Genomic DNA, 54,074 nt, shown 5'->3' with positions numbered 1-54,074 from the left:
CACCGGCTGATCGACAGCTTGACGGCGCGCGTATCGACGCCGAGCGGGTGTGGCGGGCGATGATGGCGCATCCGTTCGATGGGCCGCCGATCGTCGGGGCTGCCACTGTGGAGCAGGTGGCTCGGGAATCGGCACTGGTGCGGGATCTGTACGGCCGGTGCGACTACGCCGGGGCCCTGCGCCGGCTGGTGGACCTCCTTCCCGCCCTGCACGGCGTGACTGATCAGCGGTCGGCGTACCGGTTGATGGTGCCGGTGTACGGGGTGGCGATGGGCTCGCTGCTGAACGTCGGCTACTCGGCCCACGCCTGGTTGGCGGCGGAGCGTTCGGCGGAGGCTGCGCACCTGCTTGATGATCCGGTTGCGGTGGGGGTGGCGGCGGCGAATCGGGCGAGGGTGTCGGCATACACCGGCGCGTACGGCCCGGCCCGGACGTACTGCGATCTGGCCGGAGCGGATCTGGAAGGCAGCGGCGCGGACACCGCCTCGGATGTGCTCGGTTTCCTGCACCTGGCCCGCGCGCTTCACCTCGCTGGTATGAAGGATCAGGCTGCCGCCGAGGATCACCTCGACGAGGCGGCGCGGATCGCCGCGCACACCGGGGAGACGACGAGCTGGGACCTGTTGTGGGGCCCGAGCAACGTGGCGTTGTGGCGGATGGCCTACCTGCTCGACACCGGACGTCCGCAGGAGGCGTTAAGGGCGGCTGCCCGGGTGGCGGTCGGGGATCTGCCGGCGGTGCGGCAGGTGTACTACTGGCTGGACATGGCCCGCGCGATGGTGGCGGCTGATCGGGAGCGAGACGCGGTGCGGATGCTGCTGGCAGCCGAGCGGGTCGGTGCCCAACACACCCGGTCATCGACGGCGGCGCGGGAGGTCGCGCGTGGGCTGCTGCGCCGAGGACTGGTCTCCACGGAACTGCGGGGCCTGTGCGAGCGCATGGGAGTCTCCGCCCAGTAGTGGTGCGTAGGTGTGCCATCACGCACCGTGCCGTTCATAGCGTTCCGTTTAGGACACGACGGCAGGAAGCACCCGCTGCGCCGACTGTGTCCGTCGGGTGGCGGCGTCAACCCGAGCGCGACGCCTGACAGTCGCGCTGCCGTCGCCACCCGCCAACCCGTGACGAGGGAGGCGGAACCTGTGGCGATCTGGTCCGAGCTGCGCGACATCATGCGGTGGTTACTTCGGCGGGCCGACTCACCCCGCCGCCTGGAACGGGTCAGCGCCACCAAGCCGCCGAGCAGGCAGTGGCGCAGCAGCGGTTGCTCGACCAGGCTAAGCGCTTGCGCGACACGCAGTGGCATCGCGAGCCGATCCAGACAACGCCGTACGCGCCGACGATGCGGGATCAGCGCACGACTTGGAGCCACCGGTGAGCCCAGAGCGGGCAGGTGCTCCTGACGTGTTGCCAGCGAGTAGCCGGCGCGTCTCGTACGACGAGTACCTGTCGGCCACCGCGCTGACCCTCGCCCGCCGACATCGGCCAGTGTGGTCCTGGCAGCGCTGGCGGCGCAACTGTCGCTGTGGTGCCGAACTGCCGTGCCGTGCCCGGCACCGGATTCCGATCAATCGGGGGCGCTGGCCGCAGGAGGATGAGCAGTGACCGGCGGCCTGGAGCAGACGGTCCTCGCGGTGCACGTCCGAGGGCTCGACGGCATGTGCGCCGGCTGCCGGGCGTGGTGGTCGCGGTTGGCACCGTACCCCTGCTGGCAGGTGGACTGGGCGACAAGCCGGCAGGCCCGCGCGAGCGTCGCCCGGTTCCTGGACGGTGTGCGGTGACCACCCACGGGCCGGTCCTGCCTATCTGGAGCTGCGGCGGCTGCGACCTGCCCTGGCCGTGTCCGACCCGGAGGCGGGAGCTGCGCGCGGAGTATGCGGGCGCTCCGGTGTCGCTTGCCCTCTACCTCGGCGGCTATCTCGTGCAGGCCGCCGAGGACATGCCCTGGGCACCCGCCGGCGCGCTGCACCGCCGCTTCATCGGCTGGACCAGGCAGCCACCGGCAGGCCGGAAGACGTCGGATGGCACCTGATCCGACCAGTCCTGAACGATGTTTCCGGGGCCGGATCGGGGGCGGTGATCTGGCGCATCGCCGGCAGGGTGTAGGTCGGCGGGACTGAGGGTCACCTACCGGAGTGCGTCTCGACGGTTCACGTCACGTCGTCAAAGCTCCCGGCGTAGGAGGTGGTGTGGCGACCATGGCGCGTAGCGCGGCCAGGAGGAGTCCCTGCTCGTCAACAGGTAGACCAAACCGGGCACGCGAGAGTTGGGTGGCGTACGGCGCGAGGGCGTCGAGGTCGGCATGTTGTTGCCGCGCCTCCGCATTCAATGCGGCGTCGGGGTCGAAGTCGCTGTCGTCGTCACCGGTGTAGTCCTCGGACGCCAGTTCCATGCGGTAGTCGACGGCGTCGATGGCCCGGCCTGCGACGTGTACGGCGAAGGCCGGCTCCGCGTGGAGGTAGCATTCCGCCGCGTAGAGAATCGCTGCGGCCGGGTCATCGTCGGCGTCATCCGGGCCGTCCTGCCCCTCGTTATGGTAGTACTCGCTGATGTAGAACTCGCCGAGGGTGACGGCGATTGGCTTGAAGGCCGTCTGATCGCCGGCGGCAGCACGCCACACCAGGTCGAGCAGGGGTCGCAGGCTCTGTGTGAACGGCAGCCCTTGCGGGTTTAGCCGCATAAGCCGCTCCGCTGTGATAGCGGCGAACGCCACGGCCGTACCAGCGTCGACCGCCAGCAACCGCGACCGCACCTGCTCGTTGAGGGTCTGCCAATCCGTCATACCAACCTCCGAACACCGGTGGGTAACGATACGAGCGGGGCACCGGCCCGGGTGCGACGACCCGGACCGTGAACCGCCAGCGCACACCTTTGGCACGTGGACCTGCTCGCTGGGGCTGAAGCCACTACCCGCCTTCGTTGCCCTTCTTCCATTCAGCCGCCGCTACCTTCCACGCCATCCAGTGCAAAAACTGCCCGTCGGACGGCCGCCGTACGACCGAGCGTTCTCGACGCTGACCGCCGCCCGCAGGGCGATCGCGGGAAATGATGCCGGCGTCCATGCGGATGCTGCCCACCGGCACACCGAACAGGCGAGCCGCACCGGCACGGACCAACGCCAGCCCCTGCCAGGTCGTAAAGGTCCAGCCACCGCGAACGCAGACGACAAGAACAGGGAAGTTGTCGCCTCGGAGCGCCCGTAGACGACAACAACAGGGAAGTTGCTCTCACGCTCAGCCAAGCGCCCGGTTGCCGCCCGACGGCCGACCTACGCAGGCCCTCACTCGCCATGTCCGCTCGTCACGTCCCGTTGCGGAGTGAACAAGGCCACGCGCCGTGCTGAGTTGGTCGTTTCGTTCGCATCCTCACGGGAAGTCGCCACGTATGTCGTCTGACCCTGGCGCTCCCGCCCGGCGCAACCTGGAGCGCGCGCGACGGTCGATCCAGCAGATCCACGAGGCTGCCGTCCGGCACCGCGACCCGGCCCTGCACGACCTGGCCGACGAAATCAGTGAGATTGCCATGACGTTGGGCCACGACGCCGGCCCGGTCCAGGATTGGCGGCCGTGCCCGGTCTGCGGAGCGCAGCCCGGGTCGCACTGCGCGAGGTTGCCGGGGCACGAGATGGTCAACGACATGCACCCTGAACGGACCAGCCTCTAGTTTCGGGAACGGCGTGGCCTGTCGCTTCGATCCCCTGGGCAGCTAGCTCGTCGGAGCAGGAGCCATCCCCCTCAGGGTGGGCTGACCAGCGACAGCACCATCCCTACCCCCGGCCCGCGTCAGTCGAACAGGACTACCGTGCGGGCGCCTTCGCCCCGGGCCATCCGGGCCAGCGCCTCCGGTGCGTCGTCGAGGGTGACCCGGTCGGTGACCAGGAAGTCCAGGTCGAGGGTGCCGTCGAGCACCGCGCGGGCCAGCTCGGGCACGTCGCGGTCCGGGTCGGAGGAGCCGTACACCGAGGAACGCAGGGTGCGGGCGGAGTGGAAGATCTCCAGGGCGCTGAGGGCGACCATGTCGTCCTTGCCGCCCATGCCGACCACGATGACCTGCCCGCCGCGTCGGGTGGCTCGCCAGGCGGCGCGGATGGTGGCGGCCCGGCCGACGCATTCGACCGCGTGGTCGACGCCCCGGCCGTCGGTGAGCGCCCGTACCGCGCGGCTGAGGGTGTCGTCGGCGAGCAGGAAGTCGGTGGCACCGGCGGCATGCGCCAGCGCGGCCTTGGCGGGGGCGACGTCGACGGCGATGACGCGGGCGGCACCTGCCGCGCGGGCGGCGGCGACCGCGGAGAGGCCGACGCCGCCGAGGCCGATGACGGCGACCGAGTCGCCGGGACGGACGTCGGCGGTACGGCGGATCGCGCCGACGCCGGTGAGCACCGCGCAGCCGAGCAGCGCGGCGGTGGGGAAGGGCAGTTCCGGCGGTACGGCGACCACGGCCTGCTGCGGCACCACCACCTGCTCGGCGAGCGCCCCGAGGCCGAGGGTGACGTGCAGCGGCTCGCCGTCGATGGTGTGCCCGACGGTGGCGGCCGGGGTGCCGGAGCGTTCGCAGAGCCACGGCTCGCCGTGCCCGCAGTACCAGCAGACCCGGCACGGGGGAGCCCAGTCGAGCACCACGTGGTCACCGACCGCGACCCGGTCGACGTCGTCGCCGACGGCGACCACCACGCCCGCGGCCTCGTGGCCGAGCAGCAGCGGGTACGGCGCGGCGATGGTGCCGTCGACCATGGACAGGTCGGAGTGGCAGACGCCGGCCGCCCGGACCGCCACCCGCACCTGCCCGGGGCCGGTGGCGGGCAGCTCGACAGGTTCCACCCGGGGCGGTGCGCCGACGCCCCGGACCACCAGGCCCCTCACCGTTGGATCGCCTTCACTTCGCAGAACTCCTCCAGCCCGTGCACGCCCAGCTCACGGCCGACGCCGGACTGCTTGTAGCCGCCGAACGGGGCGAGCGGGTTGAACGGTGCGCCGTTGATGTCGACGGCGCCGGTGCGCAGCCGGCGGGCTACCCGAAGCGCCCGCTCCTCGTCGCCGGACCAGACCGCGCCGGCCAGGCCGTAGCGGGAGTTGTTGGCGACCCGCACCGCGTGGTCGTCGTCGTCGACGGGGATGACCGCGAGGACCGGCCCGAAGACCTCCTCCTGCGCGAGGGCGCTGTCGGGGTCGACGTCGGCGATGACGGTGGGGGCGACGAACCAGCCCCGCTGCGGCACCGGGGCGTCGGGGCCGCCGGCCACCAGCCGGCCGCCGTCGGCCAGGCCCCGGGTGATGTGGTCGCGCACCCGGTCCCGCTGGGCTGCGGAGACCAGCGGGCCGAGGCGGGTGGCCGGGTCGAGCGGGTCACCGAGCTGGTAGCCGTCGGTCGCCTTGGCGGCCAGGTCGAGGGCCTCGTCGTAGCGGTCCCGGTGCACCAGCATCCGCGTCCAGGCGGTGCAGGTCTGGCCCGAGTTGAGGAAGGCGTTGCCGACGCCCACCTTGACCGCGCTGGCCAGGTCGGCGTCGTCGAGGACCACGTTCGCCGACTTGCCGCCCAGCTCCAGCGACACCCGGGCGATCCGGTCGGCGGCCAGGTGCGTGATCCGCCGGCCGGTGGCGGTGGAGCCGGTGAAGGAGACCAGGTCCACGCCGGGGTGGCCGGCGAGCGCCTCGCCGACCACCGGCCCGGTGCCGGTGACCAGGTTGACCACGCCGGGCGGCAGGCCGGCCTCGTCGATGGCGTCGAAGAGCAGGTACGCGGTCAGCGGGGTCAGTTCGCTCGGCTTCAGCACCAGCGTGCAACCGGCAGCCAGGGCGGGCGCCAGCTTGGCGACGATCTGGTGCAGCGGATAGTTCCACGGGGTGATCGCGCCGACCACACCGACGGGTTCGCGTACCACAAGGGAGTTGCCCACTGTCTGCGGCGCGGGCGGGTGCGCGGCCAGGTCGACGTAGGTGCCCAGGACGGTGAGCGGCAGCCCGGCCTGGACCCGGGTGGCGACCTTGAGCGGGGTGCCGAGTTCCGCGGCGACGGTGTGCGCGATGTCGTCGGCGCGGGTGGTCAGGGCGGCGTGCAGCCGGTCGAGGTGGGCGGCCCGGTCGGCGGGGTCGGTCGCCGCCCAGCCCTCGAAGGCGGCCCGGGCGGCGGTCACGGCCCGGTCGACGTCGCCGGCCGTGCCGGCCGGGACGGTGCCGATGACCTCCTCGGTCGTCGGGTTGTGCACCTCCAGCGGCTGCCCGCTCTCGGCACGCACCCAGCGTCCGTCGAGGTAGAAGTCGGTCCGTACGGATTCCATGGGCTCCTCACCTCGACTAAAACTAGCGGTGCAAGTTTGGACTCTAGTACGCCGGGCCGGCCGGCGGGAGGGGTGGCAGCGGGCCGACGACGCGTTCGTAGGTGTGCGACAGCCCGTCGATTAGTGCTTCCAGGCCCAGGGTGAAGGCGCCCTCGTCGACCTGGTGCTGGTGCTCGGCGAGGCGGTGGGCCTGGCTCAGGTGCGGGTACTGCTCCGCGTAGAGCCCCGGATCCTTCAGGAAGCCCTGGGCGAAGGAACTGAGCGCGGAACCCATCACGAAGTAGCGCATCAGCGCGCCGATGTGCGTCGCCCGGGCAGGTGGCCAACCCGCCGCGACCAGCCCGCCGTAGACGGCGTCGGCCATCGCCAGGGCCGCCGGGCGTCGGCCCGGGCCCTGGGCCAGGTGCGGCACGATGTTCGGATGGGCGGCGAGAGCGGCCCGGTAGGAGTGGCCCCAGCGGCGCAGCGCCTCCCGCCAGTCCACCTCGGCGAAGAACGACACGTCGACCTGGCCGGTGATGCTGTCCGCGACCGCGTCGAGGATCTCGTCCTTGGTGCCGAAGTGGTTGTACAGCGAGGGTCCGCGCACGCCGAGCGCGGCGGCGAGCCGGCGGGTGGAGAACGCGTCGAGCCCGTCGGCGTCGATCAACGCGGCGGCGGCCTCGACGATCCGCTCCCTGCTGAGCAGGGCTTGTCGCGGCCGGGGCATGGGTGTCCTCCTTCGGGTGGGTGGCTCGCCGGGAACTTTGCCACACCGGGGTCTGGACAGCTTAAAACTTGCACCGCTAGTTTACTGCCATGGACCTTCACCTCTCCGCCGAGCAGGTCGCGGTCCGTTCGCTCGCCGCCGACTTCGTCAACCGCGAGGTGGTGCCGCACGCGGCGGCCTGGGACCGGCGCGAGGCGGTCGACCCCGGCATCGTCGGCAAGCTCGGCGAGGTCGGCTTCCTCGGCCTCACCATCGCCGAGGAGTACGGCGGATCCGGCGGCGACCACCTCGCGTACTGCCTGGTGCTTGAGGAACTCGGCCGGGGTGACTCCGCCGTCCGGGGCATCGTGTCGGTCTCGCTCGGCCTGGTCGCCAAGTCGATCGCCACCCACGGCACCCCGGAGCAGCGCGAACGGTGGCTGCCCGCGCTCTGCTCCGGCACCGCGCTCGGCTGCTTCGCGCTCACCGAACCGGACAGCGGCTCGGACGCGGCGGCGCTGACCACCCGCGCCGTGCGTGACGGCGACGACTGGCTGCTGACCGGCCGCAAGACGTTCATCACCAACGGCACCACCGCCGACGTGGCGCTGCTCTTCGCCCGTACCGGACCGGGCCACCGGGGGATCACCGCGTTCCTGGTGCCGACCGACAGCCCCGGCCTGACCCGGTCGGAGATCAAGGGCAAGCTGGGCCTGCGCGGGCAGGCCACCGCCGAACTCGTCCTCGACGCCGTCCGGGTGCCCGACACCGCCCGTCTCGGCGACTGCGGTGCCGGCTTCAAGCTGGCGCTGGGCACCCTCGCCAAGGGCCGGATGTCGGTCGCCGCCGGCTGCGTCGGCATCGCGCAGGGCTGCCTGGACGCCGCCGTCGGCTACGCCGGAACGCGTACGCAGTTCGGCAAGCCGATCGCCGGGCACCAGCTCGTGCAGCAGCTGCTCGCCGGCATCGCGGTCGACACCGCTGCCGCGCGGCTGCTGGTCTGGCGGGTCGCCGACCTGATCGACCGGGGCCAGCCGTTCGCCACCGAAGCGTCGATGGCGAAGCTGTTCGCCAGCGAGGCCGCCGTCCGCGCGGCCAACGACGCCATCCAGGTCTTCGGCGGGTACGGCTACATCGACGAGTACCCGGTCGGCAAGTACCTGCGCGACGCCCGCGTCGCCACCCTCTACGAGGGCACCAGCCAGATCCAACAGTTACTCATCGGGCGGGCGCTCACCGGCGTCAACGCCTTCTGAATTCGGGAGAGGAACCGTGAGCACATGGACTTCGGGCTGTCCGACGAGGAACGGGCCATCCGCGACACCGCCCGCGACTTCATCACCCGCGAGGTCATGCCGCTGGAGCAGGAGCTGCTGCGCCGCGAGCGGGCCCACCAGCCCGGCCTGGAACGCTCCGAGCTGAGGGAGTTGCAGCTCAAGGCCCGCAAGTTCGGCTTCTGGGGGTTGGCCACGCCAGCGGAGTACGGCGGCATGGACCTGCCGGCCGTCGTCCAGTCGCTGATCTGGACGGAGATCGGCCGCACCTTCGTGCCGTTCCGCTTCGGCGGCGAGGCGGACAACATCCTCTTCCACGCCACCGAGGAACAGCGGCAGGAGTTCCTGCTGCCAACCATCGAGGGGGAGCGGAACTCCTGCTTCGCCATCACCGAGCCGGGCGCCGGCTCCGACGCCGCGAACATCCGGTTCCGGGCCCGCCGCGACGGCGACGACTGGATCCTCAACGGCGAGAAGACCTTCATCACCGGCGGCAACGAGGCGGACTTCGCCATCGTCATCGCGGTCACCAACCCCGAGCGCGGGGCCCGCAACGGCGGGGCGACCGCGTTCCTGGTGGACCGGGCGATGGGCTGGCGGTCGGAGTTCATCCCCACCATGGGCGAGGGCGGGCCCGCCTCGCTGTTCTTCGACGACGTACGGGTGCCGAACCGCAACATCCTCGGCGAGGTCGGGCAGGGCTTCACCCTGGCCATGCAGTGGATCGGCAAGGGGCGCTACACCATCCCCTCGCACGCCGTCGGCATCGCCGAACGCGCGCTGCGGATGGCCATCGACCACGCCAACACCCGGGAGACCTTCGGGGCCAGGATCGGCACCAACCAGGCCATCCAGTGGATGATCGCCGACTCGGAGACCGAACTTGAGGCGGCCCGCTGGCTCATCCTGCGCGCCGCCTGGACGGTCGACGCCGGTCTGGACCCGAGGCACGCCTCCTCGATGGCGAAGCTCTACGGCGCCGGGATGGTCAACCGGGTGGTCGACCGGGTCATGCAGATCCACGGCGGGATGGGCTACACCCGCGAGCTGCCGATCGAACGCTGGTACCGGCAGGTGCGGCTGTACCGGATCTTCGAGGGCACCGACGAGATGCAGCGACTGATCATTTCCCGTGACCTGCTGCGCGGGTACACGAAGCTCGGAGGGCATCTGGGATGAGGCGCTTCGCCAGCATCGACGAGTTGGCCGGCGCGGTCGGCGAGCGACTCGGGCCGGGCCCGTGGTTTCCCATCGACCAGCGCCGGGTCGACAGGTTCGCCGACGCCACCGACGACCACCAGTGGATCCACCTCGACCAGGAGCGGGCGGCGGCCGGGCCGTACGGCGGCACCATCGCCCACGGCTACCTGACGCTCGCCCTGCTGCCCGCGCTGGTCGGCCGCCTGTACCGGGTGGACGGGGTGCGGATGGGGGTCAACTACGGCCTCAACCGGGTCCGTTTCCCCGCACCGGTACGCGTCGGCAGCTCGGTGCGGGTCGTCGCCACGATCGACCAGGTCAGCCCGTTCGACGGCGGGGCGCAGCTGGTGGCCACGGCGACCGTGGACGGCGACGGTGGCGGCAAGCCGGTCTGCGTGGCCGAGACGGTGAGCCGGTTGTACGTGGACCCGCCCCGATGACCGCGCTCTCCCCGGCGACCGTGCTGGCCGGTTCCGCCGACCGGCACGCCGACACCGTCGCCGTCGTCGACGGCCGGGTCCGCGTCACGTACGCCGAGTTGTGGTTGGAGGCCCGCTGCTACGGCGCCGGGCTGCGGGCCGCCGGGGTCCGCGACGGCGACGCGGTGGCCCTGCTCGCGCCGAACGTGGTGGATTTCCCCCGGGTCTACTACGGCGCTCTCGCCGCCGGTGCGGTAGTCCTACCGGTCGGCGTTCCGGTCGGTCCGCACGCCGACCATCTGGCCCGGGAGGCGAGGCTGCTGGTCTGCCACACCTCGCAACTGGCGGCTGGGCGGCGGCTCAGTGCGCGGGCCGGCGTACCGCTGCTCACCGTCGGCCCGGCCCGGGGCCTGTCCGGCGTACCCCGGTTGGAAGATCTCTGTGACACCCCACCCGGCGGCGCCGCCACGCTCGCGGACCTCGACGTCGACCCGGCCGCCGAGCCGGACGGCACCGACGTGGTGCTCGGCTGCCTGCCGCTGGGCGGCCGGTTCGGCCGGGCGGTCGCCCTGACCGGCACCTTCCGGGCGGGGGCGACCCTGGTGCTGCTGAGCCGCTTCACCGGCCCGGCGGCGCTTGACCTCATGCTGCGGGAGGAGGTCACCGTCTTCCACGGCACGGCGGCGATGTACGCGGCCCTGCTCGACGCGGCCCGGGGCCGCCGGGCGTTGCCCCGGCTGCGTCGCTGCGTGAGCCGGGCACCGCTGCCGCCGTCCCTGCGGCAGCGCTTCGTCATCACCTTCGACACGGTCGTCCACGTGGCCGAGGGGGAGCGCGACTCGCCTACGTCGGGCCGACCCGCCGGCGCGGCGCGCCCGGCCCGGCGGCTGCGCTCGCGTCGGCTGGGCTGCCCCGACGAGCGGTACCGGCGGGGGCCTGAAAGCTAGCGCGGTGGCCCGAAGTGGTCGCCGGGCGGGTCGGATCCGACCCGGCGAACGACGTGGTTCCGATCGCCGTGCGGGGCCGTCCGACGCCCTCGCCTACGATTCGCCCATGACCGGAAACGAGCCGGTGACGGCGGAGGTGCGGCTGCGCCCGATGACGGCGGACGACGCCGACCGGGTACTGGAGATCTACCAGGCCGGGCTGGACGGCGGAAACGCGAGCTTCGAGACCGTCGCGCCGTCCTGGGCCGACTTCGACGCCGGCCGGCTGTCGGCGCACCGGCTGGTGGCGGTCGACGGGGACGGGACGCTCATCGGCTGGATCGCCGTGTCGCCGACCTCTGCCCGGGCGGTCTACGCCGGGGTGGTGGAGCACTCCGTCTACGTCGACCCGGTCGCCCAGGGCCGGGGCGTGGCCCGGCTGCTGCTCGACGCGCTGGTCGAGTCGACCGACGCGGCGGGCATCTGGACGATCCAGTCCGGCGTCTTCCCGGAGAACACCGCCAGCCTGGCGCTGCACCGGCGGGCCGGTTTCCGGGTGGTCGGCACCCGCGAGCGGGTGGGCCGCCACCACGGCCGCTGGCGCGACGTCGTCCTGCTGGAGCGCCGCAGTCCGGTGGTGGACTGAACCGTGTCGGCGGGGACCGGCGAGCCGCCGGCCCCCGCCTGCGGTGCTACGGGTACTGCTCCAGGTAGACCGGAGCGCCGACCCGGTCCATGTCGGCCGCCTCGCCGACGCCGTTGACCACGTGGTCGATGGTGCCGGCGCTGAGGTTCACCGTCATGATGTGGTGCAGCCGGATGCCGGGTCGCACCGGCACCTCGAAGCCGTTCTCGGTACGGATCGACGGGTTGTTCTGGTTGAACACGTACACCCCTCCACCGTGCAGCGTGTGGTGGCGGACCCGGTCGCCGACCTTGTAGCCGGCCCACCCGTTGACCGTGCCGTTGTGCCAGTCCGCCTGGGTGGGCGGGTCGTAGGGCAGCTCGTTCTGGTAGAGGATCGTGGTGCCGTGCTCACCGTTCCACACGGTGTTGTACCGCTGGAAGTGCTCGACGAAGAGGCCGGTGGCGGTGACGTGGTCGCCGTTGACGACGACGCCGTAGCGGCCGGTGTTGGTACGCCAGCGGTCGGTGTCGCCGTTGACGCCCTCGGTGAAGCCCTCGACACCGTGGTCGCCCCGCCACACCCAGGTGTGGTCGATCAGGACGTGGTCGCTGTTGACCTCCAGCGCGGTGTCCGTCTTGCCGATGTGCGGGCCGCCGACCCGGAAGTACACGTCGGAGAGCGTGATCGGGTTGCGCGGGGTGCTGTGGTTACGGCCGTGCTCACGGCCGACCCGCAGCAGCACCGGTGATTCCTTCAGACCCGCGTCGATGGTGACCCCGGCGACGACCACGCCGGGCACCCCGGCGACGTTGAGCGGCACCGCGCCGTCGACCGCGGTCAGGGTGGCGTGCCCGATGCCGAGCACGATCGTGTCGGGCCGGCGGACCTCGATGCTGCGGGCCACGTCGTACACCCCGGGGGTGAGCAGCAGGTGTCGGCCCCGGGCGAGTTCACGGTTGATGACGTGCACCGGATCGGACGGCCGGGCGACGAAGAAGTCGCTGATCGGGATGGTCCGTCCCGGCGTCATCCGGGTACCCCAGGTGATGCCGCGCGTGTCGCGGCGCACGGCCGGCACCCGGACCTGGTACTTGCCCCTGGCGTCGACGAAGAGGTACGGCTTCTCCCGGCTCAACGGGGTGGTGTCGAGCGTGGTGTACGGCGGGTCGGGGAACCCGGCGTCGTCGGGTGCGCCGACCACCCCGGCGAACACCTGGTTCCATACGGCGTTGGACCAGCTCTCCACCTCGCTGTTGCGGGTGAGCCACTGCTGCTGTGAGCCGTTGGTGGTGGCCGGCAGCCGGGAGTCGGCGATGAAGCCGCCGCTGGCGTACTGCGGCCCGTTGGTGCAGTAGTCCATCAGGGACAGTCCGCCGCCGCTGATGTCGAGCCGGCGCATCGACACGGCCTGGGACACCGCCCAGAAGTTGGCCGTGGCGCGGCAGTCGTCCTGGCCGGCGGCGTTGATCCGCAGCGACAGGTTGCTCAGCGTGCGCCAGAAGTTGACGAGCGCGATGCAGTTGCCGGTGCCGCCCTCGGTGAGGCAGCGGTTGTACGCCTCGACCTTGCCGTTGATGACCACGTCGGTGGGGGAGGCTCCCAGGCCGGAGATCTCGGTGTAGTAGCCCACCTTGATCTGAAGTGGCTGGTCGGCAGTGCCGTAGTGGCCCGGCCGGAACAGGTAGGCGTGCCGGGTGGTGCCCATCTCGTTGTCGACCTGCGCGGCGTGCGCCGCGTCGAGGGTCGCCTGGATCTGGCTGACCGGCATGCTCGGGTCGAAGATCTTGACGTTGGGCCCGAAGGTGGGGCCGGTCGGTCGGGGTGGGCCCGCGCTGACCGGGGTGTTCGTGGCTACCGCGGCGGTGGTAAGCACCAGCCCGACGGCCAGTGCCCGGCCGAGTCGCCGGTGTGGTGGTGGGGTCGGCATGCGTTCGTCCTTCCCGTCGGGCCGGTTGAGGGCGGGCCCGACGACACGGTGGACCAGGTCTGTGAGAGCGCTCTCTCGTCCAGCGAACTTGTATCACGGTGTGAAGAAACGGGGTCCAGATGTTTCTACCCCGTGACGCCGCCGCGCGCCATGCCTGAAGCGGGTGAATCCACGATCGACACCGATCCGGCGGAACGTCGGAACCGGAAGGCGAGCGCCCGCCGGAACGGTGTCGAGGTCACCCGGCCGGGGTGGAGGCGGGATCGCCTCGGCGGCCGGCACGTCGGCGGGCGAGCACGCCGACGACGACGTCGACGACGAGGAAGCCGAGCAACGGGATGCCGAACCACGGCAGCGCCCAGCCGACCGCGGCGATCACCGGCACGCCGAGCAGCACCACCCACCACGGCAGCCCGCGCAGGCCACCACGCGCCGGTGGCGCGCCCACCGGGGCCCGCCGGTCGGCCCGGGTCGGGCGGCGCTGCCACCACATCCGGTAGCCCCACACGATGACGCAGAGCAGACCGACGGCCAGCGCGGCCAGCAGGATCTGGTTGACCACGCCGAAGAGCAACCCCATGTGGGCCTGTACGCCGAGGGCGCTGAGCTTGGCCAGCAGCGACCAGTCGGCGAAGTCGTTGCGCGCCGTGACCGTACTGCTGGCCGGGTCGACGGCGACCTGGTCCAGCCGCACCGGCCAGGTGTTGTCGGTCTGGGCGACCGCCCAGGCGGTACCGGACGCGCCCGGGCTGATCTCGACCGGCCCGGACAGGCCCGCGTCGCGGGCCACCGCCAGGACCCGGTCGAAGGTGGCCGGGTCGGCAGCTGCCGGCGATGACGTGCCGCCGTGCTGGTGCTCGCCACCACCGGCAGTCGGGGCACCGTCCAACGTGGTGGACAGCACCGGCCGCCGGGCGTCGAGCGCGTCCAGCCCGGCGCCGAAGTTCGCACCGGCGAAGCGGGACCAGGTCAGCCCGGTGGCGGCGAGGAACAGCAACCCGACGGCGAGCCAGACGCCGGTGGTGGCGTGCCAGCTCCGGGTCCGCCGTACCCCCTTGGCGGCGGACAGGTCCGGCACCAGCAGGTGCTTCGCGCGACCACGTCCGTTGTTCCGGCGACGCCACCACAGGACGATGCCGCCTAGCGCCAGTACCCACAGCCAGCTGGCGGCGATCTCGGAGTAGTGCCGCCCGAGGTCGCCCAGGTGCAGGTTGCGGTGCAGGTCGTCGAGCCAGGTGGTGGCCGGGGTGGAGCCGAACCAGGTGGTCAGCTGCCCGCGAACCTCCCCGGTGTACGGGTCGACGTAGACCGTGTGCTGCTTCTCGCCCAACTCTTCAAGGGCGAAGACGACCCGGGTCGTCTGGCCGCCGGTACCCGGGGCCACCGACACCAGATCGCCGGTCGGGTGGGCGTTGCGGGCTGCGGTGACCTGGTCGGCCAACGACCTCGGTTGCTCGCCGACGCTGGCGACGGTGAGCTGGTCGCCGTAGCGAAGCTGGTCCAACTGCGGCGTGACGGTGTACGCCAGGCCGGTCAGCGCGGCGACCACCAGGAACGGGGCGACCAGGACCCCGGCGTAGAAGTGCAGGCGAAGCAGCAGTGCGCCCAGCGGGGCGGCACGTCGTGGTGGTCGGGCAGGCGCTGCGGGTGCCGGGCGGGGGAGGGACTCCGGCGCGGGCTCGCCGGACAATTCGGTCAGAGACATGCGTGTTCCGATCGGGTTGGGAGGTCATGCTGCGGACCTGGCCCGTGCCCTTCGGGTCAGTGCTGCCTGCCGTCGCCCGGACGCCCGCCGCTCGATCACCTAGTCGGACGGCGGGCCGTGCTGGTTCCCGACGTTTACTCAGACCTCGGGTAAACCGACGTAGTTCTCCGCGAGGCTCGTCGCGTACGCCGGGGAGGTGGTGACGTACCGCAGGGTCGCCGACTGGAGCTTCGCCTCGTACGGGTCGTCGGCGTTGAGCCGGTGCAGCATCGAGGTCATCCACCAGGAGAACTGCTGCGCCCGCCAGACCCGGCGCAGCGCGGTACGCGAGTAGCCGTTCAGTAGATGGGTGCTGCCGTCGGCGTACCAGGCGGCGAAGGCGTCACCGAGCAACGCGACGTCGGCGAGGGCCAGGTTCATGCCCTTGGCGCCGGTCGGCGGCACGATGTGCACCGCGTCGCCGGCCAGGTACAGCCGCTGCCACTGCATCGGCTCGACCACCAGGCTGCGCAGCGGGGTGATCGACTTCTCCAGCACCGGCCCCTCGTTGAGCGTCCAGTTCGGCACCGTCTCCAACCGGGTCCGCAGTTCGGCCCAGATCCGCTCGTCCGGCCAGTCGGCGATGTCCTCGTCGGCCGGCACCTGGAGGTACAGCCGGGAGATCTGCGGGGAGCGCATGCTGTAGAGGGCGAAGCCGCGTTCGTGGTGGGCGTAGATCAGCTCCTCCACGGCAGGCGGGGCGGCGGCGAGGACGCCCAGCCAGGCGAACGGGTAGGTGCGCTCGTAGGTGGTCAGCACCCCGTCGGGTACGGTCGGCCGGCTGATCCCGTGGTAGCCGTCGCAACCGACCACGAAGTCGCAGTGCAGCTCCTCGTCCCGGCCCTGGTGCCGGAAGTGGATCACCGGGGCGGTGTCCAGTCCGGACAGTCGGTCGGCGGGTGCCTCGAACAGGATCGTCCCGCCGGCCGCCAGCCGGGCGGCGATCATGTCCTTGACCACTTCCTGCTGGCCGTACACGGTGATCGCCCGGCCGGTCAGCTCGGTCATCGGCACCCGGTGCGATTCGCCGTCGAAGCGCAGCTCGATGCCCTCGTGCCGCATCCCCTCCCGGTCCAGGCGTGCCCCCAGGCCGGTGTCCCGCAGCAGGTCGACCGAGCCCTGTTCGAGCACGCCCGCGCGCAGCCGGTGCTCCACGTACTCCCGGCTGCGGCTCTCGATCACCACCGAGTCGATCCCGTGCCGGTGCAGCAGGTGCGACAGCATGAGACCGGCCGGTCCCGCTCCGATGATGCCGACCTGGGTACGCATCCATGCCTCCTTGGGGCCTAGAACGGGTAGCGGGTGATGTCGCCCTGCATCGTGAGCCACTGGGTCTCGGTGAACGCCTCGATGTTCGCCGCCGCCCCACCGAAGCGGGAACCGGTGCCGGAGGCGCCGACTCCGCCGAACGGCGCCACCGCCTCGTCGCTGACGGTCTGGTCGTTGATGTGCACGATGCCACTGGGAATGCGCTCGGCCAGCGCCATCGCCTTCATCACGTCGCGGCTGAGGATGCCCAGCGACAGCCCGTACTCGCTGGCACCGGCCAGCGCCGCCGCCTCGTCCAGGTCGGAGAAGCTGAGCACCGGGGCGACCGGGCCGAACACCTCCTGCGCGTACGCCGGGGTGGTCGGGGTGACATCGGCGAGCACGGTGGGCCGGTAGAACAGCCCCTCGTAGCTGCCACCGGCAGCCAGCCGGGCGCCCGCGTCCACGCTCGACGTGACCAGCGCGTGGATCTTGTCGCGCTGCGCCTCGTCGATGATCGGCCCGAGCGCCACCTGCTCCTTGGCGGGGTCACCGACCGGCAGGTGGTCGGCCTTGGCGGCCAACTCGGTGACGTACCGCTCGGCGAGGCTCTCGTGCACCAGGTGCCGGCCGGTGGTCATGCAGATCTGGCCCTGGTGCAGGAAGGAACCCCAGGCACCGGCCGAGACGGCGAGGTCCAGGTCCGCGTCGTCGAGCACCACCAGCGCCGAGTTGCCACCCAGCTCCAGGTGCGCCCGCTTCAGGTGCCGCGCTGCGGCCTCACCGACCTTGCGGCCCGCGGCGGACGACCCGGTGAAGCTGATCACCCGTACGCGCGGGTCGGCGACCAGCGCCTCGCCGGTCGCGACGCCGCCCGGCAGTACGTGCAGCAGGCCCTCGGGCAGCCCCGCCTCCTCGAAGACCCGGGCGATGGACAGCCCACCGCAGACCGCCGTACGCAGGTCCGGTTTGAGCACCACCGCGTTGCCCAGCGCCAGCGCCGGGGCAACCGAGCGGATCGCCAGGATCAGCGGAGCGTTGAACGGCGAGATGACGCCCACCACGCCGACCGGTAGCCGGCGGGCCAGGCTCAGTCGGGGCTGAGCGCTCGGGATGATCTCACCGAGCGACTGCGAGGGCAGCGTCGCGGCCTCGTAGCACTCCTGCGCGGCGGTGCCGGTCTCCAGGCCGCCCTTGGGCGGGATCGACCCGGACTCGCGGACCACCCACTCGCCGACCTCGGCGGCGTGCTGCTCCCACAACGCGCCGGCCCGGCGTAGCACGGCGGCCCGCTCGGTGTAGCTGGTGGCGGCCCAGGCCCGCTGCGCGGCGGCGGCCCGGATGCTGGCCCGCGCGACGTCGTCGGCGTCGGCCACGCCGACCTGGCCGATCTCCTCGCCAGTGGCGGGGGCACGAACGGTGGCGGTGCCGCCGGAGGCCCGCACCCAGCCGTCGCTGTAGATCCGGCCGTGCCAGGTGTCGGTGTCGAGCAGGGGCATGGTGATCCTCCTTGCGCCGCAGGTGGGACAGCCGCGGGCGGTGGCCGGCGGGATGGTTACGGCCACGCCTGGTACGTGCGGCGGCCCGGCGGTAGCCAAGGCCGACCGCGCGCGTCGCTTGTTCGCTTGCCGAACAGGCGTTCTCATCAAGGACATTTGCACGGGACTCGGCTCGCGTCAACGGATCACCGCAACATTTCTGCGACAGGTCGGACGGGTGAATCCGGCCGGCCGGGGCGCGTTGACGAACGTCACCAACGCCGATTACGTTCGAGATAAGTACGCCGGTCCGCATACCGAACAGCGGTCGGTGGGTGTGTGACACAGGAGGCAGGGAGGCTCATGGCGAAGCTCGTCTCGCTTGCCGACGGCGTCGCGGAGCTGGTCCGCGACGGGGACACGGTGGCGCTGGAGGGATTCACCCACCTGATCCCGTTCGCCACCGGCCACGAGATCATCCGGCAGGAGCGGCGCGACCTGACCCTGGTGCGGATGACCCCCGACGTCATCTACGACCAGCTCATCGGCGCCGGCTGCGCCCGCCGCCTGGTCTTCTCCTGGGGCGGCAACCCCGGCGTGGGGTCGCTGCACCGCTTCCGCGACGCCGTGCAGAACTCCTGGCCCGTCCCACTGGAGCTGGAGGAACACAGCCACGCCGGGATGGCCAACCGCTATGTCGCCGGTGCCTCCGGCCTGCCGTTCGCCGTGCTGCGCGGCTACACCGGCACCGACCTGCCCCGGCACACCACCAACATCCGCAGCATCGACTGCCCGTTCACCGGGGAGACACTGACCGCGGTCCCCGCGCTGAACCCCGACGTGACAGTGGTGCACGCCCAGCGCGCCGACCGCGCCGGCAACGTGCAGATGTGGGGCATCACCGGCGTGCAGAAGGAGGCGGTGCTCGCCGCCCGCCGGTCCCTGGTCACCGTCGAGGAGATCGTCGACGAGCTGACCCCCGTACCCGGCCAGGTGGTGCTGCCCGGCTGGGCGATCACCGCCGTGGCGCACGTACCCGGCGGCGCCCACCCCTCGTACGCGCACGGCTACTCGGTGCGGGACAACGCCTTCTACGTCGCCTGGGACGAGATCAGCCGGGACCGTGACACCTTCCAGGACTGGATCGAACGCCACGTGCAGAACGCGGGGGCGAAGGCATGAGTCAGTACACCGCCGACGAGATGATGACGGTGGCGGCGGCCCGGCAACTGCGCGACGGCACCGCCTGCTTCGTCGGGATCGGCCTGCCCAGCACCGCGGCGAACCTGGCCCGCGCCACCCACGCGCCCGACCTGGTGCTGATCTACGAGTCCGGTTGTCTCGGCGCCAAACCCGATCGGCTGCCGCTGTCCATCGGTGACGGCGTGCTCGCCGACACCGCCGACGCGGTGATCTCGGTGCCCGAGGTGTTCAACTACTGGCTGCAACCCGGGCGCATCGACGTCGGGTTCCTCGGCGCCGCGCAGCTCGATCGGTACGGCAACATCAACACCACGGTCATCGGTGGCGACTACACCGACCCGAAGGTGCGCCTGCCCGGCGCCGGCGGCGCTCCCGAGATCGCCGCCTCCTGCGGCGAGGTGGTGGTGATCGTCCGGCAGAGCCGGCGTACCTTCACCGAACGCGTCGACTTCGTCACCTCGGTCGGCTACGGCGGCGGCCCCGGCGACCGGGCCCGGCTCGGTCTACGCGGCGGTGGACCCCGCACCGTCATCACCGACCTCGGCGTCCTCGAGGCCGACCCGGACAGCTGCGAACTCACCCTCACCCGGCTGCACCCGGGCGTCACGGTCGAGCGGGTCCGCGAGGCCACCGGCTGGCCGCTCGCCGTCGCCGACGACCTGAGCATCAACGAGCCGCCCACCGCCGAGGAACTCACCGTGCTGCGCGCCCTCGAAGCGACCATGCGGGCGGCGGCATGACCGACCAGCCTCAGCCCGAACCGCCGGGCGGTGCGATCGTCGGCGGGCACCCGCTCGAATCCTTCGGGTCGCGGATACTCGGATCGACTGAAGGGGAGGAGCGGCCGTGACCCAGGACGCCGAGCGGAAACTGATCCTGCCGAGCTACCGGCGCGACGATGTCGACGCCCACCCGCCGCTGCTCAGCCCCGGCTACCGGTCGACGGTGACCCGGGCACCGCAGCAGCCGTTGACCTACCTGCCGCAGCGGCTCACCGAGGTCACCGGCCCGCTGCTCGGCGAGGGCCGCCTCGGCGAGCTGGACCACGACCTGACCCGCCAGCACGACGGTGAGCCCCTCGGGCAACGGATCATCGTGCACGGCCGGGTCCTCGACGGCGACGGCCACGCGGTGCCGCACAGCCTTGTCGAGATCTGGCAGGCCAACGCCGCCGGCCGCTACCGGCACGCCGCCGACACCTGGCCGGCGCCGCTGGACCCGAACTTCACCGGCGTCGGGCGCGCCCTGACCGACGCGGACGGGCGCTACCGCTTCGTCACCGTGCAGCCCGGTGCCTACCCGTGGCGCAACCACGACAACGCCTGGCGGCCCGCGCACATCCACTTCTCCCTCTTCGGCCGCGCCTTCACCCAGCGCCTGGTGACCCAGATGTACTTCCCGGGCGACCCGCTGTTCTTCCAGGACCCGATCTTCAACTCGGTCCGCGACGAGCGGGCCCGACAGCGGATGGTGGCCCGCTACGACCACGCCGCCACCCGCCCCGAATGGGCGCTGGCCTACGAGTTCGACATCGTGCTGCGGGGCCGGGAGGCCACCGTGTTCGAGGACGAGGACGACGATGAGTGAGTCGCTGGGCGTGACGCCCGCCCAGACCGTCGGGCCGTACCTGCACATCGGCCTGCGCTGGCCCGACGGGCCGTACGTGGTGCCGGAGGGCACCCCCGGGGCGTTCTGGCTGCGTGGCCGGATCGTCGACGGCACCGGCGCGGCCGTGGCCGACGCGATGGTGGAGAGCTGGCAGGCCGACCCCGACGGGCGCTTCGACCACCCCGACGACCCGCGTGGCGCCCGGCCACCGACGGTCCCCGGTTTCCGGGGTTTCGGTCGCGCCGAGACCACCGACGGCCAGTACGCCCTGCACACCGTCAAGCCGGGGCCGCTGCCCACCTTCGACGGCGACACCGAGGCACCGCACCTGACGCTGTCGGTGTTCGGGCGGGGGCTGCTGCACCGCCTCGTCACCCGGGTCTACTTTCCCGGCGAGGCGGCCAACGCCACCGACCCGGTGCTGCGTACCGTCGACCCGCAGCGTCGTGACACGCTGCTGGCCCGGCCGGCCACGGACGGGTTCGAGTTCGACATCCGCCTTCAGGGAGAGCATGAGACCGTCTTCTTCGCCGTCTGAGGCACTGCTGCGCGGGCTCTCCGGCACGCCGGACGTCGACGCCGAACTCGGCGATCACGCCCTGCTGCGGGCGCTGCTGGACGCGGAGGCCGCCCTGGCCCGGGCCGGTGCCGACGTCGGGCTGCTACCGGCCCCGGCCGCCGACGAGATCGTCCGGCAGTGCCGCGCCGAGCGGTACGACCCGGCCGCGCTCGGCGCAGCGGCCGAGGCGGCCGGCAACCCCGTCGTCCCGCTGGTGCGGGAGCTGACCGCTGCGGTCGCCGAGGCGGCCCGGCCCTGGGTGCACCACGGCGCCACCAGCCAGGACGTGCTCGACACCGCCCTGTCGCTGGTGGCGGCCCGGGCCGCCGAGCCGCTGCTGCGGCACCTCGCCGACGCCGCTGACGCCGCCGCCCGGCTGGCCCGAACCCATCGCGACACCCTGATGGTCGCCCGCACCCTCGGCCAGCAGGCCGCACCGACCACCTTCGGGCTCAAGGCGGCCGGCTGGCTGGTCGGCCTGGTGGAGGCGCGGACCCGGCTGGCCGCGGCGCGTTCCGGCCTGCCCGCGCAGCTCGGCGGGGCGGTCGGCACCCTCGCCGCGTACGGCACGGCCGGGCCGGCGATGGTCGACCGGTTCGCCGCGCAGCTGGGCCTGGCGGCGAGCCCGTTGCCCTGGCACACCCGCCGACAGCCCCTGCTCGACCTGGCCGCCGCCCTCGGCGGGCTGCTCGCCGCCACCGGCAAGATCGCCCTCGACGTGGGCCTGCTCGCGCAGACCGAGGTCGGCGAGGTGGCCGAGGGAGGCGCGGGGCGGGGTGGCTCCTCGGCGATGCCGCACAAGCGCAACCCGGTGGACTCAGTGCTGGTCACCGCCGCGGCCCGGCGTGGCCCCGGGCTCGTCGGCACGTTGTTCGCCGCCGCCGGCCAGGAGCACGAGCGGGCCAGCGGTGGCTGGCACGCCGAGTGGGAACCCCTGCTCGACCTGACGCACCTCGCCGGTGGGGCCGCCGCCCGTACCGCCCGGATGCTCGCCGGCCTCGACATACGTCCGCAGCGGATGCGGGCCAACCTGGACGCCACCGGCGGCCTCCTGCTCGCCGAGGCGGTCGCCGCCCGGCTGGCGCCGGCGCTGGGCCGCGCCGCCGCTCACGACCTGGTCCGCCGCGCCGCCGGCCGGCCCGACTTCCGGGCGGCGCTGCTGGCCGAGGCGGACCTGCGCGCCCACCTGTCGGAATCGGACGTCGACGCCGCCCTCGACCCGGCCGGTTGGCTCGGCAGCACCGGGCACCTGATCGACCGCGCCCTCGACCTGCACCGCGACGCGGCGCACGACCCGGCCGAGACCGGCGGGCCGCACTCCGGGGCGGCGCACGACCCGGCCGAGACCGGCGGGCCGGACGGCGAGGTACGGCCGTGACCGCGCTGCACGCCACCGTCGACGGCCCGCCGGACGCGCCGGTGCTGCTGCTGGGCAGCTCCCTGGGCACCACCGGTGCGATGTGGCAGCCGCAGGTGGCGGCGCTGGCCGAGCGGTACCGCGTGGTCCGCTACGACCATCTCGGCCACGGCGGTTCGGCGGCGCCGGCCGGGCCGTACACCATCGACCTGCTCGGCCGGAAGGTGCTGCGGCTGCTGGACGACCTGAGCGCGACCCGGGTCCACTACGCCGGGCTCTCCCTCGGCGGGATGGTGGGCATGTGGCTGGCCGCGCACGCCCCCGAGCGGATCGACCGCCTCGCCCTGCTGTGCACCTCCGCACTGCTCGGGCCGGCGGACGGCTGGCGGGCCCGGGCCGCCGCCGTCCGTGCCGGTCGGCTCGACAGCATCGCCGACGCGATCGTCGAGCGCTGGTTCACTCCCGCCTTCGCCGCGACCCATCCGGACGTCGTCGCCGAGTACCGGACCATGCTGGTCAGCACACCTGCCGCCGGGTACGCCGGCTGCTGTGAGGCGATCGCCGCGATGGATCTGCGCCCGGACCTGGCCGCCGTCCGCGCCCCGACGCTCGTGATCGCCGCGGCCGACGATCCGGCGACCCCACCCGACCTGGCGGCCACCATCGCCGAGCGGATCCCGTCGGCCCGCCTGGCGGTGCTCGACGGAGCGGCGCACCTGGCCAACGTCGAGCAACCCGAGGCCGTCGCCCGACTGCTCACGGACCACCTCGATCCGGAAGGCGCGGTGCGCAGATGACCGACCAGCAGCGGTACGAGGCCGGCATGGCGGTACGCCGGCAGGTGCTCGGCGACGCGCACGTCGACCGGGCTGTCGCCGGCACCGACGAGTTCACCACCGACTTCCAGGACCTGATCACCCGCTACGCGTGGGGTGAGATCTGGACCCGGGAGGGGCTGGACCGGCGTACCCGCAGCTGCATCACCCTCGCCGTGCTGGCCACCCTGCACCACGACGAGGAACTGGCCATGCACGTACGCGCCGCCCTGCGCAACGGCCTCACCCCCGACGAGGTGAAGGAGGTGCTGCTCCAGGTGGCCGTCTACGCTGGCGTACCGGCGGCGAACCGGGCGTTCAAGGTGGCCCAGGAGACTCTGCGGCAGGAGGCCCAGTGAGCGACGAGGCGACGGCCCGCCCCGGCGAGTTCGTCCAGTCGCTGGAACGGGGTCTCGCCGTGATCCGGGCCTTCGACGCCGAACACCCGCAGCTCACCCTCAGCGAGGTGGCCCGCGCCACCGGGCTGACCCGGGCCGCCGCCCGTCGCTTCCTGCTCACCCTGGTCGAACTCGGCTACGTACGCACCGACGGGCGGCTGTTCTCCCTGCGCCCGCGCATCCTCGACCTCGGCTACGCCTACCTGTCCAGCCTGAGCCTGCCCGAGGTGGCCCAGCCGCACATGGAGGCACTGGTGGCGCAGGTGCACGAGTCCTGCTCCGTGTCGGTCCTCGACGGCGATGAGGTCGTCTACGTCGCCCGGGTGCCCACCAAGCGGATCATGACGGTGGGGATCAGCGTCGGCACCCGTTTTCCCGCGTACGCGACGTCGATGGGCCGGGTGCTGCTCGCCGCGCAGCCGGCCGGGTGGCTGGACGACTATCTCGCCACGGCGCAGCTGCGCCCGCTGACCCGGCGCACGGTGACCGACCCGGCCAAGCTGCGCGGCCTCCTGACGAAGATCGCCATCCAGGGGTACGCCCTCGTCGACCAGGAGCTGGAGGAGGGGCTGCGGTCGCTGGCCGCGCCGATCCACGGCGACAACGGCTCGGTGGTGGCCGCGGTGAACGTCTCCGCCCACGCCAGCCGAGGCTCGTTCGAGATGATCCGCAAGGAGCTGCTGCCGCCGCTGCTGGCCACCGCCAAGCGCATCGAGGAGGACCTGAGCGCCGGTCCCGGTCGCTGAGCCCGGTCTGGGCGCTGCGGCGAATCGGCCCGGGGCGGCTCGTCGGCGTACCACCATGTGGGGGGCGACGAACGGGGGCGAGATGCGCGAGCTGCTGCTGGTCATCACGCTGGGCGTCGTCGTGCTGGTGGGCACCACCATCGGCGGGCGGTACCGGGTCGCGCCGCCGGTGCTGCTGATCAGCCTGGGTGCCCTGGTGGCGCTGCTGCCCCCGTTCTCGCACGTGGTGCTGGCACCCGAGGTGGTGCTGGTGCTGTTCCTGCCGGCGATCCTCTACCGGGAGAGCCTGGTCACCAGCCTGCGGGAGATCAGGGCGAACATCGTCGTCATCGCGTTGCTGGCGGTTGGCCTGGTCGGGGTCACGATGGTCGCGGTGTCGCTGGTCGTGCAGCGGTTCGGTGTCGACCCGGCGGTGGCCTGGGTGCTCGGCGCGGTGCTCGCCCCGACGGACGCCGCGGCGGTGGCCGGGCTGGCCAAGCGGATGCCCCGCCGCCTGCTGACCACCCTGCGCGCGGAGAGCCTGGTCAACGACGGCACCGCCCTGGTGCTGTTCGCCATCGCGCTCGGCCTGCTCGGCGGGGGTGCCGCACCGAACGCCTTCGAACTCGTCGAGCGGATCGGCCTGTCCTTCCTCGGCGGCATCGCCGCCGGCATGGTGGTCGGTACGGTGGTGATCCTGATCCGCAAGCGCCTCGACGATCCGCTGCGGGAGGGCGCGCTGAGTGTGCTCACCCCGTTCGCCGCCTTCCTGCTCGCCGACAGCATCCATGAGAGTGGGGTGCTCGCGGTGGTGGTCGCCGGGCTGATGCTCTCCTACGCCAGTCCCCGGGTGATCCGGGCCCGGTCCCGGATCCTCGCGCTGTCCTTCTGGGACCTGACCACCTTCCTCGTCAACGGTGGACTCTTCGTGCTGGTCGGCATGCAGATCCCGCGGGCGGTGCAGAACGTCACGAGCGTCTCCCTGGGCCGGGCCGTCGTGATCGCGCTCGTGGTGGCCGCACTGCTGGTGGCGGTGCGGATGCTGTGGCTGCACCTGATCGCCGCCGTGGCCCGGCTGGATCGGCGCGAGTCGAAGCTCGCCCGCCAGGTCAACTGGCGGGTGCGTACGGTCGCCGGCTGGGCCGGTTTCCGGGGCGCGGTGTCGCTGGCGGCGGCGCTCGCCGTGCCGTTGACCGCGCAGGACGGCAGCCCGGTGCCGGAACGGGATCTGATCATCTTTGGCGTCGTCACGGTGATCATGGTGACCATGCTGGTGCAGGGCACCACCCTGCCGTTCCTGATGACCTGGGCCGGGTTGCGCGGTGACCCGGAACGGGCCGCGGAGTCGCGGCAGGCGCAGGTGGCCGCCACCCAGGCCACCCTCGACGCGCTGCCCGACCTCGCCGATCGGGTGGGTGCCGAGGCGGAGATCCTGCACCGGCTCCGGGCCGAGTACGCGGGTCATCTGAACGCGATGCAGGCCGAGCCGGAGGATGAGTCGCTGACCGCCCGGGAGGTCGAGCGCCAACTGCGCCTGGCCGCCCTCGAACACAAGCGACGCGAGATCACCGCGATGCGCGACCGGCGGGAGATCGACGACACCGTGTTGCAGGAGTTGCAGGCCCGGCTGGATGTCGAGGAGATCCGCCTGCTCGGCCCGACGACCTCCGAGTGACCGCTGCCCGGCGGGCTGCCGCTCGGGCGGCGGGCTCCGCTCAGCCGGCTGCCGCACCGCCCGCCGGAAGTGCGAGGGCGACGGTGAGGTCGAGCAGACTGCGCGGATCGGTGAGGCGGTCGCCGTAGAGTTCGCGCAGTTGACCCATCCGGTAGCGCACGGTCTGCGGGTGGACGAAGAGGTCGGCGGCGACGTCGTCCCGCCGTCCCTGATGCAGCAGCCAGGAGCGCAATGTCTCGGTGAGCCGTTCGGCGGTGGCGGCGGGCAGCGCGGCGAGGGGTTGCAGGACCCGGGTACGCAGGTCGGCGAGCGTCTCGACGTCGGCGCTGAGCAGCAGTTCGGCCAGGTGTTGTTCGGTGTCCAGGGGTTCGCCGTCGGTGGGCTGCGCGATACCGAGCGCGACCACCCGGACCACCCGCCGGTACGAGGAACAGACCCGGGCCCAGGGACGGCAGGGCCCCAGCACCGCGCGGCGTCCGTGCAGCACCCGGGCGAGCTGCCGGCGCCGGTCACCGTGCATGTCCGGTACGAGTAGCACCGCGGTCTCCTCGCCCGGCTCGCCGGCCGGCAGTTCCTCGCTGCTCTCCAGGGTGTGTTCGCCCAGCAGGGCGAGCGCCCCGCGCAGCTTCGCCTGTGGCAACAGCGCCACGGTGAGGGTCTGCGGCACCGGCCAGTCGGCCCGCTCGGCGCTGCGCAGCAGCACCTCCTCCGCCTCACCGGCGAGCAACTGCTGGGTGAGCCGTTCCAGGTTGCGCCGTCGGGCCCGGCCCACGCTGGCCAGTTCGTCGGCATGCCCGGCGACGCTCGCGGCGGACAACTCGTCGATGTAGGCGAACATCAACTCGGCGAACTCGGCGACAGTGGCGGCGGGCAGGCCGGTCGCCACGGTGGCGGCGGCCAGCTCCCGCCAGGAGACCCGGGCGCCCACCCGGTACGCGGCCAGCAGCGCGTCCACGCTGCGGCCCGACCGGGCCTCGCCGCTGCCCAGGGCGTACGCGGCCTCCAGCGCCGGGACCAGCGGGGTGCTCGGGTCGTTGACCTGCGGACGGTCGGCGGCCTGTGACTGTTCGAGCAGTTGCAGGAAGGTGCCCAACGCGATCTGCACCGCGTTCTCTATCTTGTCCCGCATCTGTCCGGTCAGGGTGCCGGAGTAGCTGGGCACCTCGGCCGTGATCGCGGTCACGGTCTGACCAGCCACCAGCGGCAGCCGGTCGCGCAGTTCACGGGCCACCCGCTGGTCCAGTTCGATGCGGGCCGCCCGATTGGTCGTTACGGATGGTTCCGCCACGGTTGTTCGCTCCGCACAAATGGGGTGGATCGCTTTACCTTCGCAGACCAAGAGTTTATGCCAGCGGGCCGCGACCATCGTCGTATGACCACCACCGTCCCGCCACCGGACACGAGATCTTTTCGGCGCCGCCTGTGGCGGCTCGCCGAGACGGTGACCACGCCGGTGCTGCCCAGCGACTACCTCGACCTGATCGCTCCGCTCCGCGCCGGTGCCGACCTGCGCGGCCGGATCCTCGCCGTGCACCCGGAGACGCCGGACGCGGCCACCCTGCTGATCCAGCCCGGCCGCAGCTGGCGCGGGCACGTCCCCGGCCAGTACGTCCGGCTCGGTGTCGACGTCGACGGGGTGCGCCAGTGGCGGGCCTACTCGGTCACCTCCGCCCCCAGCCGGCGCGCCGACCGGATCTCGGTTACGGTGAAGGCGATCCCCGACGGCGTGGTCAGCAACCACCTGGTCCGCCGGATCCGGCCGGGCGCCATCGTGCAGCTCGACCAGGCACGCGGCGACTTCGTGCTGCCGGAGCGGGCACCCTCGCGGGTGCTGTTCCTCACCGCGGGCAGCGGCATCACCCCGGTGGCCGGGATGCTGCGCTCGGGTGCGCTGGCCGGCAGCGACGTGGTGCTGGTGCACTCGGCGCCCACCGCCGCGGACGTGGTCTTCGGCGCGGAGCTGCGCGGCCTCGCCGAGCGAGGTGCCATCCGGCTGATCGAGCGGCACACCGAGGTCGAGGGCCTGCTCGACGTGGCCGAGTTGGACACGCTCGTCCCCGACCACCTGGACCGTCAGACCTGGGCGTGTGGCCCGCTCGGGCTGCTCGACGCGGCCGAGGCGCACTGGGCGGCTCGCGGCCAGGCCGCCCGCCTGCACACCGAGCGGTTCCGCCCCACGGTGATCACCGCCGGTGACGGCGGGACCGTCACCTTCACCCGTTCGTCGGTGACCGTGGCGGCCACCGGCGCCACCCCGCTGCTGGATGCCGGCGAGAACGCCGGGGTGCTCATGCCCTCGGGCTGCCGGATGGGCATCTGCTTCGGCTGCGTGCTGCCGCTGCGCCAGGGCGCGGTCCGCGACCTGCGCAACGGCCAGCTCACCACCGCCCTGCCGGGCGACGGCGTACGCGTGCAGACCTGTGTGTCCGCCGCCGCCGGCCCGTGTGAACTCGAGATCTGATCGGAGACCCACCGACGTGACCGTGATCCAGAAGAAGGCCGAGAACCCGATCGCCCACCTGACCGCCGAGGACATCGAGACCCTCGGCAAGGAACTCGACGCCATCCGGGAGCGGGTGATCGCCTCCCGGGGCGAACGGGACGCCGCGTACATCCGCAAGGTCATCTCGACGCAGCGGAAGCTGGAGATCAGCAGCCGGGTGGTGTTGTTGTTCTCGCTGTTCCCGCCGGCCTGGATCGTCGGCACCGCCGGGCTGTCGGTGGCGAAGATCCTGGAGAACATGGAGATCGGGCACAACGTCCTGCACGGTCAGTGGGACTGGATGCGCGATCCGAAGATCCACTCGACCAGCTGGGAGTGGGACCACGTCGCCCCGGCCGACCAGTGGAAGCAGTCGCACAACGAGCTGCACCACCGGTACACCAACGTGGTCGGCAAGGACAACGACCTCGGCTACGGCATCATGCGGGTCGACGAGGACCAGCCCTGGCACCCGGCTCACCTGGGCCAGCCGCTCTACAACTTCCTCAACGCCTGCTTCTTCGAGTACGGCATCGCCGCGTACGACCTCGACCTGGGCAACAAGCTGAAGGGCGGTGGGCACAAGGACCCCGAGTTCCGACGCCGGGTCCGCGCGGTCGGCCGGAAGATCCGCCGCCAGTTCCTCAAGGACTACCTGCTGTTCCCGGTGTTGTCCGGCCCGTCGTTCCTGCACACCCTGGCTGCCAACTTCACCGCTAACCTGATCCGTAACCTCTGGAGCCACTCCGTGATCATGTGCGGGCACTTCCCGGAGGGGGTGGAGACCTTCGAGAAGACCTCGATCGAGGGCGAGACCCGGGGGGAGTGGTACGTGCGGCAGATGCTGGGCTCGGCCAACATCAGCGGCAGCCGGCTGATGCACATCATGACCGGCAACCTGTCGTTCCAGATCGAGCACCACCTCTTCCCCGACCTGCCGAGCAACCGCTACCAGGAGATCGCCCCGGAGATCCGGGCGCTGTTCGACAGGTACGGGTTGAAGTACACCACCGGCTCGCTGCCCCGGCAGGTCTTCTCCGCGTGGAAGAAGGTCTTCCGGCTCGCTCTGCCGAACCGTCGCCAGCCGGCGGTCCCCGCCACCCCGCTCGACGACTCCACCGACCACCCCACCCGGGAACTCGTCGCCGCCTGACCGCCGCGCCGCCACCTCGCGCCGCCGCCGTTCGGACAGCTTCAGGGTTGTTGCTGCCTGGAGGCCCGCTGCCCCGGCAACAACCCTGAAGTTGCTCACCAGGAGGGTTCCTGGGGGGTGGTGGAGAGCAGCGTCAGCGGCGGTTGGGGTAGTTGTGGGCGGACCGGCGGCCCTTGACGAAGGCCAGCACGATCACCGCGGCGAGCGCGATGAGCCCGATGATGACCAGCCAGCGGACCGCTTCCAGAAGCAGCCCGAGCAGCACCAGCGCCCCGGCGACGACGCCGACGACCCAGAGCAGGGCACGCATCTCCACCTCCCACCCGGCCGCCCGGCCGGTCCGGGCGCGGTTGCTGGCCCGGCTACCCGTTCCCACCCGCATCATGCCGTCCGCGCGGGTGGGCGACCCGCTTCAGTCGGGAAGTTTCCCCAGGTAGACGGTGTTGGCCGACGCGCCGCCGGTCAGCGGGTTGGCGAACCGCACCACGTGGCTGTGATGGGTGGGAAACACGGCGGCCAGGTCGGCTTCGAAGTCGGGGTCCGGTGGATCGTCCGACCAGAGGGCGAACACTCCGCCCGGACGCAGCAGCCGCGCCAGACGGCGCAACCCGTCCGGCCGGTAGAAGGCGGCGTGGCTCGGGTGCAGCGGGTGCCGGGGGGAGTGGTCGACGTCCAGCAGCACCGCGTGGAAACGACGGCCGGCGTCGTCGGGGTCGAGGCCGTCCGGGCCGGCCACCCGGGCGAAGAAGTCGGCCCGCACCAGCCGGGTACGCGGGTCCGTGGCCAGCCCGGCGGCGAACGGCAGCAGGCCGCGCCGATGCCAGTCGATGACGTCCTCGACCGCCTCCACGACCAGCAGGGAGGCGACCCGGTCGTCCGCCAGCGCGGTGCGGGCGGTGTAGCCGAGGCCCAGCCCGCCGACGACGACGTCGAGGCGGTCACCGGCCAGCGACGCCAACCCCAACCGGGCCAACTCGACCTCACCGGCGGTGAACAGGCTCGACATCAGGAACTCGTCGTCGAGCTTGACCTCGTACACATCCAGGTCGAGCCGGGGATCGCGACGCCGGCGCAGACTGATCTCGCCGATGGGTGTCGGTCGCCAGGCCAGTTCCTCGAAACGTACGCTCACCGCCGGCATGCTACCGGCCCGTGAGCTGCCGCGAGCGGCGTGACGCCCGGTCCCCGGGAGATCGACGCAGCGCATATCCTGTGCCCGGTTCGTCTCGCCGGAGGGAAAGCGATGCCGTCGCGGCAGGATCAGCTGCACTCGTACCAGTTCACCGTCCAGCGGACGGTGGCCGCGCTGGTGACGCGGGAGACCGATCCGGCGCAGTCCCCGATGCGTCGGCTCGCCGGAGCCGGGATGGCCGGCGTCCTGGTGGCGGTCGTCGGGCTGGGGGCTGCCGCCCTGTACGGCCTCTTCACCGGCGGCGGCGCGAAGTGGCGCGACGCCGGTGTGGTCATCGTGGAGAAGGAGTCCGGTGCCCGGTTCGTCTACCGGGAGGAAAAGCTGCATCCGGTGCTCAACTACGCCTCCGCGCTGCTCATCGTCGGCACGCAGCGGCCGAAGACCGTACTGGTGTCCCGGCGGTCGATCGACGGGGTGCCGAGAGGGTTGCCGTTGGGCATTCGCGACGCTCCCGACTCGCTGCCCCCGGCGGCCCGGCTGGCCACCGCACCGTGGTCGGTCTGTTCGGTGCCCCCGACCGAGCCCGCGGCAACGGCACGGTCGGTGCTGCTGGTGGGGGCCGGCGGCACCGGCGGCCGGCCGCTGGGCCGGGACGCACTGCTGCTGCGTGATCCCGACGGCCGGCTGCACCTGCTCTGGCACCAGCAGCGGCACCTGATCCGGGACACCGACCGGGTGCTGGCCGCGTTGGTGACCACCCGTTCCCGGTCCGTGCCGGTGGCCGCCGCTCTGCTCAACTCGGTGCCGGCCGGTCTCGACCTTGCCCCACTGGACCCGCCCGACCTGGGCCGGCGGTCCACCCGGGTCGCCGAGGCTCGGATCGGTGACGTGCTGGTGGTGAGCAACTCCGGCGGCGGGCGGCAGTACGCGGTGGTGCTGCGCGACGGGCTCGCCGGCATCACCGAGCTACAGGCCGGTCTGCTGCTCGCCCGCACCGGTCAGCGGGAGCCGGAGCAGATCAGCCTCGGCCGCTTCGCCGCCCTGCCGCAGCTGCCCGATCTCGTCCCCACCGGGCCCGACGCGCCGCCGGTTGCTCCGCCCCGGCTGGCCACGCCGGACCGGTCCACGATCTGCGTGCGGGTGGGTGACGACACCGGCGCGGTCGAGGTGCGGCAGGGTGTCGAACTGCCGACGCCGGCCTCGGGCCCGGACCAGCCGACCGCCTCGACGACCGCTGACCACGTGCTGGTGGAGCCGGGGCGGGGCGCGCTCGTCGAATCGGTCGCCACGCCGGGCGCCACCGGCGGCGCGATCTCCGTGGTGACCGACCTCGGCCGCCGGTACGCGCTCGCCGGCCCCGAGGTGACCGGCATGCTCGGCTACGCGGACGTGCGACCCGTCCGGCTGCCCGCAGGCGTGGTCAGCCTCGTACCCGCTGGTGCCTCGCTCGACCCAAGTGCGGCCCGCCAGCGCGCCGCCCCCGCCTGACCTGCTCGGACTCGTGCCGCGGAAGTGGTAGGAAATTTCTCGGCGTGGGTTGTCGAATCCGGCGACCCTCGCTCGTCGCACTGACGACAGCACGTCAGACCGACCTCAAGGAGCAACCAGATGCGTACCCTGATCGCCACCGCGTTCGTCTCGCTCGACGGCGTCGTCGAGGCACCCGGCGGAGAACCGGGCTACCGCAACTCGGGCTGGACCTTCAACGACATCGCGTTCGACGAGGCCGCCTACGAGATCAAGGGCCGTGAGCAGGACGAGGCCACTGCGATGATGATGGGCCGGGTCAGCTACCAGGCGTTCGCCCCGGTGTGGCCGGACATGACCGTCGAGTTCGCCGGCTACAACGCGATGCCGAAGTACGTCGTGTCGACCACCCTCAAGGAGCAGGACCTGGTGTCCAACTGGGGGGAGATCGTCATCCTCCGGTCGTTGGACGACGTCGCCGCGCTGAAGCAGACCGAGGGCGGACCGATCAGCATCCACGGCAGCGCCACGCTGAACCGCAACCTCTCCGACGCCGGCCTGATCGACCGCTACCATCTGCTGGTCTTCCCGGTGCTGCTCGGCGCGGGCAAGCGGCTGTTCTCCGACACCGACCGGGACAAGCAGAACCTCAAGCTCGTCGAGAGCGAGTCCTACGCCAACGGCATCCAGAAGCTGGTCTACGACGTCGCCCGCTGACCAGCCGATCGGCCCACCTGAACGTTCGCGCCGTTCTGGGTGCATCTGTTGTTGCTGACGACAACAGATGCACCCACAGCGAAAGCTCCGTCCTGGTACGGAAGCGGGTCAGCGGCTGGGCGATGGCTGGATGCTCATGGCGATGGCGTCGGCCACCTGTTCGGGTGGCTGGGACGCGTCGACGAGATGAGCGCCGGTCACCGCCGCGAAGGTGGTGAGCGCCCGAGCAACATGGTCCTGTCGCCACTGGCGGGCAGCGACGTCCACCTGGTCGGCATCGATGCGGGCGCGCAACCGCTCCTCCGGCAGCATGAGCACGACCTCGTGCACCTCGACGCCATCCGCACGGATACCGTCGAGAATCTGCTCGCGGTACGCGGGATTGATGAGGCTCATCGGCGCGATCCAGGTGTGCGGATACTCCCGGGCGAGGCCGCTCATCGTCTCGACGACGAGGTGACGCCACAGTGGAAGATCCTGGAAGTCTCCGGTCGGCGAGCCGACGAACGGGGTCAGCAGGTAACCGACGTACTCGGGGTCGAAGACCTTGGCATCCGGGAGACGTTCCCTGAGCAGGCCCGCCGTGGTCGTCTTGCCGACGCCGAAGGCACCGTTTATCCAGACAATCATGCCGAGGATGCTCCCACCACGGCGACGATCAGGTGGGGCGCGCACGACCGGCCCGGCACCGACTGGGGCAGGCGGAAGCGTCCCGGTCCGGGTAGGCGCAGCTCACGTGGCCGGCGTCGCGGTGCCGGCTCGGGCGAGCATTCCGGCGGCGGCGAGGACGCAGCAGACGGCCACGGCGGCGAGGACGAGAAGGTATCCACCGCCGGTGTGCAGGATCGCGGCGGCACCGAGCGGTGCGGTGGCTCTGGCGATGGTGACGGGGGCGGCAAGTCGTCCAGCGATGGTTGCGTAGGCGGTGGTGCCGTAGCGGCCGGTGAGCAGGGCCGGAGCGGCGAGATGGGCGATGCCGAACCCGATGCCGAATCCGATAACGGTGATGACCGCCCCGATCCGGCTATCTCCGATGAAAGGTAGAACGAGAATGGCGGCGGCCTGGATGGCGAAGACCGTGGCGACGATGGTGGTGACGGCGAAGCGGCGTCGGGCGGCGGTGAGGACGAGTCTGCCGGTGACGGACAGGACGCCCAAGAGGCCGGTGGTGGTGGCGGCGAAGGTGGCAGGGTGGCCGCGGCTGGTGAGGTAGCCGACGAGGTGGACGGCGATGATGCTGGTCGCGGCGCCGTGGGCGACGAGGGCTGCGGTGAGGATCCAGAATCGCGGGTCGTGGGTGGCCCTGCTGGCTGCCGCCCGTCGCTGGCTGCGGTCCGGTTGCGCGGTGGGCGTGGACGCGGTGGGCGGTGGGGGCGTACGGATTGTGAGGGAGAGCAGCGGCACGGTCACCAGGCCGTGGATGGCGGCGAGCGTGAGCAGTGCGGCGCGCCAACCGAGGTGAGCGACCAGGTGACCGGTGAGGGGCATGAAGATGGTGCTGGCGAAACCGGCGACGATGGTGACTGCGAGCAGGGCGGTGGCGCGTCGGTCGGCGGAGAACCAGGAGACGATGACGGCGAAGGCGGGTTCGTAGAGGACCATCGCGCTGACGATTCCGATGCCGGTCATCACGGCGTACAGCTGTCCGACGGTCTGGACCTGGGACCAGGCGACCAGCAGGGCGGTGGCGGTGATCGAGCCTGCGGTCATGAGGGCGCGTCCGCCGTGCCGGTCGAGCCATCTGCCGACGGGTATGGCCATCAGGGCCCCGGCGAGAACGCTGGCGGTCAGCGCACCGGTGACGGCGGTGGTGGACGTGCCGAGGCTGGTGGCCATGGGCCTGAGGAGGACGGCATAGGCGTAGTACAGCGTGCCGTAGCCCACCGTGGAGGTAATGGCGAGGGCGGCGACCATGCGCCACGGGTGGTGTCCGTCGGCTGTCGGATCGGCGGACACCACCGTGGAGGTGGTCATCAGCCGGTGCAACCGGGGTCGACCAGGCACGTCACCTGGGCGTCGTGCCTGAAGACGGTGGCTGCGGCGGGTGGTCCCGGGCGACCGTCGCCGGGGATGGACGAGACCGGGGTCGCCGTACCGCCCGGGCGGACCTGCCCGAACGGATCCTCGGACCCGGCCCGTGTCATCCGCAACATCCCTGTCCTGCGCTGATGGCGGCGGCCTTGGCGCTGGCATCGCAGCAGGAACCGGCGGCCTGGGCGGCCTCCGTCGAGCCGCAGCAGGGACTGATGGTCGGCGTCTCGCTGGTGAGCGGGAGGGTGGTGTCCGCGGGCCGGGCGGGACTGCCGCAGCAGGAGCCGGATCCGGTGGAAGCGGTGGCTGGATGGTCGGTGGATCCGACAGCTTGAGTGTTGTTGCTCATCTGAACTCCTCTCGATGGCCGCAGGATGATCAGGGATGCGGCGTACGCATGTCCCTGCACTGCGGCTCTGTCTCGACAACCTTCGAAGCAGAGACTGGCCTTTGATTAGAGATATGTCAACCTAGAAGAGTATCGAAACAGCCGGCAGCACTGCTCGGAGTCGAACCTGATCGAGGGTGACGACCGCGTACGCCTGCGCCTTTGATGTCGGCCGTTGGTGGTCAACGTGTTGTGGCACCCGTGCCGCTCGGTGCGGCCGGAGGGGTGTGTGCCGAGCGGGGCCGCTTGTGTGTACCGGCCAGCTGTCCGGCGATGGCGCGCACCACGTGGGCGGCGTCGCGGCCGACACCGCGCAGCGTGTTCGAGGCGAAGGATCGCTGAAATTCCAGTCCCAGGTAGGCCAACCTTCGATGGGTGGTGGAAAGCCCGCCCACCTGTCGGGGCGTGCCGTGCGCGAGGGCGCCGAGCGGCTCCAGGTAGCCCAGGTCGGGGCGGTAGCCGGTGGCGAAGATGACCGTGTCAACGTGCTCCGTGGTGCCGTCGCCCCAGATAACGCCGTCGGGGGTGAAGGCGCTGAACATCTCCCGGCGGGCGAGTTGTCCAGAGGTGATCGCCTGGTGGTAGACGCCGGTGTCGAGCACGGCGGCGTGCTGGACCAGGCGGGTCAGGATGCGCCGGGGGAGGCGGTCCGCGCCGGTGATCCGCAGCCAGTGGTGCAGATCCCGCCCGCCGACGCGCTGCGGCAGGAACCGGACAGGTTCCCGGGTGGCGAGGGTGACCCGCGCGTGTGCTGCGAGCTCGTAGGCGACCTGCACTGCGGAGTTGCCTGCGCCGACGACGATGACCCGCTGGCCGGCATAGGGGTCCGGCCGGCGGTAGTTCGCCACATGCGCCACGTCGCCGGTGAAATCGCTACGGCCGGGTAGTTCGGGCAGGTATGGGTTGCCAAAGGACCCGCTGGCGGCGATGATGCCGGCCGCCGCGATCTGATCATCAGCGTCGGTGCGGACGAGGTAACCGTCACCGGAGCGTGCCTGGACCTCCGCAACGCGGACGCCGGTGCGGATTTCGGCGTCGAGGGCACCGGCGTAGCGGTGCAGGTAGGTGACGACCTCGTCCCGGTGCGGGTAATGGTCGGGGTCTCCGTCAAAGGCCATGCCGGGCATGGCGCTGAATCGGGTGGGCGAGAACAGCGTGAGGCTGTCGTAGTAATCCGGCCAGGAGCCGACCGGCAGATTGCCGGCGTGTAGCACGACGGGACGCAGGCCGGCGGCCAGGGCGGCACGTGCGGCAGCTAGGCCGGACTGGCCGCCGCCGACGATGATCACGGGTTCTACCTGGGGGGTCATGACATCATCATATTGTCATTACGTTGAATGACAATATGATGTTCGCGGGGGAAGGTGTGACCATGAGCCAGGGCGCTGCCGACATGCCGATCGGAACGCAGAACATCATCTCGGGGCTTGCGCCGCAGACGCAGGAGTTCCTCAAAGCACTCGGTAGCCCCACCCGGCAACGGATCATGATGTTGTTCGGCGGCGGCGCGGAGAAGTCCGTGGGTGAGGTAGCCGAGCAGGTCGGCATCAGCCAGGCCACCGCGTCGCAACAGCTGGTCCTGCTACGACGCGGTGGGGTGGTCACCTCGCGCCGGGACGGCAAGACGGTGTTCTACCGGGCTGATCGCGAAGGCGCCCTCACCGCCCTCGCAGACTTGCAGTCCTACCTGACGACGTGCTGTTGATCAGACCTTCGTCGTGCGAGGGTCGGGCCGGGGCTCAGCCGTGCCACGAGCGCCAGAGAGCGGCGTACGCGCCACCGGCGCGGACGAGTTCGTGGTGGCTGCCGAGTTCGGTGATCCGGCCGTCCTCCAGCACCGCCACCCGGTCGGCGTCGTGCGCGGTGTTGAGCCGGTGCGCGATGGCGATGACGGTACGTCCGTTGACCACGGCGGCGAGGGCCCGTTCGGTGCGCCGGGCGGTCGTCGGGTCGAGCGCGGCCGTTGCCTCGTCGAGGATCAGGGTGTGCGGGTCGGCGAGCACCAGCCGGGCCAGCGCGAGCTGTTGGGCGTCGGCGGCACCGAGTTCACGGGCACCGTCGCCGAGTTGCGTGTCGAGCCCGTCGGGCAGGTCGGCGTACCAGTCGGCGCTCACCGCGACCAGTGCGGCGCGCATCTGTTCGTCGGACGCGTCCGGTGCGGCGAAGGCGAGATTGTCGCGCAGCGTACCGATGAAGACGTGGTGCTCCTGGGTGACCAGGGCGATCCGGCGGCGCCGCTCGGCCGGGTCCAGGTCGGTGACCGCGACGCCGTCGAGGCTCACCACCCCCTCGCGCGGCACGTCGATTCCGGCGAGCAACCGGGCCAGGGTGGACTTTCCCGCCCCCGAAGGGCCGACGATGGCGAGACGTTCGCCAGGGTGCACCACCAGGTCGATCCCGTGCAGCACGTCGGGACCGTCGGCGTACGAGAAGCGGGCGCCGCGCACCACGAGCCGCCCGGACCGGGCGGGCGCCGGGACGCGTGGTCGCGGGACGGCGGCGGGTTCGGCCTGCTGGCCGACACCGAGTACGCGGGCGAACGAGGCGAGACCGCGTTGGGCCTGTTCCATCCATTGAAGCAGCCGGTCCAGCGGCTCGATCGCCTGCTGAAGGTAGAGCGCCGCCGCCACCACCTCGCCGAGGCTCACCATCCCACGGTCCAGCAGAAGACCGCCGAACAGCAGCACCACCGCGATCGGGACCGCGTAGCTCGCCTCCACCACCGGGAAGAAGACCGATCGCAGCGCCAGGGTCGCCCGGCGGGTGGCCCACACCCGGCCGATGCGCTGCCGGCCGTACGCGGTGCGGTCGGCACCGAGGCGGAGCGCCTCGACGGTGCGGGCACCCTCCGCGGTCGTGGTCAACGCCTCGGTCAGCTCGGCGGTCGCGGCCCCTTCGGCAAGGTACGCCGGCCTGGCGCGACGCAGGTACCAGCGGGTGACCGCGACGATCGACGGAAGCCCGGTCAGGGCCACCAGACCGAGCAGCGGGTGCAGCAGGAAGATCGCACCGAAGAGGAGCGTCAGCTGGGTCGAGGCGATGACCATGACGGGCACCACGTCCCGGACGGTGCTCCCGACCGTCGTCACGTCCACCGAGCTGCGGGTGGCCAGTTCGCCGGTGCCGGCGCGCTCGACGACGGCGATGGGCAGGTCGAGCGTACGGGCGACGAACCCCTCGCGCAGCCGGGCGACGGCACGCTCGCCGAACCGGTGACCGGTGTACTGGGCGTACCGGGTGAGCAGACCGTGCGCCAGCACGCTGCCGCCGATCGCGAGCGCCAGGCGGTCCACGGCGGCGGTGCCGGCACCGGCCGCGACCTCGTCCACGATCCTGCCCACCAGCCAGGGTGTGGCGAGCCCGGCGACCGCTGCGGCGCCGTGCAGCACCAGCATCACGGCGACGGCGCGGCGGTCCACGGCGATGAGGCCCAGCGCCGCGCGGCGGACGACCTGCCGGTCCGCGACGGGCAGTCCGCTCACCGCAGTGATCCGTCTGCGTCGGCGACCTCGTTGTCCCGGGACACCAGGGCCCGGTAGCTCGGTTCCTGTTCGAGCAGTTCGACGTGACCGCCGGCGGCGATGATCCGGCCATGGCGCAGGTGGGCGACCAGGTCGGCGTGACCGAGCAGCAGCGGTGAGGTGGTCAGCACGACTGTCGTTCGTTCGGCCCGCGCCGCCCGGAGCCGCTGCGCGATGCGCGCCTCGGTGTGCGCGTCCACCGCCGAGGTCGGGTCGACGAGGATCAGCACGTCCGGCTCGGCGAGCAGAGCGCGGGCCAGGCGTACCCGTTGTCGCTGGCCGCCGGAGAGGGTCCGGGCCCGCGTACCGATCGGCATCGCGAGCCCCGCCGGATGGGCGTCGACCACATCCTCCGCCGACGCCGTCCACAGGGCCGTCCGCAGGTCGGCGTCGTGGAGGTCGGCCCGGACGTGCAGGATCTCGCGCAGTGTCCCGGCAAAGAGGTAGGAGTCGTGGTCGGCGACGAGGATCCGGGCCCGGACCTCGTCCAGCGCGATGCTGGTCAGCGGTACGCCACCCCAGGTCACCGCGCTGGCGACGAACCGCCCGAGCCGGTCGGCCAGGGCGATGGCCTCGGCCGGGTCGTCGGCGGCGACGGCCAGCAGCCGACCGGCGGGTACGGTCAGCCCGGTGTCGGGATCGTGCAGGTCGGCGGGCCCGTCCGGGGCGGGTCGAGGCGGCCCGCCGACCGGCGACGGCGGGCCGGCCACGTCCGGCCTCAGGTTGAGCAGCGCGACGATCCGGCGGGCGGCGACCCGCCCCCGGATCAGCTGGTGGCCACCTTCGAGCAGGAACCACACCGGCACGATGAGCACCGCCACGTACCCGTAGACGGCCACCATCTGCCCGATGGTGATGTCACCGGCCGAGGCCATCCGCGCCGCCAGCCACACCACGGCGGCCAGGAACAGCCCCGGGATGGCGATCGTCAGCGCCTCGATCCAGCTGTTCACGGCACCGACCCGGTACCCCTCCGCCAGCAGCCGCTGCGAGCGGGCCGTGTACCGGCGGGCGAACAGTCCCCGCCCACCGACCCCGGCGAGCACCCGCAGCCCGGCCACGATGTCGGCGGCCCGGGTGGTGAGCAGACCCTGCTGGTGACGGTAGACCGACTCGACCCGTTCGAGGCGGCGCAGCAGCGGCCCGACGAGCAGCACCACCGCCGGCACGCCGAGCAGCACGAACGCCGCCAGCAACGGGGACACCGACCACAGCAGAAAGGCGACGAAGACGTACGCGAGGACGGCCCCGACGCCCGGCCCGGTCATGGTCAGCACCGCCGAGGTGTGGATGATGTCGGCACCGCCCACGGTGGCGACCTCCCCGGCGGCGAGTCTGCGGGGCAGCACGGCACCGATCCGGGACAGGTGACGCAACAGGACGGCGGCGGACCGGGCCGACGCATCCTCCCGGACGAACGTCATCGTGCGGTGCCGCATGATGCCCAGGTAGGCCAGGACCATCCCGGCGACGACGATCGCGGCCACCCACCACAGCAGCGCCCGGTAGTCCACGGCGCGCAGTCCATCGTCGATGGCGCGGGCGACGAGGTACGGCCGGGCCGACAACCCGAGCATCCAGGCCGTGCCGATGAGACCGCCGCGTAGCACCCGCCACGGCTGGCAGCGGACCAGCCACCAGATGTACCTCAGTGGCCCCCTCGTGTCCGGCGTGCCCGGCTCGGCGTGCGGGAGCTGTGGGGGCATCGGTTCAGGCTACGGTCAGGCGCGTGACGCTTCCACGCCAATATCAGCCGTTTCGGGCGTCGACGTGGCGGACGGCGGGGGAGCGGCGATCAGCTGGGGCGGCGCAGGATGGTGACGACGAAGTCCGCGTCGTCGCGCCACGGGCGCAGGTCCCAGGTGGCGAAGCGGTGTTCCAGGCGCAGTCCGGCGCCGACCGCGTCGGCGTCGAAGTCGGTGATTGGATACCCCCGGTCGGTGCCGAATCCGACCGCGACCACGCCGTCCGGGCGCAGGTGCGCGGCGACCCGGCTGAGCACCTGGCGTTCGGTGCCGGCGGCGACGAAAGCCATCACGTTGCCGGCGAGCACCGCCGCGTCGAACGGCTCGCTCTCGCCGGCCGCCGCGAGGTCCAACTCGGCCAGATCGGCGACGAGCCAACGGGGCGCGGGGTGGTCGGCCCGGGCCGCGTCGATCAGGACCGGGTCCGCGTCCACCCCGACCACCGTGTGACCACGCGCCGCCAACGCGGCGCCGACCCGACCGGTGCCGCAGCCGGCGTCGAGGATCCGGGAGGCCGGCGGCACCAGCGTGTCGAGCAGCCGGGCCTCACCCGCCAGATCCGCCCCTTCGGCCGCCAACTGTCGGAACCGGTTGACGTACCACTGCGAGTGCTCGGGACCGGTGTCGGTGGCCCATCGGGTCCTGTTGGTCATGTCTGCACCGTATCCGGACCGGCTCAGGGCAGCCGTCCGACCGCCGGAACGGACCAACGGCAGGTGTCCGGAGACCAACTCGCGCGCTACCATGTCGTGACTCATGGTGAACCAAACTGTTCCGCCGGCCGGGCCGGGCCCGGCTGTGGCCGCTGATGCCGTCGGTGAGCACGGCCGGCTGTGGGAGTTGGCCCGGAGCACCCTCGACGGCAACTGGGAACACGACCACACGGTGCCGTCGCGCACCCTGTACCCGCACCAGTGGAGCTGGGACTCGGCCTTCATCGCGATCGGCTGGGCCCAGCTCCGCCCGGACCGCGCCTGGTCGGAGCTGGACAGCTTGTTCCGCGCCCAGTGGCGCGACGGCCGGGTGCCGCACATCGTGTTCAACCCGGCGGTGGCTGGCGGCGCCTACTTTCCCGGCCCCGCGTTCTGGTCGTCGGACACCGTCGAGGGAACACCGCCGGTGGCCACCTCCGGCCTGGTGCAGCCGCCCGTGCACGCGTTGGCCGCCTGGCACGCTCACCGTCGCGTGCCGTCGGAGGCGAGCCGCGTCGCGTTGCGACGGCTCTATCCGCGCCTGGTGGCGCAGCAGCGCTACCTCGCCAGCTGTCGCGATGTCGGTGGCGCCGGGTTGGCCAGCATCGTGCACCCGTGGGAGTCCGGACTGGACAACAGCCCGGCCTGGGACGGGCCGATGTCCGCGGTGCCGGCGGAGGCGGCGGTGATGCGCGCGTACCGGCGGCGCGACACCGTGCACGCCGATCCCGCCCACCGACCCACCGACCTGGACTACGCGAGGTACGTCACCATGGTCACCGCGTACCGGGCGGGCGGTTACCGCGACGACAGCCTGGCCGACCGGCATCCGTTCCTGGTCGAGTGTCCGCTGTTCAACGCGGCCATGGGCGCCTCGGAGGTGGCGCTCGCCGGCATCGCCGAGGTGATCGGGGTCGACCCGGGCCCGCACCGGGAGCGGGCCGTGGCCATCACCGAGGCCGTGGTGACCCGGCTGTACGACCCGGACAGCGGCACCTTCCACCCGCGTGACCTGCGTACCGGCCGCTTGACGCCGGCCCGTACGGTGCTCGGCCTGACCCCGCTGATCCTGCCCGGCCTGCCGGCGCGACAGGTCGACGCGGTGCTCGCCGAGGCCCGCTCGGCCCGCTTCGGTCTGGCCGCCCGGATGACCCGACCACTGCCCAGCCACGACCGGACCGGCACCGACTTCGAGCCGCTGCGCTACTGGCGCGGCCCGAGCTGGATGAACATCACCTGGTTGATCCGGCATGGACTGCTGCGGCACGGACACGACCGGTTGGCGGCCGGACTGCGCTCCTCGATGATCGATCTGGTCTCGGCGGCCGGTTGCCACGAGTACTTCCACCCGGACACCGGCGCCGGTCTCGGCTCACCGGCGTTCAGCTGGACGGCGGCCCTGCTCCTGGACGTGCTCGCCGACTGACCGGTGCGGCGAGACCTGCCGGTGCCCTCTCCGGGTGGCGCTGCCCGGGGGCAGGTAGGTTGCTGTCCAGGATCGGCCGGCTGCCGCGCCGGTTCCGGGCGTCACCGTGACCGGGTGACCCGACGGGAGGGACGCGCAATGAGCCGGGACAGCTTCGACGAGCAGCTCGACCGGCTCACCGGCGTCCTGGCGTTGATGAGTCGGGACGCCGGTGCGGCGATCCGGGGGGCCAGCACCGCGCTGCTGGAGGTGGACCGGGGCGCGGCCGAGACGGTGCTCGCCGGTGACGCCGTGCTGGACGCCCGGCGGGCCGAGGTGGAGGCGATGATCCCCGAGGTGCTGGTACGGCACCAGCCGGTCGCCTCCGACCTGCGCCTGGTGGTGTGCGCGTTGCGGATCGCCGGTGCCCTGGAACGGATGGGTGACCTCGCGGTGCACGTCGCGAAGGTCGCGTTGCGTCGGCACCCGATCGGGGTGGTCCCGGAGCCGGCGATGCCGGTGATGACGGCGCTGGCCGAGGCGGCGGCGCGGGTGGCGGACAAGTGCGCGGTCGTGCTGGCCACCCGGGATCGGCTCGACGCGATGCAGCTCGGGCTGGACGACGACGAGGTCGACGCCGCGCAGGAACGCCTGCTGTCGCTGCTGGTCTCCGGCTGGCCGTACGGGGTGGAGTCCGCGATCGACCTGGCCCTGCTCGGCCGCTACTACGAGCGCTACGCCGACCAGGCGGTGAACGTCGCCCGCCAGGTCGTCTACCTGGTGACCGGCACCATCCGGCTCTGACGCGGCCACGCAGGGCAGCCGGCGGGCCCGAGATTCCGGACATCCGGTACGGCGCGTCCGCAACGTCACATCCCGACTCCCAGGTGGCCACCACCGAGCTGGCAAGTTCACTTTTCGTTCACCTGGGTCCGGGAGTCCGGCTACCTGGGCCTCCTAGCTTGACTCGCGTACGGCCCGGACGGGCTGATGCACCCCGATAGAGAGGCTTACCTGGTGAACCGCAACGTGCTTTCGCGGCGCGTCCTTGCCGGCGTCGCGCTTGCCGCGCTCGCGCTTACCGGCTGTGGTAGCAATGACAACAGCTCGGAGCCGGGCGGCAGTGGCGGCGATGGCGCCTACGCCGACCTGTCCGGCGAGTTGAAGGCGTCGGGCGCCAGCTTCCCGGACGCTTACTACCAAGAGGTCGTCGAAGCCTTCAAGGCCGAGGCCCCCGACGTGACGGTCACCTACAACGCGACCGGCTCCGGCACCGGAAAGAAGCAGTTCGGTGAGGGCCTGGTCGACTTTGCCGGCACCGACAGCCTGGTGAAGGACACCGACGGCGTGACCGCCGGCTCGTTCATGTACGTGCCGACGGTGGCGGCCCCGATCACGGTTTCCTACAACCTTGAGGGCGTCGACAAGCTCCAGCTCAGCCCGGAGACGCTCGCCAAGATCTTCCAGACCGACATCAAGACCTGGGACGACGCGGCCGTCAAGGCCGACAACCCGGGTGTCGAGCTGCCCAACACGCCGATCACCGTCGCGCACCGTTCGGACGGTTCCGGCACCACCAGCAACTTCACCAAGTACCTCGACGCCGCGGCTGCGGGCACCTGGAAGCTGGGCAGTGGCGACACGGTGGCCTGGCCGGCCAGCACCCAGGGTGGCGAGAAGAACACCGGTGTCGCCCAGATCGTCAAGCAGACCAACGGCGCCGTCGGGTACGTCGACCTGAGTGACGCCAAGGCCACCGGCCTGAAGTTCGCCGCCATCAAGAACAAGGACGGCCAGTTCGTCGAGCCGTCGCTGGAGGGCACCACCGCCGGCCTGGAAGGTGCCGAGGTCGCCGAGGACCTGAGCTACAACCCGCTCAACGCCGCCGGTGCCTCCGCCTACCCGATCACCGCGCCGACGTTCATCATCGTCAAGACCTCCTACGACGACGCGAACAAGGCCGAGCTGGTCAAGGGCTTCCTCACCTACCTGCTCAACGACGGCCAGGAGCTGGCCGAGGAGGTCGACTTCGCACCGCTGCCGGCCTCCCTCAAGGAGAAGGCGCTGGCCCAGGTCGAGAAGATCCAGGGCTGATCAAATCAAGATCGCTAGGGCGTTCCAGCTGGGGACGGGATCACGTCGATCCCGTCCCTAGCGGGGTACCTGAGCTGGAGTGAAGATGACCTTGACGAACAATCCCCCCGCCGCCAAGCCGACGTTGACCCAGCGCGGCAGCAGCGCCCTCGGCGACCGCGTCTTCTCCTGGTGGACGCTCGGCACCGGTCTGCTGGTGCTGGCGATCCTCGGGCTGATCCTCATCACCACCGTCCGGGAGGCCTGGCCCGCATTCGACGCGATGGGTCTGCGCTTCATCACCGAACGGGTCTGGGACCCGAACCCGGCCACCGGCGACGCCATCTTCGGCGCGCTGTCCTTCGCGTACGGCACCGCGGTCTCGTCGCTTATCGCGCTGCTGTTCGCGGTGCCGGTCTCGGTCGGCATCGCGCTGTTCCTCACCGAGCTGGCCCCGCGCCGGCTGCGCGGCCCCGCGGTGACCGTGATCGACCTGTTGGCCGCCGTGCCGTCGGTGGTCTTCGGCCTCTGGGGCATCCTGGTCGTGGCACCCGCGCTGGTCCCGATCTACCAGTGGATGCACGACGTCTTCGGCGGCATCCCGCTGCTCGGCCGCCTCTTCGGCCCGGTAGGCAGCGGCCGCAACTTCATGACCGCCGGCCTGATTCTGGCGATCATGGTCACGCCGATCATCACCTCGATCACCCGTGAGGTGTTCAGCACGGTGCCGCGTGCCGACAAGGACGCCGCCCTCGCCCTGGGCGCGACCCGCTGGGAGATGATCCGGGGCGCGGTCTTCCCGCACAGCTTCGGTGGGGTGGTCGGCGCGGTGATGCTCGGCCTGGGCCGGGCGATGGGCGAGACGATCGCGGTCGCGCTGGTCATCGGCGGCGCCACCAACATCACCGCCAACCTGTTCGCCCCCGGTAACTCGATGGCCGCCGTCATCGTGCAGCAGTTCGGCGAGTCCACCGGCACCTTCACCGCCGCGCTGATCGGTCTCGGCGTGGTGCTGTTCGCGATGACGGTGCTGATCAACGTGCTCGCCCAGGTGGTCGTCCGTCGGGCCGAGGCCCGGATGAAGGGAAGCGTCGCGTGACTCTCACCGCACCACCCGCCGCCCGCCCGGCCGCCGGCGGGCCTGACCTGACCCGGGCGGCGCTCTCCGGTCGTCGCCGGTTCACCAACCATCTCGCCACGGCGGCGATCTGGATCGCCGTGCTGCTCGCCGTCATCCCGCTGGCACTGGTGACGTACACCGTCATCGCCAAGGGCGGTGGGGTGATGAGCCTGTCGTTCCTGAACGAGGACATCCCGAACTCCTACCGCCGCGAAGGTGGTGGGATGGGCCCGGCGATCGTCGGCACGCTGCTCATCACCGGGATGGCCGCCCTGATGGCGATCCCGCTCGGCGTCTTCGGCGCGATCTACCTCAACGAGTACGGCAAGCAGCGGCCGTTGGCCCGGGTCATCCGGTTGATGTCCGACGTGATGACCGGTGTGCCGTCGATCGTGATGGGTCTGTTCATCTACATCTCCTGGGTGCTGCTCGTCGGCGAGCAGACCGGCTTCGCCGGCGCGCTGGCGCTGGCCTGCCTGATGCTGCCGGTGGTCATCCGCAGCAGCGAGGAGATGCTCCGGCTGGTCCCCGACGAGCTGCGGCAGGCGAGCATGGCGCTCGGTGCCCGCAAGTGGAAGACCACGCTGACCGTGGTGCTGCCGGCGGCGATCTCCGGGATCACCAGCGGCTCGCTACTGGCCGTCGCCCGCGCGGCCGGTGAGACCGCTCCGATCATCATCGTCACCGGCATTGTCTTCTCGCCCAACTGGAACCTCTTCGACGGCTCCAACACGGCGCTGCCGGCACAGATCTTCCGCAACGCCAGCCAGCCCTTCCCGGCCGCGCAGGACCGGGCCTGGGGTGCGGCGCTGACGCTCATCGTGATCGTGCTCGGCTTCACGATCATCGCCCGATTCATCTCCAGCCGGTTCGCCATCAAGGAGCGCTGACATGGCCAGCAATGACACCAACCTCACCACCCGCCCGTCCGTGGCGGTGCACGCTCCCGGCACCACCGTCTCCGGCGCGGAGTCCGCCAACGCGTCCGTGATGCAGTTGCGCGACGTGAGCGTCTACTACGGCAGCTACGAGGCGGTCCGCGGCACCACGATGCCGATCCAGCAGAACCAGGTCACCGCAATGATCGGGCCCTCCGGCTGCGGCAAGTCCACAGTGCTGCGGGCGCTCAACCGGATGAACGACCCGATCCCGGGTGCCCGGGTCAGCGGCGACGTCCTGTTCCACGGCCAGGACCTGTACGCCAAGGACGTCGACCCGATCCAGGTGCGCCGCCGGATCGGCATGGTGTTCCAGAAGCCCAACCCGTTCCCCAAGTCCATCTACGACAACGTGGCGTACGGGTTGCGGATCAACGGCATCAAGGGTCGCCTCGACGACCACGTCGAGGAGGCCCTGACCAAGGCCGCGCTCTGGGACGAGGTCAAGGACAAGCTGCGCAAGAGCGCTCTGGCGCTCTCCGGCGGCCAGCAGCAGCGGCTCTGCATCGCCCGGACGATCGCCGTCAAGCCCGAGGTGATCCTGATGGACGAGCCCTGCTCGGCCCTCGACCCGATCGCCACGGCGAAGATCGAGGATCTGATCTTCGAGCTGACGAACGATTACACCATCGTCATCGTCACCCACAACATGCAGCAGGCGGCCCGGGTCAGCCACTACACCGCGTTCTTCACCGCCGAGGTGGACGAGGAGCAGGAGCGGCACGGGCGGCTGGTCGAGTTCAGCCAGACCGGCAAGTTGTTCACCAACCCCGCCGACAAGCGTACGGAGGACTACATCACCGGTCGCTTCGGCTGAGGCCGAACGCGACGGTCGACGGTGGGTCGCCGTTGGTCAAAGGGTGACCCACCGGGTTGTGGCTGGCTCGTCGTGAGCCCAGCCGCGCCCGGCCGACCGTCGTCGACCTGTAGTGCGGGGGATCGCCCTGCGCGACCGAGGGTGTCGTGGCGGGCCTGAACTGAACCGGAGCCGGTGTGCGATGAACAATCTCGTCGAGGCCACCAGGGGTGACCATCGATCCGACGGGCGTTTCGTGCTGCTCGTGGTGGACGACGACGAGAGCGTCGGTGCCGCGTTGGTCACCCAGCTGGCCGACCACCGGGTACGCGGCCACCACTTCGCGCACGCCGCCGAGGCGCTGCTGGCCGCCGGGGCGCTGCAACCGGACGCGGCCGTGGTCGCCGCCGGCCTGTCCACCATGAGCTGCACCGAGTTGGTGCGGCTGCTCGCCCGTCGGGCCGGCATCCCCACGGTGGTCGGGGTGGGCGACGAGGACGGTGGGGTGGCCGCCGCCGCGCTCAAGGCCGGCGCCACAGCCTGCGTCCGGCGCCCCTACCGGGCCGAGGAGGTCCTGCCGCTCCTGCGGGCCATCCGCCCGGAGACCTCCGGCGCCCTCGATCCACCCATCGAGCTGGGCGGGCTGCGGGTGGACCCGGCGACGTTCGAGGTGAGTCTGGACGGCCGGACGGTGGCCCTGCCCTTGAAGGAGTTCCGCCTGCTCTACTTCTTCATGAGCCACGCGGAGCGGACGGTCACCCGCGAGCAACTGCTCGCCGCCGTCTGGGGTGGCATCTCCGACGACACGTCGAACACCCTGACCGTGCACATCAAACGGCTGCGTCGGCGACTGGCGCTGGACGGCGACCAGGCGCCGATGATCGTGACCGTACGCGGCCTGGGCTACCGGTTCGTGCCCGCCCAGGCCACGGCAACGCCGACGACGTCGTGAACATGCCGGCGCTGCCGTCGTACCCGCCGTCGGGGACACCGACGGAGGGGATGGTGCTGGTGGCGGTCCCGCTGGCGTACGTCCCGCACGTGGCCCGGCTGCTGGCCGACCTCGACGCCCGGCACCGGGTGGGGCCGGTGCCCCGTCGGCGCGTCGACCCGATGCCCCGCCCGGCGGAGTCGGACTGGACGGTCGAGGATCTGCGCCGGCTCAGCCAGGGGCGCAGCGCCACCCACCGGACGGTCGCCGCCGTGCTCGACGCGCTCGCCGCCGAGCCGGAGCGGCTGTTCACGGTGGGAGACCTGGCCGAGGCCACGGGACGGCCCCGCAAGAAGATCATCGGTGCGATGGCGGGGTTGACCCGGCTGCTCAAGGCCCACTACGACTACGCCGGCCGGGGGTTCCCGTTCGACCGGGTGCCCGGGCGGCCGGAGGCCCCTCGGGAGCTGTGCTACACGATGGACCGGGTCCGCGCCGCACGTTGGCGCGAGGCACAGCATCGCGGCCCCGAGACAGCCGGGAAAGTCGGCGCGCAGCCGGAACCGTGACCAGCCGGCCGGCGTGATTCAGCTCCCGGCGACGTGGGTGGCTGCGGCGCGTCGGTTTCCGGCCGCGGCCTCCAGCCGGCGGACCTGCTCGATCACCGCCACCACGACGGCGTGTCCCTCCGGCGACAGGCGGGCGTCGACCAGCCGCCGTGCCACCTGCCGGATGTACGGGTCGGCAAGCAGCTGGACGAGGTCGTCGTCGGGTAGCTCCGGATCGACCGGCCGACCGGTGAAGAACGACGGCGGACGACCGAAGAAGACGGCTATCGCCTCCACCACGGATCGCCGCGGGTCCGGTGCCCGGCCCTGGCGCAGGTTGTTGAGGTGGGTGTGGGAGATGCGGCAGCCGCGCCGGGTCAACTCGGCGGCGACATGGCGGACGCTGTACGGCTTGCCGGTCGGGTCCGCGGTGGTGCGGAACAGCCAGTCGAGACGCTCGGCGAAGGTCTCACCGGGGTGGTCCGGCTCCTCAAGCATGGAGGCTCCTCGCACGGCGGAACACCATATTTACACGAGGACTGGACATGGAATCCAGCATTGACAGGACTCCTAACTGTACGCGTACGATGGCATTCGCCTGGCAACCCCAGCGGCCGGACAGCTCCGGCCCGGCGGGGTTGCCAGCATGGTCTTTCGGGCAGGCACACGTGGTGGCGAACGGGGGCGCGACGTGTGCGTGCGAGCCGTACCCGGTTGCCGAGGGACCTCCGGGCGGCGCTCGTCCCGCCGGCCTCGCACCGGGTCGGTTCCTGGCGGGCCCGCCCGGACACCGCACGGGACCGACCCGGGCACCCGGGGCGGGCGTTTGTCCGGTGCCGGCGGGGGTAACCAGCGCGGCGCTGACGACAGGAGGGCGCCGTGCGGTTTCCGCTGTTCGTCGCCGCGGTGGCCCGTCGATCCGGGCTGGCGCCCGAACCCGCGGCCAGCGTCGCGCGCGCCGTTCTGCAGACCGTCGTGGAGCGGATGACCGGCTCGCCGCCGACCGACCCGACCGGGTACCTGCCGGTCGAGCTGACCGACGCGGTGTCGCCGGGCGAGCCGGCGGACTTCCTCCGCCGGGTCGGTGAGCGGGCCGGGGTCGACGAGAGCACGGCGGCCGCCGGGGCCGCGGCCGTGTTCGCCACCCTGCGCGAGACGGTGACCGTCGGCGAGTTCCAGGAGATGGTGGCGCGACTGCACACCGCCGGCGGTGGCAGCGACCCGATCGTCGGGTGAGGCCCGGCCGGCACGCGGCGGCTCACGGCGTACTCCCTGCCGGCCGGGGGACCGGCGGCAGCGGATAGGCTGCCGCCGTGGCAGGTCTGTTCAGGAGCATGGCGTCCCGTGTCGGCGCGGTCATCCCGAGGCCGCGGGCGGCCGGTCCGTCCCCGGCCCGGCTCGCGCGACCGCGTCAGGTCAGCGCGTTGCAGCGGCGCGAGTTGTCGTACGCCCCGGAGCCCGACGGCCAGGCCGACCCGGGGGAGATCGTCTGGACCTGGGTGTCCTACGAGGACGATCCTCGCCAGGGCAAGGACCGGCCGGTGCTGGTGGTGGGCCGGCACAGCCGGACGCTGTTCGGGCTGATGCTCTCCAGCCAGCAGGACCGACACGGTGACCGGCACTGGCTGGCCCTGGGGCCGGGTGACTGGGACCGTGACCGGCGGCCGAGCTGGGTGCGCCTCGACCGGGTACTGACCATGCGGGAGGACAGCATCCGGCGGGAGGGCGCGGTGCTGGACCGGGCCCGGTTCGACCGGGTGGGTCAGGCCCTGCGCGCCGGGTACGGCTGGCGCTGACCGACCGGTCCGTCCGGTTCCGTACCGAGCCGGTGACGTACGCCGTGGGGCCGGTGGCGTACGCCGTGGGACGACTGGCCTCAGCCGGACCGCTGGGCCGGGTCGACCGCGGCGTCGCGGGCGTCCGGCGGCGGGTACGGCTGTTCGGCGAGCAGCCGCGCCAGGTGGGCGCTGTTGAGCGCCAGCGCCTTCGTCGCCCGGCCGGTGGTGTCGGGCTTGGGGCGCGCGTCGATGTAGTCGGTCTTGTGCAGCGCCTCGCCGACCCAGTACGTCGCGCCGGCCGCCGCGCAGGTGAAGCCGACCTCGTTGAGCGCCTGCTGCACCTGCCCGATCGTGTGGTGCGCGCCGTCCTCGTTGCCGACCACCGCCACCCCGCCGACCTTGCCGTAGGTGAGCAGCCGGCCCCGGTCGTCGGTCTCGCTGAGCTCGGCGTCGAGCCGTTCCAGCACCATCTTGCACACGCTCGACGGCTGGCCGAGCCAGATCGGCGTGGCGATCACGAAGATCTGCGCCGCCATCAGCTTCGCGCGGATCTGCGGCCAGGCGTCGCCATCCCCCTCGTCGGTGGAGACACCGAAGCGGACGTCGTGGTCCACCACCCGGATCAGTTCGCCGGTGACCCCCTGCTCGCCGAGAGCGTCGAGCACCTCCCGGCCCAGCACCTCGGAGCTGGACCGGGCGGGGGAGCGTTTGAGGGTGCAGTTGAGGACCAACGCCCGGATGTCCGCCATGATCGTCCCTCCGCCGTACGAGCCTGATCCCGGCGGAGTACCCACCCGTGGACCGGTGACGCGTGGGTCGGGGTCGCAACGGGGGTGGCGTCAGCACTCTGCGAGGTACGCGGTGTCGCGCAGGGCTCGACCCGTTCGACCGCTGCCGAGCGCCTTGGCCTCGTACATCGCCGCGTCGGCGCGGTTGAGCGCCTCGGTGAGCTGGCTGTCCTGCACCGGCGCCAGACCGACCGAGGCGGTCACCCGGAGGGTGACGGCACCCATCGGGATCGGGGCGGCCAGCATGTCGTACAGCCGCCGGGTCGCGTGGTCGATCCACCGTCGGTCGACGGTCGGGCTGGTCAACAGCCCGGCGAACTCGTCACCGCCGAGGCGGGCCACCAGGTTGTCACCGGCGAAGGTGGCCAGTCGCTCGGCGACGCTGACCAGCACCTGATCGCCTGCGGCATGTCCGTACCGGTCGTTGATCTGCTTGAAGTCGTCGAGATCGAGGACCACGGCGATCAGGTGGCGGCAGCCGGAGCGGTCGGTGAGCAGCGTCGCGGCGAGGCGGTAGAAGGCCCGTCGGTTCGGTAGACCGGTCAGCGGGTCGTGGCTGGCGGCGTGTCGCTCGGCGGTGAGTTCCGCCTGGAGACGCCCGATCTCCGCCTCGGCCCGCACGGCCCGGCGTCCCAACTGCCAGGAGGAGAGCAACGCTCCTGCGGCGCAGATGCCGGACGCGACGGTCAGCGGATCCGGCACCACCATCTCCCTTCTCCGCGACACACGCCGGGCACCAGTCGGCCGACGCTGCCAGACACCTCGTTTCCCCTGATGGTTGTCAGGTTCGCGGGACAGAACGTGAGCAGGTAGGCATCACGCACGTGCGTTATCATCCCCGGTGTCCATTGCAGATGCAATAGCAGATGCACGTGCATAACGAGCCGACACCGTCCGTCAAGCCGCTACCGCTCCTCCCACGGCACCGGCGCCAATCGGAGAGAACAGAAGCCCCTCATGCAGCAGCCGCCCAACGGTGTGTCCGTCAACCACTTGCCTCCCCTCGCCTGGCAGAAGAGTCGGCGCAGCAATCCCAGTGGGAACTGTGTCGAGATGGCGGAGCTGCCCGGTGGGGCGGGCATCGCCCTGCGCAACTCCCGGCACCCGGACGGGCCCGCGCTGATCTACACGGTCGATGAGATCGCCGCGTTCGTGCTCGGCGCCCGGGATGGTGACTTCGATCACCTGATCGGCTGACCCCGCATCCCATCCACGGGATTGTTCTCGCACGGGATGGGCGGTTCACCTCACTGACGGTTCATGGCATGCTTACACGTCGGTCGAGTCGGTCCACCGGTTCGGCCACTGACGGCATGCGGAGGACGGTAGGTGACCATGGTTTCCGCCGAGGAGGGCCCGGCGGCCGGCCCGACCGTGCTGCGGATGCTGCTGGGTGCTCAACTGCGACGGCTGCGGGAGTCACGGGGCGTCACCCGGGAGAGTGCCGGCTGGGAGATTCGATCCTCCGAGTCGAAGATCAGCCGGATGGAGCTGGGTCGGGTCGGCTTCAAGGAACGCGACGTCGCCGATCTGCTCACGCTCTACGGCGTGACCGCCGAGCAGGAGCGCGCGGCGTTGCTCAAACTGGCCCGGGACGCGAACAACCCGGGCTGGTGGCACCGGTACGGCGACGTCCTGCCGTCGTGGTTCCAGTCGTACCTCGGCCTGGAGGCGGCGGCCGCCCTCATCCGTAGCTACGAGGTCCAGTTCGTCCCGGGTCTGTTGCAGACCCCGGAGTACGCCCGAGCCGTGGTGCTGCTCGGCCACAGCACGGCCGGTCCCGACGAGATCGACCGGCGGGTGGATCTGCGGATGCGCCGACAGGAACTGCTGTCCCGGCCGCGCCCACCGCGCCTGTGGGCGGTCGTCGACGAGGCGGCGTTGCGCCGGCCGATCGGTGGCCCCCAGGTGATGCGCGGTCAACTGGAGGCACTGCTCAAGGCGACGCGTACGCCGAACGTGCGGCTTCAGGTGATCCCGTTCGCCGCTGGTGGGCACGCCGCCGCCGGGGGAGCCTTCACGATCCTGCGCTTCGGTGATCAGGACCTGCCCGACATCGTGTACATCGAGCAGCTCACCAGCGCCATCTACCTGGACAAGCGCGAAGACCTCGACTTCTACGCGGTCGCCATGGAACGCCTCTGTGTCGAGGCCGAGCCGCCGGAGCGTACCCCGGAGATCCTCGAACGAATGATCGCCGACCTCCACCCCAGCTGACCCCCACCC

At 71.7% G+C, this 54,074-nt stretch carries 58 protein-coding genes and 1 pseudogene (1 of these 59 running past the window's edge); 37 read left to right on the top strand and 22 right to left on the bottom strand.

From position 1 onward, the window contains the following. The 3 genes and pseudogenes from KBX50_RS10910 to KBX50_RS10895 all read left to right on the top strand — a co-directional run. Positions 1–959: the 3' portion of a helix-turn-helix domain-containing protein gene (locus KBX50_RS10910; RefSeq protein WP_210936779.1), read on the top strand. It extends 193 nt beyond the left edge of the window; the window shows 959 of its 1,152 coding nt (coding positions 194–1,152); its start codon lies off the left edge, out of view; it ends in the stop codon at positions 957–959. A 471-nt stretch (positions 960–1,430) separates the two neighbouring features. Then, positions 1,431–1,778: pseudogene (locus KBX50_RS33545) on the top strand (hypothetical protein); the annotation flags it as partial. Continuing rightward, positions 1,775–2,029: a hypothetical protein gene (locus tag KBX50_RS10895; RefSeq protein ID WP_210936773.1), complete on the top strand. Its 255-nt coding sequence runs from the start codon at positions 1,775–1,777 to the stop codon at positions 2,027–2,029. The pseudogene KBX50_RS33545 and the gene KBX50_RS10895, both read left to right, overlap by 4 nt. A 123-nt stretch (positions 2,030–2,152) precedes the next feature. Here KBX50_RS10895 and KBX50_RS10890 read toward each other — a convergent pair whose 3' ends face one another. Together KBX50_RS10890 and KBX50_RS10885 are read right to left on the bottom strand one after the other, a co-directional pair. Further along, positions 2,153–2,779 (bottom strand): hypothetical protein, encoded by a 627-nt coding sequence (locus KBX50_RS10890; protein ID WP_210936771.1) that lies wholly within the window; start codon positions 2,777–2,779, stop codon positions 2,153–2,155. A 124-nt stretch (positions 2,780–2,903) separates the two neighbouring features. Beyond that, a complete protein-coding gene (locus tag KBX50_RS10885; protein ID WP_210936768.1) occupies positions 2,904–3,074 on the bottom strand; it encodes a hypothetical protein in 171 nt (56 codons plus the stop codon). A gap of 307 nt (positions 3,075–3,381) precedes the next feature. On the opposite strand from KBX50_RS10885, the gene KBX50_RS10880 reads away from it, so the two are divergent. Next, the gene (locus KBX50_RS10880) at positions 3,382–3,660 is read left to right on the top strand and encodes a hypothetical protein (protein ID WP_210936766.1); all 279 of its coding nucleotides are present in this window, start codon (positions 3,382–3,384) and stop codon (positions 3,658–3,660) included. A gap of 119 nt (positions 3,661–3,779) precedes the next feature. On the opposite strand, the gene KBX50_RS10875 is transcribed toward KBX50_RS10880, so the two are convergent. The 3 genes from KBX50_RS10875 to KBX50_RS10865 are packed head-to-tail and all read right to left on the bottom strand — an operon-like array spanning position 3,780 to position 6,980. After that, complete coding sequence (locus KBX50_RS10875) at positions 3,780–4,856, bottom strand: alcohol dehydrogenase catalytic domain-containing protein (protein ID WP_210936764.1); 1,077 nt, start codon at positions 4,854–4,856, stop codon at positions 3,780–3,782. Beyond that, positions 4,853–6,271: an aldehyde dehydrogenase family protein gene (locus KBX50_RS10870; RefSeq protein ID WP_210936762.1), complete on the bottom strand. Its 1,419-nt coding sequence runs from the start codon at positions 6,269–6,271 to the stop codon at positions 4,853–4,855. Before KBX50_RS10870 ends, KBX50_RS10875 begins: the two co-directional genes overlap by 4 nt. Before the next feature lie 43 nt (positions 6,272–6,314). Next, positions 6,315–6,980, bottom strand: a complete 666-nt coding sequence (locus tag KBX50_RS10865; RefSeq protein ID WP_210936760.1) for a TetR/AcrR family transcriptional regulator — start codon at positions 6,978–6,980, stop codon at positions 6,315–6,317. An 89-nt stretch (positions 6,981–7,069) separates the two neighbouring features. Between KBX50_RS10865 and KBX50_RS10860 the strand changes: the two genes are divergently transcribed. The 5 genes from KBX50_RS10860 to KBX50_RS10840 all read left to right on the top strand — a co-directional run bounded on the left by KBX50_RS10860 (position 7,070) and on the right by KBX50_RS10840 (position 11,424). Then, the gene (locus KBX50_RS10860; protein ID WP_210936758.1) at positions 7,070–8,215 is read left to right on the top strand and encodes an acyl-CoA dehydrogenase family protein; all 1,146 of its coding nucleotides are present in this window, start codon (positions 7,070–7,072) and stop codon (positions 8,213–8,215) included. Between the two features lie 24 nt (positions 8,216–8,239). Next, positions 8,240–9,412 (top strand): acyl-CoA dehydrogenase family protein, encoded by a 1,173-nt coding sequence (locus KBX50_RS10855; protein WP_210936756.1) that lies wholly within the window; start codon positions 8,240–8,242, stop codon positions 9,410–9,412. Continuing rightward, positions 9,409–9,873: a MaoC family dehydratase gene (locus KBX50_RS10850; RefSeq protein WP_210936754.1), complete on the top strand. Its 465-nt coding sequence runs from the start codon at positions 9,409–9,411 to the stop codon at positions 9,871–9,873. Before KBX50_RS10855 ends, KBX50_RS10850 begins: the two co-directional genes overlap by 4 nt. Next, a complete protein-coding gene (locus tag KBX50_RS10845) occupies positions 9,870–10,799 on the top strand; it encodes an AMP-binding protein (RefSeq protein ID WP_210936752.1) in 930 nt (309 codons plus the stop codon). The genes KBX50_RS10850 and KBX50_RS10845 overlap by 4 nt, the downstream gene beginning before the upstream one ends. Before the next feature lie 106 nt (positions 10,800–10,905). Next, a complete protein-coding gene (locus tag KBX50_RS10840) occupies positions 10,906–11,424 on the top strand; it encodes a GNAT family N-acetyltransferase (RefSeq protein ID WP_210936750.1) in 519 nt (172 codons plus the stop codon). A 46-nt stretch (positions 11,425–11,470) separates the two neighbouring features. Here the strand turns inward: KBX50_RS10840 and KBX50_RS10835 are convergent, their stop codons facing one another. The 4 genes from KBX50_RS10835 to KBX50_RS10820 form a co-directional block, all read right to left on the bottom strand. Beyond that, entirely contained in the window at positions 11,471–13,333 is a 1,863-nt protein-coding gene (locus tag KBX50_RS10835) for an adenylyl cyclase (protein WP_210936748.1), read from the bottom strand. Between the two features lie 238 nt (positions 13,334–13,571). After that, complete coding sequence (locus tag KBX50_RS10830; RefSeq protein ID WP_210936746.1) at positions 13,572–15,038, bottom strand: PepSY domain-containing protein; 1,467 nt, start codon at positions 15,036–15,038, stop codon at positions 13,572–13,574. Between the two features lie 138 nt (positions 15,039–15,176). Further along, positions 15,177–16,346, bottom strand: coding sequence for a 4-hydroxybenzoate 3-monooxygenase (locus KBX50_RS10825; RefSeq protein WP_210936744.1), 1,170 nt, complete (start codon positions 16,344–16,346; stop codon positions 15,177–15,179). A gap of 17 nt (positions 16,347–16,363) precedes the next feature. Next, positions 16,364–17,824: a benzaldehyde dehydrogenase gene (locus tag KBX50_RS10820; RefSeq protein WP_210936742.1), complete on the bottom strand. Its 1,461-nt coding sequence runs from the start codon at positions 17,822–17,824 to the stop codon at positions 16,364–16,366. Between KBX50_RS10820 and KBX50_RS10815 the strand changes: the two genes are divergently transcribed. The 10 genes from KBX50_RS10815 to KBX50_RS10770 all read left to right on the top strand — a co-directional run bounded on the left by KBX50_RS10815 (position 17,823) and on the right by KBX50_RS10770 (position 26,143). Further along, positions 17,823–18,146 (top strand): hypothetical protein, encoded by a 324-nt coding sequence (locus KBX50_RS10815; RefSeq protein WP_210936740.1) that lies wholly within the window; start codon positions 17,823–17,825, stop codon positions 18,144–18,146. The genes KBX50_RS10820 and KBX50_RS10815 overlap by 2 nt on opposite strands. Positions 18,147–18,166: 20 nt before the next feature. Then, a complete protein-coding gene (locus KBX50_RS10810) occupies positions 18,167–18,985 on the top strand; it encodes a CoA transferase subunit A (protein ID WP_210936738.1) in 819 nt (272 codons plus the stop codon). After that, the gene (locus tag KBX50_RS10805; protein ID WP_210936735.1) at positions 18,982–19,746 is read left to right on the top strand and encodes a CoA-transferase subunit beta; all 765 of its coding nucleotides are present in this window, start codon (positions 18,982–18,984) and stop codon (positions 19,744–19,746) included. The genes KBX50_RS10810 and KBX50_RS10805 overlap by 4 nt, the downstream gene beginning before the upstream one ends. A 106-nt stretch (positions 19,747–19,852) precedes the next feature. Continuing rightward, positions 19,853–20,593, top strand: a complete 741-nt coding sequence (gene pcaH, locus KBX50_RS10800; RefSeq protein ID WP_307870909.1) for a protocatechuate 3,4-dioxygenase subunit beta — start codon at positions 19,853–19,855, stop codon at positions 20,591–20,593. After that, positions 20,586–21,152 (top strand): protocatechuate 3,4-dioxygenase subunit alpha, encoded by a 567-nt coding sequence (gene pcaG, locus KBX50_RS10795; RefSeq protein ID WP_210936733.1) that lies wholly within the window; start codon positions 20,586–20,588, stop codon positions 21,150–21,152. Before pcaH ends, pcaG begins: the two co-directional genes overlap by 8 nt. Beyond that, positions 21,127–22,551 (top strand): 3-carboxy-cis,cis-muconate cycloisomerase, encoded by a 1,425-nt coding sequence (pcaB, locus tag KBX50_RS10790; protein ID WP_210936731.1) that lies wholly within the window; start codon positions 21,127–21,129, stop codon positions 22,549–22,551. Before pcaG ends, pcaB begins: the two co-directional genes overlap by 26 nt. Further along, positions 22,548–23,327 carry a 3-oxoadipate enol-lactonase gene (pcaD, locus tag KBX50_RS10785; protein WP_307870908.1) on the top strand — a complete coding sequence of 260 codons (780 nt, stop codon included), beginning with the start codon at positions 22,548–22,550 and terminating at the stop codon, positions 23,325–23,327. The genes pcaB and pcaD overlap by 4 nt, the downstream gene beginning before the upstream one ends. Further along, a complete protein-coding gene (gene pcaC, locus KBX50_RS10780; protein WP_210936729.1) occupies positions 23,324–23,704 on the top strand; it encodes a 4-carboxymuconolactone decarboxylase in 381 nt (126 codons plus the stop codon). Before pcaD ends, pcaC begins: the two co-directional genes overlap by 4 nt. Further along, positions 23,701–24,489 (top strand): IclR family transcriptional regulator, encoded by a 789-nt coding sequence (locus KBX50_RS10775; RefSeq protein WP_210936727.1) that lies wholly within the window; start codon positions 23,701–23,703, stop codon positions 24,487–24,489. The genes pcaC and KBX50_RS10775 overlap by 4 nt, the downstream gene beginning before the upstream one ends. A gap of 82 nt (positions 24,490–24,571) precedes the next feature. Continuing rightward, positions 24,572–26,143: a Na+/H+ antiporter gene (locus tag KBX50_RS10770; protein WP_210936725.1), complete on the top strand. Its 1,572-nt coding sequence runs from the start codon at positions 24,572–24,574 to the stop codon at positions 26,141–26,143. Positions 26,144–26,183: 40 nt separating this feature from the next. On the opposite strand, the gene KBX50_RS10765 is transcribed toward KBX50_RS10770, so the two are convergent. Continuing rightward, positions 26,184–27,431, bottom strand: coding sequence for a CdaR family transcriptional regulator (locus KBX50_RS10765; protein ID WP_210936723.1), 1,248 nt, complete (start codon positions 27,429–27,431; stop codon positions 26,184–26,186). Between the two features lie 84 nt (positions 27,432–27,515). On the opposite strand from KBX50_RS10765, the gene KBX50_RS10760 reads away from it, so the two are divergent. Then, the gene (locus tag KBX50_RS10760) at positions 27,516–28,604 is read left to right on the top strand and encodes a ferredoxin reductase (protein WP_210936721.1); all 1,089 of its coding nucleotides are present in this window, start codon (positions 27,516–27,518) and stop codon (positions 28,602–28,604) included. 16 nt (positions 28,605–28,620) lie between these two features. Next, a complete protein-coding gene (locus KBX50_RS10755; RefSeq protein WP_210936719.1) occupies positions 28,621–29,778 on the top strand; it encodes an acyl-CoA desaturase in 1,158 nt (385 codons plus the stop codon). Positions 29,779–29,911: 133 nt separating this feature from the next. Here KBX50_RS10755 and KBX50_RS10750 read toward each other — a convergent pair whose 3' ends face one another. Together KBX50_RS10750 and KBX50_RS10745 are read right to left on the bottom strand one after the other, a co-directional pair. After that, positions 29,912–30,154, bottom strand: a complete 243-nt coding sequence (locus KBX50_RS10750; protein WP_210937048.1) for a hypothetical protein — start codon at positions 30,152–30,154, stop codon at positions 29,912–29,914. 36 nt (positions 30,155–30,190) lie between these two features. Further along, positions 30,191–30,910 (bottom strand): spermidine synthase, encoded by a 720-nt coding sequence (locus KBX50_RS10745; protein ID WP_210936717.1) that lies wholly within the window; start codon positions 30,908–30,910, stop codon positions 30,191–30,193. Positions 30,911–31,021: 111 nt separating this feature from the next. Between KBX50_RS10745 and eccB the strand changes: the two genes are divergently transcribed. Both eccB and KBX50_RS10735 read left to right on the top strand, forming a co-directional pair. After that, positions 31,022–32,398, top strand: coding sequence for a type VII secretion protein EccB (eccB, locus tag KBX50_RS10740; protein WP_210936715.1), 1,377 nt, complete (start codon positions 31,022–31,024; stop codon positions 32,396–32,398). 120 nt (positions 32,399–32,518) lie between these two features. Next, on the top strand, positions 32,519–33,094 hold the full coding sequence (locus KBX50_RS10735) for a dihydrofolate reductase family protein (protein ID WP_210936713.1): 576 nt from the start codon (positions 32,519–32,521) through the stop codon (positions 33,092–33,094). A gap of 108 nt (positions 33,095–33,202) precedes the next feature. Here KBX50_RS10735 and KBX50_RS10730 read toward each other — a convergent pair whose 3' ends face one another. From KBX50_RS10730 to KBX50_RS10720, 3 genes are all read right to left on the bottom strand, one after another. Further along, positions 33,203–33,724, bottom strand: coding sequence for an AAA family ATPase (locus KBX50_RS10730; protein WP_210936711.1), 522 nt, complete (start codon positions 33,722–33,724; stop codon positions 33,203–33,205). 102 nt (positions 33,725–33,826) lie between these two features. Then, a complete protein-coding gene (locus KBX50_RS10725) occupies positions 33,827–35,068 on the bottom strand; it encodes an MFS transporter (RefSeq protein WP_210936709.1) in 1,242 nt (413 codons plus the stop codon). After that, on the bottom strand, positions 35,068–35,238 hold the full coding sequence (locus tag KBX50_RS10720) for a hypothetical protein (RefSeq protein ID WP_210936707.1): 171 nt from the start codon (positions 35,236–35,238) through the stop codon (positions 35,068–35,070). Before KBX50_RS10720 ends, KBX50_RS10725 begins: the two co-directional genes overlap by 1 nt. A 24-nt stretch (positions 35,239–35,262) precedes the next feature. On the opposite strand from KBX50_RS10720, the gene KBX50_RS10715 reads away from it, so the two are divergent. Next, a complete protein-coding gene (locus tag KBX50_RS10715) occupies positions 35,263–35,460 on the top strand; it encodes a hypothetical protein (RefSeq protein ID WP_210936705.1) in 198 nt (65 codons plus the stop codon). A 235-nt stretch (positions 35,461–35,695) separates the two neighbouring features. On the opposite strand, the gene KBX50_RS10710 is transcribed toward KBX50_RS10715, so the two are convergent. Next, on the bottom strand, positions 35,696–36,823 hold the full coding sequence (locus KBX50_RS10710) for an NAD(P)/FAD-dependent oxidoreductase (protein ID WP_210936703.1): 1,128 nt from the start codon (positions 36,821–36,823) through the stop codon (positions 35,696–35,698). A gap of 62 nt (positions 36,824–36,885) precedes the next feature. Between KBX50_RS10710 and KBX50_RS10705 the strand changes: the two genes are divergently transcribed. After that, entirely contained in the window at positions 36,886–37,218 is a 333-nt protein-coding gene (locus KBX50_RS10705; RefSeq protein ID WP_247673480.1) for a helix-turn-helix transcriptional regulator, read from the top strand. A 34-nt stretch (positions 37,219–37,252) separates the two neighbouring features. Here the strand turns inward: KBX50_RS10705 and KBX50_RS10700 are convergent, their stop codons facing one another. The 3 genes from KBX50_RS10700 to KBX50_RS10690 all read right to left on the bottom strand — a co-directional run bounded on the left by KBX50_RS10700 (position 37,253) and on the right by KBX50_RS10690 (position 41,432). Further along, a complete protein-coding gene (locus tag KBX50_RS10700; protein ID WP_210936701.1) occupies positions 37,253–38,995 on the bottom strand; it encodes an ABC transporter ATP-binding protein in 1,743 nt (580 codons plus the stop codon). Next, positions 38,992–40,740 carry an ABC transporter ATP-binding protein gene (locus tag KBX50_RS10695; RefSeq protein ID WP_210936699.1) on the bottom strand — a complete coding sequence of 583 codons (1,749 nt, stop codon included), beginning with the start codon at positions 40,738–40,740 and terminating at the stop codon, positions 38,992–38,994. Before KBX50_RS10695 ends, KBX50_RS10700 begins: the two co-directional genes overlap by 4 nt. A gap of 89 nt (positions 40,741–40,829) precedes the next feature. Further along, a complete protein-coding gene (locus KBX50_RS10690) occupies positions 40,830–41,432 on the bottom strand; it encodes a bifunctional 2-polyprenyl-6-hydroxyphenol methylase/3-demethylubiquinol 3-O-methyltransferase UbiG (RefSeq protein ID WP_210936697.1) in 603 nt (200 codons plus the stop codon). A gap of 103 nt (positions 41,433–41,535) precedes the next feature. Here KBX50_RS10690 and KBX50_RS10685 point away from each other — a divergent pair, with 103 nt between their 5' ends. The 8 genes from KBX50_RS10685 (at position 41,536) to KBX50_RS10650 (ending at position 49,303) form a co-directional block, all read left to right on the top strand. Further along, on the top strand, positions 41,536–42,897 hold the full coding sequence (locus KBX50_RS10685) for a hypothetical protein (RefSeq protein WP_210936695.1): 1,362 nt from the start codon (positions 41,536–41,538) through the stop codon (positions 42,895–42,897). A 138-nt stretch (positions 42,898–43,035) separates the two neighbouring features. Next, entirely contained in the window at positions 43,036–43,680 is a 645-nt protein-coding gene (locus KBX50_RS10680; protein ID WP_210937025.1) for a PhoU domain-containing protein, read from the top strand. Positions 43,681–43,893: 213 nt separating this feature from the next. Further along, positions 43,894–44,970 carry a phosphate ABC transporter substrate-binding protein PstS gene (gene pstS / locus KBX50_RS10675; RefSeq protein ID WP_210936692.1) on the top strand — a complete coding sequence of 359 codons (1,077 nt, stop codon included), beginning with the start codon at positions 43,894–43,896 and terminating at the stop codon, positions 44,968–44,970. Positions 44,971–45,055: 85 nt separating this feature from the next. Next, a complete protein-coding gene (gene pstC / locus KBX50_RS10670) occupies positions 45,056–46,048 on the top strand; it encodes a phosphate ABC transporter permease subunit PstC (protein WP_232511087.1) in 993 nt (330 codons plus the stop codon). Continuing rightward, positions 46,045–46,959, top strand: a complete 915-nt coding sequence (gene pstA, locus KBX50_RS10665) for a phosphate ABC transporter permease PstA (protein WP_210936690.1) — start codon at positions 46,045–46,047, stop codon at positions 46,957–46,959. Before pstC ends, pstA begins: the two co-directional genes overlap by 4 nt. Before the next feature lies 1 nt (position 46,960). Then, positions 46,961–47,824, top strand: coding sequence for a phosphate ABC transporter ATP-binding protein PstB (pstB, locus tag KBX50_RS10660; protein WP_210936688.1), 864 nt, complete (start codon positions 46,961–46,963; stop codon positions 47,822–47,824). Between the two features lie 181 nt (positions 47,825–48,005). Continuing rightward, positions 48,006–48,755 (top strand): response regulator transcription factor, encoded by a 750-nt coding sequence (locus tag KBX50_RS10655; protein ID WP_210936687.1) that lies wholly within the window; start codon positions 48,006–48,008, stop codon positions 48,753–48,755. 2 nt (positions 48,756–48,757) lie between these two features. Continuing rightward, on the top strand, positions 48,758–49,303 hold the full coding sequence (locus KBX50_RS10650) for a hypothetical protein (RefSeq protein WP_210937024.1): 546 nt from the start codon (positions 48,758–48,760) through the stop codon (positions 49,301–49,303). An 18-nt stretch (positions 49,304–49,321) separates the two neighbouring features. On the opposite strand, the gene KBX50_RS10645 is transcribed toward KBX50_RS10650, so the two are convergent. After that, complete coding sequence (locus tag KBX50_RS10645) at positions 49,322–49,780, bottom strand: hypothetical protein (RefSeq protein ID WP_210936685.1); 459 nt, start codon at positions 49,778–49,780, stop codon at positions 49,322–49,324. Between the two features lie 381 nt (positions 49,781–50,161). Here KBX50_RS10645 and KBX50_RS10640 point away from each other — a divergent pair, with 381 nt between their 5' ends. After that, on the top strand, positions 50,162–50,518 hold the full coding sequence (locus KBX50_RS10640; protein WP_210936683.1) for a DUF2267 domain-containing protein: 357 nt from the start codon (positions 50,162–50,164) through the stop codon (positions 50,516–50,518). A 77-nt stretch (positions 50,519–50,595) separates the two neighbouring features. Next, positions 50,596–51,078, top strand: a complete 483-nt coding sequence (locus tag KBX50_RS10635) for a type II toxin-antitoxin system PemK/MazF family toxin (protein ID WP_307870907.1) — start codon at positions 50,596–50,598, stop codon at positions 51,076–51,078. An 80-nt stretch (positions 51,079–51,158) separates the two neighbouring features. Here the strand turns inward: KBX50_RS10635 and KBX50_RS10630 are convergent, their stop codons facing one another. Together KBX50_RS10630 and KBX50_RS10625 are read right to left on the bottom strand one after the other, a co-directional pair. Beyond that, positions 51,159–51,809 carry a flavodoxin family protein gene (locus tag KBX50_RS10630; protein WP_210936681.1) on the bottom strand — a complete coding sequence of 217 codons (651 nt, stop codon included), beginning with the start codon at positions 51,807–51,809 and terminating at the stop codon, positions 51,159–51,161. 90 nt (positions 51,810–51,899) lie between these two features. Beyond that, a complete protein-coding gene (locus KBX50_RS10625) occupies positions 51,900–52,550 on the bottom strand; it encodes a GGDEF domain-containing protein (protein WP_210936679.1) in 651 nt (216 codons plus the stop codon). 255 nt (positions 52,551–52,805) lie between these two features. Here KBX50_RS10625 and KBX50_RS10620 point away from each other — a divergent pair, with 255 nt between their 5' ends. Together KBX50_RS10620 and KBX50_RS10615 are read left to right on the top strand one after the other, a co-directional pair. Continuing rightward, entirely contained in the window at positions 52,806–53,045 is a 240-nt protein-coding gene (locus KBX50_RS10620) for a DUF397 domain-containing protein (RefSeq protein WP_210936677.1), read from the top strand. A gap of 138 nt (positions 53,046–53,183) precedes the next feature. Next, positions 53,184–54,065, top strand: a complete 882-nt coding sequence (locus KBX50_RS10615; protein ID WP_247673492.1) for a helix-turn-helix transcriptional regulator — start codon at positions 53,184–53,186, stop codon at positions 54,063–54,065. Positions 54,066–54,074: the final 9 nt, after the last annotated feature.

Source organism: Micromonospora sp. C51 (assembly GCF_018070435.1).
In the GTDB taxonomy this organism is placed as follows: domain Bacteria; phylum Actinomycetota; class Actinomycetes; order Mycobacteriales; family Micromonosporaceae; genus Micromonospora; species Micromonospora sediminimaris.
Note: the sequence above shows the minus strand (reverse complement) of the source record. Positions and strands in the feature narration are given on the sequence as shown.

What these genes read in the sequence shown, in the direction of transcription:
- KBX50_RS10615 (WP_247673492.1), top strand. Translation starts at nt 53,184, where the DNA reads ATGGTTTCCGCCGAGGAGGGCCCGGCGGCCGGCCCGACCGTGCTGCGG.
- pcaB (WP_210936731.1), top strand. Translation starts at nt 21,127, where the DNA reads ATGAGACCGTCTTCTTCGCCGTCTGAGGCACTGCTGCGCGGGCTCTCC.
- KBX50_RS10835 (WP_210936748.1), bottom strand. Translation starts at nt 13,333, where the DNA reads ATGCCGACCCCACCACCACACCGGCGACTCGGCCGGGCACTGGCCGTC.
- KBX50_RS10685 (WP_210936695.1), top strand. Translation starts at nt 41,536, where the DNA reads ATGGTGAACCAAACTGTTCCGCCGGCCGGGCCGGGCCCGGCTGTGGCC.
- KBX50_RS10645 (WP_210936685.1), bottom strand. Translation starts at nt 49,780, where the DNA reads ATGCTTGAGGAGCCGGACCACCCCGGTGAGACCTTCGCCGAGCGTCTC.
- KBX50_RS10845 (WP_210936752.1), top strand. Translation starts at nt 9,870, where the DNA reads ATGACCGCGCTCTCCCCGGCGACCGTGCTGGCCGGTTCCGCCGACCGG.
- KBX50_RS10655 (WP_210936687.1), top strand. Translation starts at nt 48,006, where the DNA reads ATGAACAATCTCGTCGAGGCCACCAGGGGTGACCATCGATCCGACGGG.
- KBX50_RS10840 (WP_210936750.1), top strand. Translation starts at nt 10,906, where the DNA reads ATGACCGGAAACGAGCCGGTGACGGCGGAGGTGCGGCTGCGCCCGATG.
- KBX50_RS10715 (WP_210936705.1), top strand. Translation starts at nt 35,263, where the DNA reads ATGGCGGCGGCCTTGGCGCTGGCATCGCAGCAGGAACCGGCGGCCTGG.
- KBX50_RS10730 (WP_210936711.1), bottom strand. Translation starts at nt 33,724, where the DNA reads ATGATTGTCTGGATAAACGGTGCCTTCGGCGTCGGCAAGACGACCACG.
- KBX50_RS10680 (WP_210937025.1), top strand. Translation starts at nt 43,036, where the DNA reads ATGAGCCGGGACAGCTTCGACGAGCAGCTCGACCGGCTCACCGGCGTC.
- KBX50_RS10650 (WP_210937024.1), top strand. Translation starts at nt 48,758, where the DNA reads ATGCCGGCGCTGCCGTCGTACCCGCCGTCGGGGACACCGACGGAGGGG.
- KBX50_RS10695 (WP_210936699.1), bottom strand. Translation starts at nt 40,740, where the DNA reads ATGCCCCCACAGCTCCCGCACGCCGAGCCGGGCACGCCGGACACGAGG.
- eccB (WP_210936715.1), top strand. Translation starts at nt 31,022, where the DNA reads ATGCCGTCGCGGCAGGATCAGCTGCACTCGTACCAGTTCACCGTCCAG.
- KBX50_RS10820 (WP_210936742.1), bottom strand. Translation starts at nt 17,824, where the DNA reads ATGCCCCTGCTCGACACCGACACCTGGCACGGCCGGATCTACAGCGAC.
- KBX50_RS10825 (WP_210936744.1), bottom strand. Translation starts at nt 16,346, where the DNA reads ATGCGTACCCAGGTCGGCATCATCGGAGCGGGACCGGCCGGTCTCATG.
- KBX50_RS10710 (WP_210936703.1), bottom strand. Translation starts at nt 36,823, where the DNA reads ATGACCCCCCAGGTAGAACCCGTGATCATCGTCGGCGGCGGCCAGTCC.
- KBX50_RS10690 (WP_210936697.1), bottom strand. Translation starts at nt 41,432, where the DNA reads ATGACCAACAGGACCCGATGGGCCACCGACACCGGTCCCGAGCACTCG.
- KBX50_RS10850 (WP_210936754.1), top strand. Translation starts at nt 9,409, where the DNA reads ATGAGGCGCTTCGCCAGCATCGACGAGTTGGCCGGCGCGGTCGGCGAG.
- KBX50_RS10810 (WP_210936738.1), top strand. Translation starts at nt 18,167, where the DNA reads ATGGCGAAGCTCGTCTCGCTTGCCGACGGCGTCGCGGAGCTGGTCCGC.
- KBX50_RS10705 (WP_247673480.1), top strand. Translation starts at nt 36,886, where the DNA reads ATGAGCCAGGGCGCTGCCGACATGCCGATCGGAACGCAGAACATCATC.
- pcaG (WP_210936733.1), top strand. Translation starts at nt 20,586, where the DNA reads ATGAGTGAGTCGCTGGGCGTGACGCCCGCCCAGACCGTCGGGCCGTAC.
- KBX50_RS10890 (WP_210936771.1), bottom strand. Translation starts at nt 2,779, where the DNA reads ATGACGGATTGGCAGACCCTCAACGAGCAGGTGCGGTCGCGGTTGCTG.
- KBX50_RS10830 (WP_210936746.1), bottom strand. Translation starts at nt 15,038, where the DNA reads ATGTCTCTGACCGAATTGTCCGGCGAGCCCGCGCCGGAGTCCCTCCCC.
- KBX50_RS10735 (WP_210936713.1), top strand. Translation starts at nt 32,519, where the DNA reads ATGCGTACCCTGATCGCCACCGCGTTCGTCTCGCTCGACGGCGTCGTC.
- KBX50_RS10865 (WP_210936760.1), bottom strand. Translation starts at nt 6,980, where the DNA reads ATGCCCCGGCCGCGACAAGCCCTGCTCAGCAGGGAGCGGATCGTCGAG.
- pstC (WP_232511087.1), top strand. Translation starts at nt 45,056, where the DNA reads ATGACCTTGACGAACAATCCCCCCGCCGCCAAGCCGACGTTGACCCAG.
- KBX50_RS10815 (WP_210936740.1), top strand. Translation starts at nt 17,823, where the DNA reads ATGGTGATCCTCCTTGCGCCGCAGGTGGGACAGCCGCGGGCGGTGGCC.
- KBX50_RS10630 (WP_210936681.1), bottom strand. Translation starts at nt 51,809, where the DNA reads ATGGCGGACATCCGGGCGTTGGTCCTCAACTGCACCCTCAAACGCTCC.
- KBX50_RS10770 (WP_210936725.1), top strand. Translation starts at nt 24,572, where the DNA reads ATGCGCGAGCTGCTGCTGGTCATCACGCTGGGCGTCGTCGTGCTGGTG.
- KBX50_RS10760 (WP_210936721.1), top strand. Translation starts at nt 27,516, where the DNA reads ATGACCACCACCGTCCCGCCACCGGACACGAGATCTTTTCGGCGCCGC.
- KBX50_RS10860 (WP_210936758.1), top strand. Translation starts at nt 7,070, where the DNA reads ATGGACCTTCACCTCTCCGCCGAGCAGGTCGCGGTCCGTTCGCTCGCC.
- pstB (WP_210936688.1), top strand. Translation starts at nt 46,961, where the DNA reads ATGGCCAGCAATGACACCAACCTCACCACCCGCCCGTCCGTGGCGGTG.
- KBX50_RS10855 (WP_210936756.1), top strand. Translation starts at nt 8,240, where the DNA reads ATGGACTTCGGGCTGTCCGACGAGGAACGGGCCATCCGCGACACCGCC.
- KBX50_RS10725 (WP_210936709.1), bottom strand. Translation starts at nt 35,068, where the DNA reads ATGACCACCTCCACGGTGGTGTCCGCCGATCCGACAGCCGACGGACAC.
- pcaC (WP_210936729.1), top strand. Translation starts at nt 23,324, where the DNA reads ATGACCGACCAGCAGCGGTACGAGGCCGGCATGGCGGTACGCCGGCAG.
- KBX50_RS10620 (WP_210936677.1), top strand. Translation starts at nt 52,806, where the DNA reads ATGCAGCAGCCGCCCAACGGTGTGTCCGTCAACCACTTGCCTCCCCTC.
- KBX50_RS10720 (WP_210936707.1), bottom strand. Translation starts at nt 35,238, where the DNA reads ATGACACGGGCCGGGTCCGAGGATCCGTTCGGGCAGGTCCGCCCGGGC.
- KBX50_RS10870 (WP_210936762.1), bottom strand. Translation starts at nt 6,271, where the DNA reads ATGGAATCCGTACGGACCGACTTCTACCTCGACGGACGCTGGGTGCGT.
- KBX50_RS10880 (WP_210936766.1), top strand. Translation starts at nt 3,382, where the DNA reads ATGTCGTCTGACCCTGGCGCTCCCGCCCGGCGCAACCTGGAGCGCGCG.
- KBX50_RS10805 (WP_210936735.1), top strand. Translation starts at nt 18,982, where the DNA reads ATGAGTCAGTACACCGCCGACGAGATGATGACGGTGGCGGCGGCCCGG.